The 54,979-nt window shown below is 67.7% G+C and carries 63 protein-coding genes (1 of these 63 cut by a window edge); 22 read left to right on the top strand and 41 right to left on the bottom strand.

Features of this window, described 5'->3' with window-relative positions; genetic code table 11:
* The 3 genes from eccB to QRN63_RS03975 all read right to left on the bottom strand — a co-directional run.
* Window positions 1–164, bottom strand: partial view of a type VII secretion protein EccB gene (gene eccB, locus QRN63_RS03985; RefSeq protein WP_285029542.1) — the start only. It extends 1,186 nt beyond the left edge of the window; only the first 164 of its 1,350 coding nucleotides appear in the window; the start codon lies at window positions 162–164; its stop codon lies beyond the left edge, outside the window.
* A 115-nt stretch (window positions 165–279) separates the two neighbouring features.
* Window positions 280–1,797 carry a glycerol kinase GlpK gene (gene glpK, locus QRN63_RS03980; protein ID WP_285029694.1) on the bottom strand — a complete coding sequence of 506 codons (1,518 nt, stop codon included), beginning with the start codon at window positions 1,795–1,797 and terminating at the stop codon, window positions 280–282.
* 112 nt (window positions 1,798–1,909) lie between these two features.
* On the bottom strand, window positions 1,910–2,464 hold the full coding sequence (locus QRN63_RS03975; RefSeq protein ID WP_285029541.1) for a CGNR zinc finger domain-containing protein: 555 nt from the start codon (window positions 2,462–2,464) through the stop codon (window positions 1,910–1,912).
* Between the two features lie 120 nt (window positions 2,465–2,584).
* Here QRN63_RS03975 and QRN63_RS03970 point away from each other — a divergent pair, with 120 nt between their 5' ends.
* The 5 genes from QRN63_RS03970 to QRN63_RS03950 all read left to right on the top strand — a co-directional run bounded on the left by QRN63_RS03970 (window position 2,585) and on the right by QRN63_RS03950 (window position 6,435).
* Window positions 2,585–3,562, top strand: coding sequence for an EamA family transporter (locus tag QRN63_RS03970; protein WP_285029692.1), 978 nt, complete (start codon window positions 2,585–2,587; stop codon window positions 3,560–3,562).
* A gap of 15 nt (window positions 3,563–3,577) precedes the next feature.
* Window positions 3,578–4,246 carry a cutinase family protein gene (locus tag QRN63_RS03965; RefSeq protein WP_285029540.1) on the top strand — a complete coding sequence of 223 codons (669 nt, stop codon included), beginning with the start codon at window positions 3,578–3,580 and terminating at the stop codon, window positions 4,244–4,246.
* 111 nt (window positions 4,247–4,357) lie between these two features.
* Complete coding sequence (locus tag QRN63_RS03960; RefSeq protein ID WP_267319046.1) at window positions 4,358–4,969, top strand: cutinase family protein; 612 nt, start codon at window positions 4,358–4,360, stop codon at window positions 4,967–4,969.
* A gap of 114 nt (window positions 4,970–5,083) precedes the next feature.
* Complete coding sequence (locus tag QRN63_RS03955; RefSeq protein ID WP_285029691.1) at window positions 5,084–5,689, top strand: cutinase family protein; 606 nt, start codon at window positions 5,084–5,086, stop codon at window positions 5,687–5,689.
* Window positions 5,690–5,709: 20 nt separating this feature from the next.
* On the top strand, window positions 5,710–6,435 hold the full coding sequence (locus QRN63_RS03950) for a cutinase family protein (protein ID WP_267318996.1): 726 nt from the start codon (window positions 5,710–5,712) through the stop codon (window positions 6,433–6,435).
* An 8-nt stretch (window positions 6,436–6,443) separates the two neighbouring features.
* Here the strand turns inward: QRN63_RS03950 and truA are convergent, their stop codons facing one another.
* The 8 genes from truA to infA form a co-directional block, all read right to left on the bottom strand.
* Entirely contained in the window at window positions 6,444–7,307 is an 864-nt protein-coding gene (gene truA, locus QRN63_RS03945; RefSeq protein WP_285029539.1) for a tRNA pseudouridine(38-40) synthase TruA, read from the bottom strand.
* A gap of 16 nt (window positions 7,308–7,323) precedes the next feature.
* A complete protein-coding gene (gene rplQ / locus QRN63_RS03940; RefSeq protein WP_133425289.1) occupies window positions 7,324–7,875 on the bottom strand; it encodes a 50S ribosomal protein L17 in 552 nt (183 codons plus the stop codon).
* Between the two features lie 62 nt (window positions 7,876–7,937).
* Window positions 7,938–8,990, bottom strand: coding sequence for a DNA-directed RNA polymerase subunit alpha (locus tag QRN63_RS03935; RefSeq protein ID WP_020101463.1), 1,053 nt, complete (start codon window positions 8,988–8,990; stop codon window positions 7,938–7,940).
* An 84-nt stretch (window positions 8,991–9,074) separates the two neighbouring features.
* A complete protein-coding gene (gene rpsD / locus QRN63_RS03930; protein WP_267318994.1) occupies window positions 9,075–9,680 on the bottom strand; it encodes a 30S ribosomal protein S4 in 606 nt (201 codons plus the stop codon).
* 14 nt (window positions 9,681–9,694) lie between these two features.
* The gene (rpsK, locus tag QRN63_RS03925; protein WP_073696972.1) at window positions 9,695–10,111 is read right to left on the bottom strand and encodes a 30S ribosomal protein S11; all 417 of its coding nucleotides are present in this window, start codon (window positions 10,109–10,111) and stop codon (window positions 9,695–9,697) included.
* 4 nt (window positions 10,112–10,115) lie between these two features.
* Entirely contained in the window at window positions 10,116–10,490 is a 375-nt protein-coding gene (gene rpsM, locus QRN63_RS03920; protein ID WP_073696973.1) for a 30S ribosomal protein S13, read from the bottom strand.
* A 162-nt stretch (window positions 10,491–10,652) separates the two neighbouring features.
* Complete coding sequence (gene rpmJ / locus QRN63_RS03915) at window positions 10,653–10,766, bottom strand: 50S ribosomal protein L36 (RefSeq protein WP_003879483.1); 114 nt, start codon at window positions 10,764–10,766, stop codon at window positions 10,653–10,655.
* 49 nt (window positions 10,767–10,815) lie between these two features.
* A complete protein-coding gene (infA, locus tag QRN63_RS03910; RefSeq protein WP_003886926.1) occupies window positions 10,816–11,037 on the bottom strand; it encodes a translation initiation factor IF-1 in 222 nt (73 codons plus the stop codon).
* A 265-nt stretch (window positions 11,038–11,302) separates the two neighbouring features.
* Here infA and QRN63_RS03905 point away from each other — a divergent pair, with 265 nt between their 5' ends.
* Genes QRN63_RS03905 through QRN63_RS03890 form a run of 4 tightly spaced genes read left to right on the top strand, consistent with a single transcriptional unit; the run spans window position 11,303 to window position 16,243 of the window.
* Window positions 11,303–13,003 (top strand): NAD(P)/FAD-dependent oxidoreductase, encoded by a 1,701-nt coding sequence (locus QRN63_RS03905; RefSeq protein WP_267318993.1) that lies wholly within the window; start codon window positions 11,303–11,305, stop codon window positions 13,001–13,003.
* 12 nt (window positions 13,004–13,015) lie between these two features.
* Complete coding sequence (locus tag QRN63_RS03900; protein WP_285029538.1) at window positions 13,016–14,491, top strand: ATP-binding protein; 1,476 nt, start codon at window positions 13,016–13,018, stop codon at window positions 14,489–14,491.
* Between the two features lie 57 nt (window positions 14,492–14,548).
* The gene (locus QRN63_RS03895; RefSeq protein WP_267318991.1) at window positions 14,549–15,379 is read left to right on the top strand and encodes an LLM class F420-dependent oxidoreductase; all 831 of its coding nucleotides are present in this window, start codon (window positions 14,549–14,551) and stop codon (window positions 15,377–15,379) included.
* Window positions 15,380–15,394: 15 nt separating this feature from the next.
* Window positions 15,395–16,243: an LLM class F420-dependent oxidoreductase gene (locus tag QRN63_RS03890; RefSeq protein ID WP_285029537.1), complete on the top strand. Its 849-nt coding sequence runs from the start codon at window positions 15,395–15,397 to the stop codon at window positions 16,241–16,243.
* Window positions 16,244–16,251: 8 nt separating this feature from the next.
* Here the strand turns inward: QRN63_RS03890 and QRN63_RS03885 are convergent, their stop codons facing one another.
* The 4 genes from QRN63_RS03885 to QRN63_RS03870 all read right to left on the bottom strand — a co-directional run bounded on the left by QRN63_RS03885 (window position 16,252) and on the right by QRN63_RS03870 (window position 18,921).
* Window positions 16,252–16,842 carry a hypothetical protein gene (locus QRN63_RS03885; RefSeq protein ID WP_285029536.1) on the bottom strand — a complete coding sequence of 197 codons (591 nt, stop codon included), beginning with the start codon at window positions 16,840–16,842 and terminating at the stop codon, window positions 16,252–16,254.
* A gap of 122 nt (window positions 16,843–16,964) precedes the next feature.
* Window positions 16,965–18,431, bottom strand: coding sequence for an RNA polymerase sigma factor (locus tag QRN63_RS03880; protein ID WP_285029535.1), 1,467 nt, complete (start codon window positions 18,429–18,431; stop codon window positions 16,965–16,967).
* Between the two features lie 76 nt (window positions 18,432–18,507).
* On the bottom strand, window positions 18,508–18,651 hold the full coding sequence (locus QRN63_RS03875; protein ID WP_285029534.1) for a hypothetical protein: 144 nt from the start codon (window positions 18,649–18,651) through the stop codon (window positions 18,508–18,510).
* 6 nt (window positions 18,652–18,657) lie between these two features.
* Complete coding sequence (locus tag QRN63_RS03870) at window positions 18,658–18,921, bottom strand: hypothetical protein (protein ID WP_267318986.1); 264 nt, start codon at window positions 18,919–18,921, stop codon at window positions 18,658–18,660.
* A 154-nt stretch (window positions 18,922–19,075) separates the two neighbouring features.
* Between QRN63_RS03870 and QRN63_RS03865 the strand changes: the two genes are divergently transcribed.
* Window positions 19,076–19,792 carry a hypothetical protein gene (locus QRN63_RS03865; RefSeq protein WP_285029533.1) on the top strand — a complete coding sequence of 239 codons (717 nt, stop codon included), beginning with the start codon at window positions 19,076–19,078 and terminating at the stop codon, window positions 19,790–19,792.
* A gap of 180 nt (window positions 19,793–19,972) precedes the next feature.
* Here QRN63_RS03865 and QRN63_RS03860 read toward each other — a convergent pair whose 3' ends face one another.
* On the bottom strand, window positions 19,973–21,295 hold the full coding sequence (locus tag QRN63_RS03860) for an RNA polymerase sigma factor (protein ID WP_285029532.1): 1,323 nt from the start codon (window positions 21,293–21,295) through the stop codon (window positions 19,973–19,975).
* An 18-nt stretch (window positions 21,296–21,313) separates the two neighbouring features.
* Window positions 21,314–21,643: a hypothetical protein gene (locus QRN63_RS03855; protein WP_285029531.1), complete on the bottom strand. Its 330-nt coding sequence runs from the start codon at window positions 21,641–21,643 to the stop codon at window positions 21,314–21,316.
* A gap of 274 nt (window positions 21,644–21,917) precedes the next feature.
* On the opposite strand from QRN63_RS03855, the gene QRN63_RS03850 reads away from it, so the two are divergent.
* The 4 genes from QRN63_RS03850 (at window position 21,918) to QRN63_RS03835 (ending at window position 26,597) form a co-directional block, all read left to right on the top strand.
* Window positions 21,918–23,438, top strand: a complete 1,521-nt coding sequence (locus QRN63_RS03850; RefSeq protein WP_285029530.1) for a CoA-acylating methylmalonate-semialdehyde dehydrogenase — start codon at window positions 21,918–21,920, stop codon at window positions 23,436–23,438.
* A gap of 15 nt (window positions 23,439–23,453) precedes the next feature.
* Window positions 23,454–24,620, top strand: coding sequence for an acyl-CoA dehydrogenase family protein (locus QRN63_RS03845; RefSeq protein WP_285029690.1), 1,167 nt, complete (start codon window positions 23,454–23,456; stop codon window positions 24,618–24,620).
* A gap of 48 nt (window positions 24,621–24,668) precedes the next feature.
* Window positions 24,669–25,541 (top strand): 3-hydroxyisobutyrate dehydrogenase, encoded by an 873-nt coding sequence (gene mmsB, locus QRN63_RS03840; protein ID WP_267318984.1) that lies wholly within the window; start codon window positions 24,669–24,671, stop codon window positions 25,539–25,541.
* A 108-nt stretch (window positions 25,542–25,649) separates the two neighbouring features.
* Window positions 25,650–26,597 (top strand): hypothetical protein, encoded by a 948-nt coding sequence (locus QRN63_RS03835; RefSeq protein WP_285029528.1) that lies wholly within the window; start codon window positions 25,650–25,652, stop codon window positions 26,595–26,597.
* A gap of 68 nt (window positions 26,598–26,665) precedes the next feature.
* Here QRN63_RS03835 and QRN63_RS03830 read toward each other — a convergent pair whose 3' ends face one another.
* A complete protein-coding gene (locus QRN63_RS03830) occupies window positions 26,666–27,436 on the bottom strand; it encodes an HAD family hydrolase (protein WP_267318982.1) in 771 nt (256 codons plus the stop codon).
* Window positions 27,437–27,611: 175 nt separating this feature from the next.
* On the opposite strand from QRN63_RS03830, the gene QRN63_RS03825 reads away from it, so the two are divergent.
* The 3 genes from QRN63_RS03825 (at window position 27,612) to QRN63_RS03815 (ending at window position 31,933) form a co-directional block, all read left to right on the top strand.
* On the top strand, window positions 27,612–28,292 hold the full coding sequence (locus tag QRN63_RS03825) for a response regulator (protein WP_267318981.1): 681 nt from the start codon (window positions 27,612–27,614) through the stop codon (window positions 28,290–28,292).
* Window positions 28,289–29,485 (top strand): GAF domain-containing sensor histidine kinase, encoded by a 1,197-nt coding sequence (locus tag QRN63_RS03820; protein WP_267318980.1) that lies wholly within the window; start codon window positions 28,289–28,291, stop codon window positions 29,483–29,485. The genes QRN63_RS03825 and QRN63_RS03820 overlap by 4 nt, the downstream gene beginning before the upstream one ends.
* 123 nt (window positions 29,486–29,608) lie before the next feature.
* Window positions 29,609–31,933, top strand: a complete 2,325-nt coding sequence (locus QRN63_RS03815) for a putative bifunctional diguanylate cyclase/phosphodiesterase (protein WP_285029524.1) — start codon at window positions 29,609–29,611, stop codon at window positions 31,931–31,933.
* 5 nt (window positions 31,934–31,938) lie between these two features.
* Here QRN63_RS03815 and QRN63_RS03810 read toward each other — a convergent pair whose 3' ends face one another.
* From QRN63_RS03810 to secY, 10 genes are all read right to left on the bottom strand, one after another.
* Window positions 31,939–32,427, bottom strand: a complete 489-nt coding sequence (locus QRN63_RS03810) for a MarR family winged helix-turn-helix transcriptional regulator (RefSeq protein WP_267318978.1) — start codon at window positions 32,425–32,427, stop codon at window positions 31,939–31,941.
* Window positions 32,428–32,496: 69 nt separating this feature from the next.
* Entirely contained in the window at window positions 32,497–33,540 is a 1,044-nt protein-coding gene (locus QRN63_RS03805; RefSeq protein ID WP_285029521.1) for a pyridoxal phosphate-dependent aminotransferase, read from the bottom strand.
* Complete coding sequence (locus QRN63_RS03800; RefSeq protein WP_285029520.1) at window positions 33,537–34,556, bottom strand: 3-oxoacyl-ACP synthase III family protein; 1,020 nt, start codon at window positions 34,554–34,556, stop codon at window positions 33,537–33,539. Before QRN63_RS03800 ends, QRN63_RS03805 begins: the two co-directional genes overlap by 4 nt.
* A gap of 7 nt (window positions 34,557–34,563) precedes the next feature.
* Window positions 34,564–35,223, bottom strand: a complete 660-nt coding sequence (locus QRN63_RS03795) for a DUF8713 domain-containing protein (RefSeq protein WP_267318975.1) — start codon at window positions 35,221–35,223, stop codon at window positions 34,564–34,566.
* Window positions 35,204–36,919, bottom strand: coding sequence for a thiamine pyrophosphate-binding protein (locus QRN63_RS03790; protein ID WP_285029518.1), 1,716 nt, complete (start codon window positions 36,917–36,919; stop codon window positions 35,204–35,206). The genes QRN63_RS03795 and QRN63_RS03790 overlap by 20 nt, the downstream gene beginning before the upstream one ends.
* A 74-nt stretch (window positions 36,920–36,993) precedes the next feature.
* Window positions 36,994–37,722: a zf-HC2 domain-containing protein gene (locus QRN63_RS03785; RefSeq protein WP_267318973.1), complete on the bottom strand. Its 729-nt coding sequence runs from the start codon at window positions 37,720–37,722 to the stop codon at window positions 36,994–36,996.
* A complete protein-coding gene (locus tag QRN63_RS03780) occupies window positions 37,719–38,243 on the bottom strand; it encodes a sigma-70 family RNA polymerase sigma factor (protein WP_267318972.1) in 525 nt (174 codons plus the stop codon). The genes QRN63_RS03785 and QRN63_RS03780 overlap by 4 nt, the downstream gene beginning before the upstream one ends.
* A 50-nt stretch (window positions 38,244–38,293) precedes the next feature.
* A complete protein-coding gene (map, locus tag QRN63_RS03775) occupies window positions 38,294–39,097 on the bottom strand; it encodes a type I methionyl aminopeptidase (RefSeq protein WP_285029516.1) in 804 nt (267 codons plus the stop codon).
* A 29-nt stretch (window positions 39,098–39,126) separates the two neighbouring features.
* Entirely contained in the window at window positions 39,127–39,672 is a 546-nt protein-coding gene (locus tag QRN63_RS03770) for an adenylate kinase (RefSeq protein ID WP_061001786.1), read from the bottom strand.
* Complete coding sequence (gene secY, locus QRN63_RS03765) at window positions 39,669–40,994, bottom strand: preprotein translocase subunit SecY (protein ID WP_267318970.1); 1,326 nt, start codon at window positions 40,992–40,994, stop codon at window positions 39,669–39,671. The genes QRN63_RS03770 and secY overlap by 4 nt, the downstream gene beginning before the upstream one ends.
* Window positions 40,995–41,320: 326 nt before the next feature.
* Here secY and QRN63_RS03760 point away from each other — a divergent pair, with 326 nt between their 5' ends.
* The 4 genes from QRN63_RS03760 to QRN63_RS03745 are packed head-to-tail and all read left to right on the top strand — an operon-like array spanning window position 41,321 to window position 45,059.
* A complete protein-coding gene (locus tag QRN63_RS03760) occupies window positions 41,321–42,247 on the top strand; it encodes a class I SAM-dependent methyltransferase (RefSeq protein WP_267318969.1) in 927 nt (308 codons plus the stop codon).
* A gap of 34 nt (window positions 42,248–42,281) precedes the next feature.
* Window positions 42,282–43,211 (top strand): class I SAM-dependent methyltransferase, encoded by a 930-nt coding sequence (locus tag QRN63_RS03755; protein ID WP_285029514.1) that lies wholly within the window; start codon window positions 42,282–42,284, stop codon window positions 43,209–43,211.
* 13 nt (window positions 43,212–43,224) lie between these two features.
* The gene (locus tag QRN63_RS03750; protein WP_285029513.1) at window positions 43,225–44,136 is read left to right on the top strand and encodes a class I SAM-dependent methyltransferase; all 912 of its coding nucleotides are present in this window, start codon (window positions 43,225–43,227) and stop codon (window positions 44,134–44,136) included.
* Between the two features lie 5 nt (window positions 44,137–44,141).
* Window positions 44,142–45,059, top strand: a complete 918-nt coding sequence (locus QRN63_RS03745; protein WP_285029512.1) for a class I SAM-dependent methyltransferase — start codon at window positions 44,142–44,144, stop codon at window positions 45,057–45,059.
* A gap of 7 nt (window positions 45,060–45,066) precedes the next feature.
* Here QRN63_RS03745 and sppA read toward each other — a convergent pair whose 3' ends face one another.
* Entirely contained in the window at window positions 45,067–46,854 is a 1,788-nt protein-coding gene (sppA, locus tag QRN63_RS03740; protein WP_285029511.1) for a signal peptide peptidase SppA, read from the bottom strand.
* Between the two features lie 106 nt (window positions 46,855–46,960).
* On the opposite strand from sppA, the gene QRN63_RS03735 reads away from it, so the two are divergent.
* Window positions 46,961–48,187: a serine hydrolase domain-containing protein gene (locus QRN63_RS03735; RefSeq protein WP_285029689.1), complete on the top strand. Its 1,227-nt coding sequence runs from the start codon at window positions 46,961–46,963 to the stop codon at window positions 48,185–48,187.
* A gap of 131 nt (window positions 48,188–48,318) precedes the next feature.
* Here QRN63_RS03735 and rplO read toward each other — a convergent pair whose 3' ends face one another.
* The 12 genes from rplO to QRN63_RS03675 all read right to left on the bottom strand — a co-directional run bounded on the left by rplO (window position 48,319) and on the right by QRN63_RS03675 (window position 54,728).
* On the bottom strand, window positions 48,319–48,762 hold the full coding sequence (gene rplO / locus QRN63_RS03730) for a 50S ribosomal protein L15 (protein ID WP_043401780.1): 444 nt from the start codon (window positions 48,760–48,762) through the stop codon (window positions 48,319–48,321).
* A complete protein-coding gene (rpmD, locus tag QRN63_RS03725; protein ID WP_020101428.1) occupies window positions 48,763–48,942 on the bottom strand; it encodes a 50S ribosomal protein L30 in 180 nt (59 codons plus the stop codon).
* A 2-nt stretch (window positions 48,943–48,944) separates the two neighbouring features.
* Complete coding sequence (gene rpsE, locus QRN63_RS03720) at window positions 48,945–49,613, bottom strand: 30S ribosomal protein S5 (RefSeq protein ID WP_064858380.1); 669 nt, start codon at window positions 49,611–49,613, stop codon at window positions 48,945–48,947.
* A gap of 34 nt (window positions 49,614–49,647) precedes the next feature.
* A complete protein-coding gene (gene rplR, locus QRN63_RS03715; RefSeq protein ID WP_267318963.1) occupies window positions 49,648–50,049 on the bottom strand; it encodes a 50S ribosomal protein L18 in 402 nt (133 codons plus the stop codon).
* Window positions 50,050–50,051: 2 nt separating this feature from the next.
* Entirely contained in the window at window positions 50,052–50,591 is a 540-nt protein-coding gene (rplF, locus tag QRN63_RS03710) for a 50S ribosomal protein L6 (RefSeq protein ID WP_061001796.1), read from the bottom strand.
* A gap of 12 nt (window positions 50,592–50,603) precedes the next feature.
* Window positions 50,604–51,002, bottom strand: coding sequence for a 30S ribosomal protein S8 (gene rpsH / locus QRN63_RS03705; RefSeq protein WP_020101424.1), 399 nt, complete (start codon window positions 51,000–51,002; stop codon window positions 50,604–50,606).
* 334 nt (window positions 51,003–51,336) lie between these two features.
* A complete protein-coding gene (locus tag QRN63_RS03700; RefSeq protein ID WP_285029509.1) occupies window positions 51,337–52,086 on the bottom strand; it encodes a class I SAM-dependent methyltransferase in 750 nt (249 codons plus the stop codon).
* Between the two features lie 81 nt (window positions 52,087–52,167).
* Window positions 52,168–52,353, bottom strand: coding sequence for a type Z 30S ribosomal protein S14 (locus QRN63_RS03695; protein ID WP_005197641.1), 186 nt, complete (start codon window positions 52,351–52,353; stop codon window positions 52,168–52,170).
* A 2-nt stretch (window positions 52,354–52,355) separates the two neighbouring features.
* Complete coding sequence (gene rplE / locus QRN63_RS03690) at window positions 52,356–52,919, bottom strand: 50S ribosomal protein L5 (protein WP_020101422.1); 564 nt, start codon at window positions 52,917–52,919, stop codon at window positions 52,356–52,358.
* Between the two features lies 1 nt (window position 52,920).
* A complete protein-coding gene (rplX, locus tag QRN63_RS03685; protein WP_020101421.1) occupies window positions 52,921–53,238 on the bottom strand; it encodes a 50S ribosomal protein L24 in 318 nt (105 codons plus the stop codon).
* Window positions 53,238–53,606 (bottom strand): 50S ribosomal protein L14, encoded by a 369-nt coding sequence (gene rplN, locus QRN63_RS03680; RefSeq protein ID WP_020101420.1) that lies wholly within the window; start codon window positions 53,604–53,606, stop codon window positions 53,238–53,240. Before rplN ends, rplX begins: the two co-directional genes overlap by 1 nt.
* Before the next feature lie 195 nt (window positions 53,607–53,801).
* Window positions 53,802–54,728, bottom strand: a complete 927-nt coding sequence (locus tag QRN63_RS03675; RefSeq protein ID WP_267318961.1) for a sensor domain-containing diguanylate cyclase — start codon at window positions 54,726–54,728, stop codon at window positions 53,802–53,804.
* Window positions 54,729–54,979 lie beyond the last annotated feature (251 nt).

The raw sequence follows: 54,979 nt of genomic DNA, 5'->3' as shown, positions 1-54,979 counted from the left end.
ACCCCCAGCAGCCCGGCGAGCCATCCCGCCGCATACGAAATCGATTGCGCGCGAATCGGTTCATCAACCATCGCGGCGTCACCACGCACCAGCGCGTGGATCAACCGCCGCGTCTGAAAACGCCGGCCACTGGCCTCCAGTTGCGCACCCTGCCCGCGAGCCATGTCCATCCCCCGGCTAGCAGCCTAACCGCGAGCAGAGACCCGCCCCGACGCCAGTTTTCCTCGGGGATTTGTGCACGATTTTCCGCGCCGACCGCGGAAAATCGTGCACAAATCCCTAGGAGACGTCGACCCAGTCCAGGGTGCGGCCGACGGCCTTCTGCCAGCCGGCATACCCGGCGGCGCGCTGCCCGTCGTCCCACGACGGCGCCCAGCGCTTGTGCTCCAGCCAGTTGGCGCGCAGCTCGTCGGGGTTCGACCAGAACCCGACACCGAGCCCGGCGGCATAGGCCGCGCCGAGCGCAGTGGTCTCGGCGACAACGGGTTTCACCACTTCGACGCCCAGCACGTCGGCCTGGATCTGCATGCACAGTTCGTTGGCGGTGATGCCGCCGTCGACCTTCAGCACCTCGAGGTGTACGCCGGAGTCCGCGGCCATGGCGTCGACGACGTCGCGGCTCTGGTAGCAGATGGCCTCGAGCGTGGCCCGGGCGATATGGGCGTTGGTGTTGAACCGCGACAGCCCGACGATCGCGCCGCGCGCATCCGAACGCCAGTACGGCGCAAAGAGTCCCGAGAACGCGGGCACGAAGTAGACGCCACCGTTGTCCTCGACCTGGCGGGCCAGCGTCTCGCTGTCGGAGGCACCCGCGATGATGCCCAACTGGTCCCGCAGCCACTGCACCGCCGATCCGGTGACGGCGATCGAACCCTCCAGGGCGTAGACGGGTTTCGCGTCACCGAACCGATAGCACACCGTCGTCAGCAGACCGTGCTCCGAGCGCACGATCTTCTCGCCGGTGTTCAGCAGCAGGAAATTGCCTGTGCCATAGGTGTTCTTGGCCTCGCCTGCCGACAGACACACCTGCCCGACCATGGCCGCCTGTTGGTCGCCGAGGATGCCGGTGACCGGTACCGGCGCGCCGAGCGGGCCGTCGGCCGCGGTCAGTCCATAGGGCTCCGACACCGACGACGACGCGATGGTCGGCAGCATCTGGCGCGGAATTCCGAAGAACGACAACAGTTCGTCGTCCCAGTCGAGGGTCTCGAGATTCATCAGCATGGTGCGACTGGCGTTGGTGACGTCGGTGACGTGCACGCCGCCGCGCGTACCGCCGGTCAGGTTCCACAGCACCCAGGTGTCGCAGGTTCCGAAGATCGCGTCACCGCGCTCGGCGGCTTCGCGCACGCCGTCGACGTTCTCGAGAATCCACTGGATCTTGCCGCCGGAGAAGTAGGTCGCCGGCGGCAGGCCGGCCTTGCGGCGGATGACGTCGCCGTGACCCTCACGTTCCAGCGCCGAGGCGATGCGGTCGGTACGGGTGTCCTGCCACACGATGGCGTTGTAGTACGGGCGGCCGGTGTGCTTGTTCCACACCATGGTCGTCTCGCGCTGGTTGGTGATGCCGAGCGCCACCAGATCCGATGCCGACAGCCTCGTGCGGTTGAGCGCCGACTGCAGCACCGAGCCGGTGCGCTCCCAGATCTCGACGGGATTGTGCTCGACCCACCCGGCCCGCGGCAGGATCTGCTCGTGTTCGAGCTGGTGGCGTCCGACCTCACGACCTGAGTGATCGAAGATCATCGCCCGGGTGCTGGTGGTGCCCTGGTCGATGGCCGCTACGAATTCGGCCAATGGCCCGTCCTTCCGCTCGAACACTGTGGTGTCGGACATCACGGTAGGAGACGCGGCCCGGTCCCGCGATGCATTGCGGCATCCGACGCCGGGCGCGTCGGACCGCCGGGCGTCAGTTCTCGCGGGCGCGGCGCTCGCGGTACGCCGCGACGTGCTGACGGTTGCCGCAGTTGCCGGTGTCGCAGAAGATGCGGGATCGGTTGCGCGACATGTCGATCAGCACCGCGGTGCAGTCCGACGCCGCGCAGGTCTTGAGCCGGCGCAGTTCCCCGGCGCGGATCAGGTCGGCCAGCGCCATCGCCATCTCGGCGCCCATGCGCTGGACCAGCGGGTCCTGATCGGCCGCCAGGTGCAGGTGCCACTCCGGATTCTCGGGGTGGCGCGTCAGCCAGGGCATGGCGCGGTTGTCGATGAGCAGGGCGTTGACCTGGCCGACCACCGCCTCCTCGTCGTCCGCGGCAGCCCACAACAATCCGAGTCGCTCCCGCAGGCCGTGCACCGCGGTCAGCTCCGCGGTGTCGCGGTCGCGTCGCCCCGTCCAGCCGAAGTGGTTGAGATACCCGTCGAGGGCCGCCAGATCGGCCAGCTGGTCGCCGTCGACCCGGTCGCTGTTGACCAACACACACGCCGCGCGCAGCGTGAGCTCCGTGTCATGACTGAAATTCATTTGACTCGTTACACCCACCCTCCGTAGCGTCATGACCAATCCCAACTTCACTCATTACATCATCGGAGGTGGCCCGTGACTGCGTCGAACGGCACCACGGCCGGCCACTTCCGGACCGGCATGATCTTCGCCGTCGCATCTGCCTTCACCTTCGGGATGGCGGGCGCCCTTGGCAAGTCCCTGATCGAGGCCGGCTGGAGTCCCACCGCCGCGGTGGTCGCCCGGCTGACCGGCGGTGCGGTGGTCATGGCCGTCGTCGCGACGATCCTGCGCAAAGGCTGGGTGCGCGAAGCCCTGAGCCACAAAGGGACGGTCGTCGCCTACGGTGCCATCCCGATCGCGGGCGCCCAACTGTGCTACTTCAATGCCGTCACCTACCTGCCGGTCGGTGTCGCACTGCTGCTCGAGTACGCCGCGCCCCTGCTGGTCGTCGGCTGGGTGTGGGCCACGACCCGGCGCCGCCCCAGCACGCTGACCCTCACCGGCGTCGCGATCGCCATCGCCGGCATCACGCTGGTGCTCGGCCTGGTCGGGCCCGGGAGCCACACCGGGGTCCAGATCAGCCTGGCCGGGATCGGCTGGGGCGTGGGCGCCGCCGTCTGTGCAGCCTGCTACTTCGTCATGTCCGACAAGGCCAGCGCCGACGGCACCGGCCTGCACTCGATCACCCTGGCCACCGGCGGGCTGATCGTCGGCGCCGCGGCCGTGGCCCTGCTGGGCGTCTCCGGCGTCATGCCGCTCGCCTTCACCAGCCACCCCACCACGCTGGCAGGCCTGACGACGTCCTGGCTGGTACCTGTCATCGCGCTGGCCATCGTGCCGACCGCGATGGCCTACACCTTCGGCATCATGGGCATCGCCCGCCTGCAGCCCCGGTTCGCCTCGCTGGTCGGCCTGTCCGAGGTGATGTTCGCCGTACTGGCGGCCTGGGCACTGCTTGGTGAGGCCGTCACCGGCGTCCAATTGCTGGGCGGCGTCGTGGTGCTGGCCGGCCTGGCGCTTGCCCGCCAAGGCGACCGCGGCGAAGCGACCTGGCACGACGATTGGCCCGACAGCCCAGAGGGTTTGCCAGCAGGTCAAACAATTGGCCGTAGCTGAGCACCATATGTGAAGATGGCCCGCGTGACCTTGCTCAGCACGTCGGTCCGAGTGGCCGTACTCGCCGCCACCGTCATCTCCGGAACCGCGCTGCTGCCGTCGGCACCCGCCCAGGCGGACCCGTGCCCGAACATCGAGGTGATCTTCGCCCGCGGTACGCACGACGACCCCGGTATGGGCCGCGTCGGGTCGGTTCTGGTCGACGCGCTGCAGCCCCTGGTCGGCGGCCGCACCGTCACCGGCTACGCCGTGGATTACCCGGCGTCCTACGACTTCCTCACCGCGCAGGACGGCGCGACGGACGCGCAGAACCGTATCGCGACCATGGCGCAGCAGTGCCCCAGCACCAAGATCGTGCTCGGTGGGTACTCGCAGGGCGCCGCAGTGGTCGACATGCTGGCGGGCGTGCCTCCGCTGGGCGACCGCGTCGGCGATGTCGGCTCGGCACCGCCGCTGCCCCCGGAACTCGCGAACCGGGTCGCGGCTGCCGCGGTTTTCGGTAACCCGTCGGCCAAGTTCAGCCACCCACTGGACTCCATGGGCCTGTTCTCGAACCGCTCGGTCGATCTGTGCCTGTGGGGCGACCCCATCTGCTCGCGCGGCCGAAACCCGTTCGCGCACTCGCGTTATGAGTCGTCCGAGTACATCGGGCAGGCCGCGCAGTTCATCGCGTCCCGCGTGTGACCTGCCGCTGAGCGTTTGTCGCGGAACCGCATCTGCCAGGCGCGGTTAGGATTCGGTGTGATCATCAGTGCACTGCGCCGGGCCTTGGCCGGCACCGCAACCACCGTCGTCATGGCCGGCATCACTGTGCTGACGCCGCCGTCCCTGGGTGCCGTCGGCACCGCCGCCGCGGCCAACTGCCCCGACATCGAGGTGACGTTCGCCCGCGGCACGTCCGAAGATCCGGGCCTGGGCCGGGTCGGCGGGGCGTTCGTCAACCAGCTGCGCAACAAGGTTGGCGGCCGCTCAGTGGGGGCGTACGCCGTCGTCTACCCGGCCTCGTACGACTTCCTGGCCGCCGCCGACGGCGCCAACGACGCCAGCGCCCACATCCAGTGGATGGCCGAGAACTGCCCGGGCACCCGGCAGGTGCTCGGCGGCTACTCCCAGGGCGCAGCGGTGATGGACGTCATCGGTGCCATCCCGGTTCCGGGCATCGGCTTCAACAACCCGCTGCCGCCCGAGGCCGCCGGCCACGTCGCGGCAATCGCGGTGTTCGGCAATCCGTCCGCCAAGTTGGGTCTGCCGTTGACGGCGAGCCCGGTGTGGGGCGGCAAGGTCATCGACCTGTGCAACCCGGGCGATCCGATCTGCCAGACCGACGGGGACAGCGTGCCCGCGCACAAGACCTACGCGGGCGGCCCGACCAACGACGCGGCTCACTTCGTCGCCGGATTGTTGTAAGGCTGGCATCTTTTCTCGACGAGACCGTCAATTCGTCGGGATACCATCGGATTTGTGATTGGCCGCCGGACGCTGTGTGTGCTGATCACTGTCCTGACTGTCGGCGTCGCACCAATGTCGGTGCTACTCACTGACATTGGTGTGGCGAACGCCGCCGCCACCTGCGCCCCCGCGGAAGTGGTGTTCGCGCGCGGCCGGATGGAGCCGCCCGGCCCCGGGCAGGTCGGCGCCGCCTTCGTCACCGCGCTGCGTCAGCTCCGCGGCCCGAATATCGGTCTGTACCCGGTGAATTACCCCGCGGACACCCAGGTCGACGTCGGCGCCAACGACATGAGCCGGCGCGTGCAATGGCTCGCCCGCAACTGCCCGGCGACCAAAATCGTGCTCGGCGGTTACTCATTGGGCGCCGCTGCCACCGATCTGGTTATCGCGGTGCCCATTTCGGCCTTCACGTTCAACAGTCCCCTGCCCCGGGGCGCCGACCAGCACATCGCGGCCGTGGCGCTCTTCGGCAATGGCTCCAACTGGGCCCTGCCCATCACTGCACTGAGCCCGACGTATCAGAATCGGACCATCGATCTCTGCCATTCCGACGATCCGATCTGCAACCCGAGCAGCCCCTACAAATGGCGTTCCGAATGGCAGGATCACCTCGCGCCGGGCTACATCAAGTCCGGCATGGTGAACCAGGCCGCGAAGTTCGTCGCGGCGCGGCTCTGACGCGCAGCTAGACTCCAGCCATGACCCCCCGCTCCGTCATGACGTCCGTCCGGTCTGTCGTCGCCCTGGTCGGCGCGGCAGCGTCGGTTGCCACCGGACTGGTGGCGGCAACGGCCGCAGCCCCTGCAGACGTCATCGGTGCCGCAGCGGCTGACCCCTGTCCCCAGGTGGAAGTGATCTTTGCGCGCGGTCGCAACGAACGACCGGGCACCGGCCGGGTGGGAACCGCATTCGTAGATGCGTTGCGCGCCAAGACACCCCTGAATGTCGGGGTCTACGCGGTGAACTATCCCGCCAACGTCGAAATCGCGCAGGGCGCCAACGACATCAGCTCGCGTATTCAGGACATGGCGGCGCGGTGCCCCGACACCCGCTTGGTCATCGGCGGGTACTCGCTGGGCGCCGCATCGGCGGCCGTGGCATTGACCTCCGACGGCCCGGGTTGGGGATTCAACAGGCCGCTACCGCCGGGGATGGACTCCCATATCGCGGCGGTGGCGCTGTTCGGCAACGTCACCCACCGCATGGGCGGCTCCAACATCGGCCCGGCCTACCTGGATCGCACCATCGACCAGTGCAACGGCGCCGATCCCGTCTGCATGGACGGACTTCCGCAAACCATCACCCAGCTGCAGGGCGACTGGCAGAACCACCTGCAGGACGGCTATATCGGGTCCGGCATGGTCGCTCAGGCCGCCGACTTCGTCGCCGCCCGCCTGGCCCCGCCCCCACCGCCGGCCCCGTGAGTCGTCGCTCAGTCGAGCGTGCGTAAATCCCGGGTGACGGCGATCCGGGACGCCAGCTGATCGTCGGGCGGGTAGTCCACCGACACCAGGGTCAGGCCCCGCGCCGGAGCGGCGGCGTACTCGCTGGACCGGCTGTCGGCCGCCAAAAGGCCTGCGATCCAACCGGGTTCGCGACGACCCTCCCCCACAGCGAGCAGCGCACCGACGAGCGACCGCACCATGTTCCAGCAGAAGGCATCAGCCGTCACGTGGGCGGTGACCAGATCACCCGAGCGCTGCCAATCGAGGCGCTGCAGATCCCGGATGGTCGTCGCGCCCTCCCGGAATCGGCAGAACGCGGCAAAATCCTGCAGCCCCAACAACTCCTGCGACGCCGCCGTCATCGCCTCCAGATCCAGCGGCCGCGACCACGGCATGATGAAGCGGGCCTGCTGCGGCTCGACCCCGAAAGGCGCCAACGACAACCGGTATTCGTAGTGCCGCCGCAACGCGGAGAACCGGGCGTCGAATCCCGGTGCAGCCCGGCCGATCTGACGCACCCGCACATCGGCGGGCAGGAACCGCGCGAGCCGGCGCACCAGCGGCAGGAACTCCGGATCGTCGGGGCGGGGCGTACGCGGATAGACGAATCTCAGCGCGGCAGCAGGCACGTCGACATGCGCAACCTGTCCGGTGGCGTGCACCCCGGTGTCGGTCCGGCCTGCCGTGACCAGACGTACCGGCTCACGGAACACCGTCGACAGCGTCTCCTCGATGACACCCGCAACCGTGCGCTGCCCGGCCTGCGGTGCCCAACCGGCGAATTCGGTGCCGTCGTAAGAAATATCGAGCCGCAAACGAACATGCCCGCTACCTGATTCGGTAGCGGGCATGTCGTTCACAGCGTGATTAGGACTTGGCCTCATCCTCGGTCGCCTCAGCCTCGGCCTCAGCGGTCTGAGCGTCGGCGATGCCCTCGTCGGCAGCTTCGACCTCAGCAACCGGAGCCTCGACAGCGGCTTCCTCAGCGGGAGCCTCGGCCTCGGCAGCCTTCGCCTGAGCGGCGGCCGCGCGACGCGCACGGTCGGCCTCGGAGACGACGGTCTTCTCCCGGACCAGCTCGATCACGGCCATGGGGGCGTTGTCGCCCTTACGGTTCTCGACCTTGATGATGCGGGTGTAGCCGCCCTCGCGGTCCGCGAAATGCGGTGCGATCTCGGCGAACAGGGTGTGCACCACGTCCTTGTCGCGGATCTTCTTCATCACCTCGCGCCGGTTGTGCAGCGCGCCCTTCTTGGCGTGGGTGATGAGCTTCTCGGCGTACGGACGCAACGCCCGGGCCTTGGCATCAGTGGTCTTGATGCGGCCGTGCTCGAACAGCGAGGTGGCCAGGTTGGCCAGGATCGCGGCCTGGTGCGACGACGACCCGCCGAGGCGAGCACCCTTAGTGGGTTTGGGCATTGCAACTTCTCCTAATTGGGGCCGGCCCCCGTATCAGGTAGGGCCGGGACGGAACTTCTTGTTTACAGCTGTTCGGTTTCGGCGTAGTCCTGGTCGGCGTCCAGGTCGTAGCTGGCATCGCTGTTCCAGGTGCCGGTGGCCACGTCGTAGCCGGCGACCTGCGACGGGTCGAACGTGGCGGGGCTGTCCTTGAGCGACAGACCCAGCTGGTGCAGCTTGATCTTGACCTCGTCGATGGACTTCTGACCGAAGTTACGGATGTCCAGCAGGTCCGACTCGGTACGCGAGACCAGCTCGCCGACGGTGTGCACACCCTCGCGCTTGAGGCAGTTGTACGACCGCACGGTCAGCTCCAGGTCGTCGATCGGCAGCGCGAACGAGGCGATGTGGTCTGCCTCGGCCGGCGACGGGCCGATCTCGATGCCTTCGGCCTCGACGTTGAGCTCACGGGCCAGACCGAACAGCTCGACCAGCGTCTTGCCGGCCGAAGCCAGGGCGTCGCGCGGGGCGATCGAGTTCTTGGTCTCGACATCCAGGATCAGCTTGTCGAAGTCGGTGCGCTGCTCGACGCGGGTGGCCTCCACCTTGTAGGTGACCTTCAGCACCGGCGAGTAGATCGAGTCGACCGGGATACGGCCGATCTCGGCACCCGAAGCCTTGTTCTGCACGGCCGGGACGTAACCGCGGCCGCGCTCGACGACGAGCTCGACCTCCAGCTTGCCCTTGTCGTTCAGGGTGGCGATGTGCATGTCCGGGTTGTGCACCGTCACACCGGCCGGGGGCACGATGTCACCGGCGGTGACGGCGCCCGGGCCCTGCTTGCGCAGGTACATGGTGACCGGCTCGTCCTCTTCCGAGGAGACGACCAGGCCCTTGAGGTTCAGGATGATGTCGGTGACGTCTTCCTTGACCCCGGGGACGGTGGTGAACTCGTGCAGGACACCGTCGATGCGGATGCTGGTGACCGCTGCGCCCGGGATGGACGACAGCAGCGTGCGCCGCAGCGAGTTGCCTAGGGTGTAACCGAAGCCCGGCTCCAGCGGCTCGATGGTGAACCGCGACCGGTTCTCGGCCAGCACGTCCTCGGACAGGGTGGGTCGCTGAGAGATCAGCATTTTTCCATCTCCTTCTCGGCACCCGCTATTTGATGCCGGTTGGTTGGTGCCCGCCCGGGATTGGGCGGGCCACCAGAACTCGAATTACTTCGAGTAGAACTCGACGATCAGCTGCTCGGTGAGCGGCACGACGATCTGGGCGCGCTCGGGCAGCTGGTGCACGAGGATGCGCTGACGCTCGCCGACAACCTGCAGCCACGACGGCACCGGACGCTCGCCGGCGACCTCGCGCGCGATCTGGAACGGCAGGGTGTTCAGCGACTTCGGCTTGACGTCGATGATGTCGTACTGCGACACCCGGTAGCTCGGGATGTTCACCTTCACACCGTTGACGGTGAAGTGACCGTGGCTGACCAGCTGACGGGCCATCCGGCGGGTACGGGCCAGGCCGGCGCGGTACACGACGTTGTCCAGACGGCTTTCGAGGATCTGCAGCAGGTTCTCACCGGTCTTGCCAGCCTTGCGGTTGGCTTCCTCGTAGTACTTGCGGAACTGCTTCTCCATGACGCCGTAGGTGAAGCGAGCCTTCTGCTTCTCCTGCAGCTGGGTGCGGTATTCGCTCTCCTTGATCCGCGCGCGGCCGTGCTGGCCGGGCGGGTAGGGGCGCTTTTCGAACGACTGATCGTCACCGACGAGGTCGACGCCGAGACGGCGCGACTTGCGGGTGGCGGGTCCGGTATAACGAGCCATTTTTCAGATCCTCCCTAGACCCGGCGCCGCTTGGGCGGACGGCAGCCGTTGTGCGGCTGCGGCGTGACGTCGGAAATCGCGCCGACCTCGAGGCCGGCAGCCTGCAGCGAACGGATCGCGGTCTCGCGGCCCGAACCCGGGCCCTTCACGAAGACATCGACCTTCTTGACACCGTGCTCCTGCGCCTTGCGGGCAGCGTTCTCGGCGGCGAGCTGCGCGGCGAACGGGGTGCTCTTGCGCGAACCCTTGAAGCCGACGTGACCGGACGAGGCCCAGGCGATGACGTTGCCCTGGGGATCGGTGATCGAGACGATGGTGTTGTTGAACGTGCTCTTGATGTGAGCGGCGCCGTGCGGGACGTTCTTCTTTTCCCGGCGACGAGTGGGCTTGCCGCGCTTGGCCGCAGCGCCGGCTTTCTTGGTGGGTGCCATTTACTTACCTGGCCTTCTTCTTGCCGGCGATGGTGCGCTTCGGTCCCTTGCGGGTGCGCGCGTTGGTCTTGGTGCGCTGGCCGCGCACGGGCAGGCCACGACGGTGGCGCAGGCCCTGGTAGCAACCGATCTCGATCTTGCGACGGATGTCGGCCTGCACCTCGCGGCGCAGGTCACCCTCGACCTTGAGGTTGCCTTCGATGTAGTCGCGCAGCTGGGTCACCTGGTCGTCGGTGAGTTCCTTGGTGCGCAGGTCCCGGTCGATGCCGGTGGCGGCCAGGATCTCCTGGCTGCGGGTACGGCCGATGCCGTAGATGTAGGTCAGCGCGATCTCCATGCGCTTGTCGCGCGGGAGATCAACGCCCATGAGGCGTGCCATCAGGCAGTGTTCCTTTTCGTTGCGGAGGTCTGATCCCAGTCCGTTCCCCGTCTTATCGGGGTCCGGCCTCCGTGCCGGACGTGGTTGAGAGCCGTATGCCCTCAGTGGTACTGGGAGGTCTGCATTCAGTTTTGGGGTGGCGGCTCAGTAAGACTGAGCGAGTTAGCCCTGCCGCTGCTTGTGCCGCGGATCAGAGCAGATCACCATGACCCGGCCGTGACGGCGGATCACCCTGCACTTGTCGCAGATCGGCTTGACGCTCGGGTTCACCTTCACGACTTAGCGATCCTTTTCTCTGTTCTGAACTGGTGGTGCTACTGGGCGCTTACTTGTATCGGTAAACGATGCGGCCACGGGACAGGTCGTACGGAGACAGCTCCACCACGACACGGTCCTCCGGCAGGATGCGGATGTAGTGCTGCCGCATCTTGCCGCTGATGTGGGCGAGCACCTTGTGACCGTTCTCCAGCTCAATGCGGAACATCGCATTGGGCAGGGGCTCGATCACGCGACCCTCGACCTCGATGGCGCCGTCTTTCTTGGCCATACTCTTTGGTAATCCTCTGGTTCTTCGGTTTCGTATCTCATACGCCCGTGCTTGGCGCAGAGCCCACCCCGGCTACAAGAACGTGGACTTAATGCCAGGAAATTCCGGGGAACTTCAGAACAGAGCACGCAAAGAGCCGGCGCAGAACCTGCACCGTTGGTCCACGATACCCGCTCGGACGCCAGGTACCAAAATCCGCGGAGCAGCCGGGCAGACCCCAGGTGGGCGCACCGTCTCCGCAAGTCAGGGCGCATAATGATCAGCGATGACTGGACCCGCTTCCCCGGCCCGCAATCCGGTGATTCTCACCGTGGACGACGATCCTGCAGTGTCCCGGGCGGTAGCCCGCGACCTGCGGAAACACTACGGCGAACGCTACCGGATCGTACGCGCCGAATCTGGACAGGACGCGCTGGTCGCGATCAACGAGCTGCAGCTGCGGGGCGACACCGTGGCGATGTTCATCGCGGACTACCAGATGCCGGAGATGAACGGCATCGACTTCCTGGAACTGGCCATGGACGTGTTTCCGCTGGCCCGCCGCGTACTGCTGACCGCGTACGCGGACACCCATGCCGCGATCAACGCCATCAACCTGGTCGACCTGGACCACTACCTGCTCAAGCCGTGGGACCCGCCCGAGGAGAAGCTGTACCCGATCATCGACGGCCTGCTGGAGGCCTGGCATGAGGTCGGCGACCGCGCCGTCCCGCACACCAAGGTGATCGGCCACCGCTGGAATCCCCGCTCGTGGGAGGTCCGGCAGTTCCTGGCGCGCAACCAGCACTACTACCGCGCCTATTCGACGGACGAGGCCAAGGGCAAGCAGCTGTTGACCGCCGCCGGCCTCGACGGCCTCGAGCTGCCGGTGGTGATCTCCGAGCAGGGCGAGACGCTGGTCCAGCCGACCGATGCCCAGCTGGCCGAGATGCTCGGACTGGCCACCACCCCGTCGCTGGAGATGTACGACCTGGCCGTCATCGGCGGCGGACCGGCCGGCCTGGCGGCCGCGGTGTACGGCGCGTCCGAGGGCCTGCGCACGGTGCTGATCGAGCGCACCACCACCGGCGGACAGGCGGGCCGCAGCTCGCGCATCGAGAACTACCTGGGCTTCGAGACGGGCATTTCGGGCGCCGAGCTGACGACGTCGGCACGGCGGCAGGCCGAGCGCTTCGCCGCCGAGGTCATCACCACCCGTGAGGTCGTCGGGCTCGACGTCTCGTCGCTGGCCAGCAAGACGCTGACCTTCGACGACGGCCGGAGCATCACCGCGCGGTCGGTCATCCTGGCCACCGGCGTCGACTACCGGCATCTGCAGGTGGCCGGGTGCTGGGAGGACCCCGACAGCGTCGGCAACAGCTATGTCGGCAACGGCGTCTTCTACGGCGCCTCGGTGTCGCAGGCGTCCGAATGCGCGGGCGAGGACGTCTACATCGTCGGCGGCGCAAACTCCGCCGGCCAGGCCGCGATGTTCATGTCGCAGCAGGCCAAGTCGGTGACGCTGCTGGTGCGCGGCAAGTCGCTCGAGGCGTCGATGTCGTACTACCTGATCCAGCAGATCGAGAACACCCCGAACATCAACGTCCGGACCTGTACCGAGGTGGTCGACACCTGCGGCGAGGACGGGCATCTGACCGGGCTGTGGCTGTTGAACAACGCCACCGGCGAGCGCGAGCACGTCGAGTCCACGCGGCTGTGCTGTTTCATCGGCGCCACGCCGCGCACCCAGTGGCTGGAGAACGCCGGCATCGCCCGCGACGACCACGGCTTCATCCTCACCGGCCCGGATCTCAAGGACGTCTGCGGCTGGAACCTCGACCGGCCGCCGCACCACTTGGAAACAAGTGTGCCCGGTGTGTTTGTTGCAGGTGATGTCCGCGCTGAATCGGCCAAACGGGTCGCAGCCGCGGTTGGCGAAGGCTCGATGGCAGTGATGCTGGTGCACCGGTATCTGGCCGAGACGTAGGAGGAGACCGGTATGGGCGAGACGTGCGCGCGAAGTGAACTGAAAACGCTGTTCCTGTTCGAGGCACTGACCGATGAGCAGTTGGACACGCTGTGCGCCAACGGTCACATCGCGACGTTCGAGCCCGGCCCGGTCTGCACCGAAGGCGAGCCGGCCACCTGCTTCTACGTCATGCTCGACGGTGAACTGGTCATGTCGATGAAGTCCGGCGGCATCGACATCGAGACCAACCGCACCTCGATGCGCGGCGTCTACTGCGGCGCCTGGTCGGCCTACATCCCCGACGAGCAGCCGGTGTACGAGGCGTCGGTGCGGGTGACCAAGCCATCGCGGTTCTTCGTCCTGGACGCCAACGCCTACGCCGACTTCATGCGCAAAGAGTTCCCGATGGCGGTGCACCTGCTGGAGGGTCACAAGGTCGGTGGCCGCCGCGGACGCCAGATCGTCGGGCAACGCGAGAAGCTCCTCGCCCTGGGCCAGCTTTCGGCGGGTCTGACCCACCAGCTGAACAACCCGGCCGCCGCGACCGCCCGCGCCGTCGCCGACCTGCACGACCGCATCGGCAAGATGCGGCACAAACTGGCCATGCTGGCCGACGGCCAGGTCAGCCCGCAGTCGCTGCGGGTCCTGGTCGGTATCCAGGAGGGCATCGCCGAACAGGTGGCCAAGGCCAGAACCCAGGAGCTGTCGGCCATCGAGGCGTCCGACCGCGAAGACCAGATCGGCGAATGGCTCGAAGACCACGGCATCGCGGCCGCCTGGGACTACGCCCCCACTTTCGTCGACGCCGGCCTGGATGTCGCTTGGCTGGAAGGCATTTCGTCGTCCCTCGGTGAGGGCGACTCGTCCGCGACGCTGCAGGGCGCGCTCGGCTGGTTGAAATACACCATCGATACCGAGTTGCTGATGTGCGAGATCTCCGAAGCTAGCAAACGGATTTCGACGCTGCTGGCCGGCGCCAAGCAGTACTCCCAGATGGACCGAGCGCCCTACCAGAGCGCCAACGTGCACGACCTCCTGCGCAGCACGCTGATGATGTTCGGTGACCGCATCGGCAAGGACGGCACCACCTGCGTCAAGGTGGTCAAGGAGTACGACCCCGCGCTGCCCGAATTGCAGTGCTACCCAGCCGATCTCAACCAGGTGTGGACAAACATCATCGACAACGCACTGCAGGCCATGAAGGGCTGCGGCGTACTCACGATCCGGACCAAGCGCGTCGGCGACGACACCGTCCGGATCGAGATCAACGACAACGGCCCGGGCATCCCGCCCGACGTCATCGAGCGCATCTTCACCCCGTTCTTCACGACCAAGCCGTTCGGCGAAGGCACTGGGCTCGGACTCGACCTGGCGTGGCGCATCATCTGCGAGAAGCACCACGGGAACATCTACGTCGAGTCCAAACCGGGCGACACCACATTCATCGTCACGCTGCCCGTGCACGCGCCCGCGCCCGAAGAGTTCCCGGCCGCGGCAGCGGGATAGTTCAGCTCACCGCGCGCCGAACGGAATAGCCGCCCGCGCCCCGGAGTTGCCGCAAAGGTGACCAAACCAGACCTTGGGCGCTACGGCGTATTCGGGCGCGGCGCCACGCCGCAACAGGCAGCAGAAATCGAGGCGCTGGGCTACGGCGCCATCTGGGTCGGGGGCTCCCCGCCCGCGGAACTGGACTGGGTCGAGCCACTGCTCGGCGCGACGGAGCGACTGAAGGTCGCGACCGGCATCGTCAACATCTGGACGGCCGCCGCCGGACCGGTGGCCGAATCGTTCCACCGCATCAACACCGCCTATCCGGGCCGCTTCCTTCTGGGCATCGGCGTCGGGCACCGGGAGGCCATCGCCGAGTACAAGAAGCCGCTCGATGCGCTGAACGAGTATCTCGACAAGCTTGACGAGTACGGCGTGCCGAAAGAACACCGGGTGGTGGCCGCGCTCGGTCCGCAGGTGCTGAAGCTTTCGGCCCGGCGCAGCGCCGGTGCGCACCCGTATCTGACCACTCCGGAGCACACCGCCGAGGCGCGGGAGTTGATCGGGCCGGACGCGTTCCTGGCGCCCGAGCACAAGGCGATCCTGACGACCGATGCGGAGAAAGCCCGGGCCGTCGGCCGCCAGGCCCTGGAGATTTACCTCAATCTGAACAATTACCTCAACAGCTGGAAGCGGTTGGGGTTCACTGACTCTGACGTCGCCAAGCCCGGCAGTGACCGGCTCGTCGACGCGGTGGTCGCCTACGGCACCGTCGACGCGATCGCCGCCCGGCTCAAGCAGCACCTCGACGCCGGCGCCGACCACGTACCGGTTCAGGTGCTGACGTCGCCCGAGAAATTGGTACCCGCACTGACCGAACTCGCCGGCCCGCTGGGCCTGCGGTAACTGGAAGGATCGCGCATGAGCAAGCTGGATCTGGGCCGTGTCGGGGTGTGGACGTTCGGCGCCCCGACGCCCGAGCAGGCCGCCGAGATCGAGAAGTTGGGTTACGGCGCGGTGTGGCCGGGCGGCTCCCCCGCAGGCGACTTGGCGTTCGTCGAGCCGCTCCTGGCCGCGACGGACAAGCTGCAGGTCGCCACCGGCATCGTCAACGTGTGGACGGCGCCGGCCGCGCAGGTCGCCGAGTCGTACCACCGGATCGAGGCCGCGTACCCGGGCCGGTTCGTGCTGGGCGTCGGCATCGGCCATCCCGAGCACACCAAGGAATACCGCAAGCCGTACGACGTCCTCGTCGAATACCTGGACGAACTGGACGCGGCGGGTGTTCCCGTCGGGCGCCGCGTGGTGGCGGCCCTCGGCCCGAAAGTGTTGCGGCTGGCGGCCGATCGCAGCGCCGGCGCCCACCCGTACCTCACCACACCCGAGCACACGGCTGAGGCACGCAAGCTCATCGGACCGGAGGCGTTCCTGGCGCCCGAGCACAAGGTCGTGCTCACCGACGGTTCGGCCGAGGCGACCGCGGAGGCCCGGGCCATCGGCCGGCAGACCGTCGACTTCTACCTGAATCTCAGCAATTACCTGAACAATTGGCGCCGGCTCGGCTTCTCCGAGGACGACATCGCCAAGCCCGGCAGCGACGCGTTGATCGATGCGGTCGTCGCGCACGGCACGCCCGATGCCATCGCGGCGCGGCTGACCGAGCATCTCGACGCGGGCGCCGATCACGTGACCGTCCAGGTACTCGGCGGCGGGGACAAGCTGTTGCCGACGCTGACGGCGCTGGCGGGTCCGTTGGGCTTGCGCGGATAGCCTGGCGCTCAGCGCTTTTGGCCTTGGCCGTCCTGCTGGTCGTGCTGCCCGTCCTGGTGCTGCCAGATGCGGCGCGGCCAGTTCCAGTGCGGCCCGTGCTGCGTCGGCTTCGGGGTCTCGGCGGCGGGCGGCACGGCAACCGGCTGCGGCGGGGCGACGGCCTTCGGCGCGACGGCGACGGGAGCGCTCGCCACGCTGGCGACCGACGCCGGTGCCGGACCGGCCACATGGCCGGCGGTCGGCAACGGGGCCGGAGCCGGCGCGACATACGGAGTTGACCGCGTGTGGTCGACGACGGCGACGGGTGTCGATGGTTCGTCGTTGCCGCCGAACAGGATCGCACCGAGCGCGGCGACGACGGTGACCCCGCCGAACACCATCGCAACGAGCGCGACCCGCGTGCGTTTGGGCGTCCGCGTCGACGCGTCGGGTGCGGCCGGCCGCGGACCCGGGGCCACGGGTTCTTCCGGTTCTTCCGGGTCGGCCAGTGACCAGGCCAGCGCATCGACCGGCATCGTCGGCGACCCGTGGAGGTTGCCGCTGGCCGGGTCGGACGAGTACTCCAGGTTCGGCAGCGTGGCGGTCATGGCAGTGGACATGGCGTGCTCCTTCGTCGTTCTTGCGGTCCCGGTCGGGCGGCTCTCACAGGTAGGAGTCGCGCGGCACCCACGACGGGACAACTTTTTGCGGGCTTTTGCTTTTCGGCTCGAGATCGGCCGGACTAGTAGATGATCGGCGGCTGCGTCGTCGTCACCGGTGCCGGCTCGATGGGCCCCACGGGGCCCGTGGGCAACGGCCGCGGCCGGGGCGGCTTGGGCGTGCCGACCGGTGTCGTCGGGGTCGGCGATGGGAGCGGCTCGGTGATGATGGGCGGCGTCTGGCTGGGCGACGGCTGTTCGGAGACGACGGGCGGCCGCGGATGGTGCGGCGGCAACGGCCGCGGCGACGGCTGGGGCGTCACGACCGGCGCGGCCGGCGGTAGCGGCACTGGCGCCGGCGACTGCTGAGGTGGCGGAACCGCCTGTGGCGGAAGGACCGTCGTCGGCTCGACGGGAGCCGTGACGACCGCCGTCGGGCTGGGCGGCGGCGGGGGCGCGACGGTCGTGGTCACCGGGTTTTCTGGCGTGGTGCTGGGCGGCGCGGTGACCGAGGTGGTGACGCCTTTCGGACTGACGGGCGCGTTGGTTTCGTATCGCCAGGCGATGGTCAGTGCCAGCACGATCAGCGGAACGCCGATCAGCAGGGACATCGTCAGCATCACTCTGCCGTTGGGCTGACGTGTGGCGGGTTCCGCATCGAGACCGCCGGCCGCGGCGAACTGCTCGGTCGGCGCATCCGGCAGCCCACCCTGCGCCTCGGTGGGTGCGCTGCCCAGATCGGCCGAGGCCGAGGTCAGCTGAATCCGGTTGAGGGTGTGGTCCCGAAGCCAGGCCGGCGCGGGGATGAACAGCGGGGTGCCGCCGAGCAGCGCGACGGGGTTGACCATCCGGCGTCGGTCCTGATCGCACGTCGGGCAGCTCTCGATGTGCCGGGCGATCCGCTTGCGCATCAGGATGGTGAAGGTCCCGTCCCACCCGTCGAGGATGGTGCCCAGCTCCGCGCAGCTGTTGCCGCTCTGCCCGCGCCGGGCTACCAGCAGCGCGCCCAGCGAGCGTTCCATGGTGTCGCGCAACCGCTGCATGATCTTCTTGGCGCTGGCGGTACTGACGCCGAGCGCCTCGGCAAGTTCGGGCCCCTCGAGTCCGTGCCGGTAGCCCAGCTCCAGCACCGCGCGGTCCCGGTCGGACAACCCGCCGGCCGCTTCGGCGACCAGTTTGGCCAGTTCGTTGCGGGCTGCCAGGGTGTCGGGCCCGGCGTCACCGGACGCCTCGTCGGGCAGTTCGTCGGACGGTTCTTCGCGGCGCCGCTGCCGGATCCGGCGCAGCGCCTCGTTCCGGGCGATCGCGTACAGCCAGGGGCGCAGCTTGTCGGGTTCCCGCAACTTGTCCAAAGCTGTTGCGGCAGTGCAGAACACGTCCTGGACACAGTCAGCGGCGGCATCGCGATCCCGGACCATGCCCACACAGAAGTCGTGGAGCCGGTCGGCATAGCGGTCATAAATACCGGCAAATGCCATGCGGTCCCCGGCGAGCGCGGCGCCGACCAAGTCGGCGTCGCTGACGATGTCCCAATCTGGCACTGCGGTCATGAGACGGGCTCCCGTACCGAATCGATCGCCGGTATGCGCTGATGTTAGTCCGGCGAAGGCGAGCTGGTTTGCCGAATCAACGAGCATCGGCGTCGGCTTCCATGTTGGCTTCGATGTTGGCTTCGATGTTGGCTTCAACGAGGAGAACGAGAGCAGCCCGGACCCGGTTCAACACGGGACCCGGCTGCGTCTCGAACCCGCGCAGGCGGTGTGCCGGCACTGCCAGTCAGTGGTGGTCGTGGTCGTGGTCGTGGTGCTTCCAGTCCCAGTCGTGCCAGTAGTAGAAGTCGTGGCAGTGGTCCCAGTCCCACCACGCCCACGAGCAGTACTCATAACCCCAGTGCTGGGGCACCGGGGCGATCGGCTGCGCCTGTGCGGTGCCCGCCGTCATGCCCAGCGCGGCGAGGGCCATGCTGCCGGACAGCATTGCTGCCGCGGCGGCCCGCTTCGCAAGAGACTGCCGCTTGGCAGGGGTGTTGTTGACGCTCATTTCGTGCTCCTTGTTCGGTGTCGCAGACGCCCCGTGCGGGCTCTGTCACAGGTAGGAGCGCGACCCCCGGACAGCGGGGACACTTTTTTCGGAGGAATCCGAATTGCCGCGAAAAAACTTGTCAGACTCGGCTTCCGGCAGTGCTCATACCAGCATGAGCAACCATTCACATACCCCGTGGAACCCTGACACCGACAACACCATCGCAGCTGACGCCATCGACGCCGGCCCGCGTTCGGTGACCTTCCCCAGGCTCGCGTACAGCGACCAACTCGACCTGCTCGATGCAGCGGACGACGAGGCCACCGTCGCCGTGGGCACCGACGACGGCCGCTGGGCCAGGCGCCGCGTCGCACTTGCCCTGGGCGGCGCGGCCACTGTGATCGTGGCCTCGGCCGCCGTGGCATTCACCGCGATCAGTTCACTCGACGCCGGCACCTCGCTGGCGGCCGCCGGCGGCTCGACTGCCGTGCCCGCGGCCGCGCCGGCCGTCCTCGTGCCGCCGCCGTCGGCGCTCCCCGCGCCCCCGGCCCCGCAGGCGGCACCGGCCGCTCCGGTGATTACCGACCACGTGCCGGCGGCCGTCCCCCAGCGACCGGCAGCACCCGTCGTCACCACGGCGCCGGCGGCCGGTCCCGCCCCGGAGGTCGCGCCGCCGGCGCCCGCACCAGAGGTCGTCCCGGCACCGCCCCTACAGCCGCCAATGCCCACGTTCCCGCCGATCGTCATCAACCTGCCGGTGCCGCCGGCGGCACCGCCGAAGGAGCCGCCCACCAAGCCCGAAGGGCCCGTGGTGAAGGGCCCGCTGGCAATACCCAGCCCCGGGAAAACCCCTCCGATCAACCCGAATCTGCCCCTGGACGCCGGCTGACACCCGTCCGATACAACAAGCCCGCCACGGTGGTCATCGCCACCGTGGCGGGCTTTCGCGTTGACCCTGCATGGAGGGCGTACTTGTTCGAGTGGGATACGCCCTCACGTCAGCATCAACGCCTCGGCGCACCCGACCCACGCTGACCCTGCACCCAGGGCGCAGTTGAGCCCGCGCCGTTTATCGCCGGCCGCCTGAACCCGGATCACCGGTGGGTGGCGGCGGCGCTTCGAACGAGGGCGGCGCAACCGACATCGGCGGACGCGTCACCGGCCCGGGCCTGCTGACCGGGTGATCCGGCGGTGCCGGAGGTGGCGCCGACGTCGGTTCGGCAGCCGGCGAATCCTGTTGCGGCTGAGGTTGCTGACTCGGCGCCAGCACCGGAGGTGCAACAGATTTGGTCGAGACCGGGGCCAGCGTCTCTGGCGCACTGGACGGCGGCGGCGTGCTCGGCGGCGCGGAAAGCGGCGTCGTCGCGGGCGTTTCCAGGGGAGCCGTGATGCCGCTGTCGACCGGTTCGCGGCCGTGACGCCCCGGCCCGGCCAATGTCCAGACCAGACCCGCAACCAGCAGCACCAGCGCGCAGGCAGCCAGGCTGATCGGCAGGACCGGTCGACGGCGCCGCGCCTCGGCCGGCGCGGTCCCGGCACCGACGTCCGCCGGTGCGGTACCGGTGCCGTCGACCAAATCGGTTGTCCAACAGACCAACTGAATGTCCGCAAGCGTCGTGTCCCGGAGCTCCTTCGGGGCCGGGATGAAGGGCATGGCGCCCAGCAGCGCTGCCGGACTCACCCGGCGGCGCCGTTCGGATTCACACTCGGGGCACGATTCGATGTGCCGGGCGATGCGTTTACGCATCAACACCGTCATCGTGCCGTCCCAACCCTCAAGCACCGCAGCAAGATCCGGGCATCGCGCCGGATCCTGCCGGGTCTGCCGCGCCACCAGCAACGCACCGAGCGAGCGGCCGACCATCTCCCGGGCCCGGTGGGTCAGGGTGTTGGCAGTAGCCGGGCTGACGCCCAGTGCCTTGCCGAGTTCCGGTCCGTCGAGCCCGTGGCGGTAGCTCAGTTCGATGACCTCACGGTCGCGATCGGAGAGGCCACCGCAGGCCTCGCGGATCAATCGGGCCAAGTCGTCCTGCTCGGCCAGGGCATCTGGGCCGGCGTCGACCGATGCACTGTCGAGGTACTCGTCGTCGGCCGGTTGTTCGAGCTTGCGGCGCTGAATGTGCCGCAAGGCCTGAGAGCGCGACACCGCGTACAACCACGGCCGCAGCTTCTCGGGCTGACGGAGCTTCGACAGCCCGGTCGCCGCGGTGCAGAACGCCTCGTGCACGCAGTCGGCAGCGGCGTCACTGTCACGGACCATGCGCACGACGAAGTCGTTGAGCCGGTCGGCGTAGCGGTCGTAGATCGCGGCGAAGGCCGCGCGGTCGCCCGAGGCGGCCGCGCGGGCGAGTTCCTCGTCGGGTGCTTCGTCCCAGTCGATAAGCGCGCTCATCGGCGCGGTCCCCTCGAATCAGTAGTAGTAGTTGTTGTAGAAACCGCTGTCGCCGTTGTCGCAGTTGACATTGACGTCCCAGGTCCTGTTGAGCGGAACGCCCGGTACGAAGAAGGTCGCTTTGCCGGCCGGGTCCTGGTATGCCCTGGTGGTGAACCAGTCCGACGTGTACGTGCACCAGGTGCCGCCGCTACCGCCCTGCCAGCTGATCCAGATGCCACCGATCTTCGGCACGAAATTCAGTCCGACCTGGTTCGCCTGCGCGGTGCCGGCACCCATCAGCGCAACCGGAATCGATACCGCCGCGACCATTCCAGCAACGAGGCGCTTCAGCCTGGCAGTCGACATGTGCTCCACCTTTCCTCTGCTCGGCCCGGTTGGCCTCGCTTGTATGTAGGAGCATTTCGCCGCATCAATCCTGACAACTTTTTCGGCAATTGGTCGGGCATCCGCAAAGAAGTTCCGGACCTTGCAAACGCCGCGGAGCAACCACAGCGGGTAACCGCGCCCAGTGCGATGCCGGCAACCCCTTGCCAACACCGGTCCGCAATTACTAGGATATGCAAGTATCTCGGCACGCGAGTCGAGACTCCCGAACTCTCCATAACTTTGGACGGACGTCATGACCACCCAGATTCCGCACTTCATCAACGGCCAGCGCACCACCGGCGAATCGACCCGCACCGCCGCTGTGCTCAACCCCAGCACCGGCCAGACCCAGGCCCAGGTGCTCCTGGCGTCGGGCGCCGACGTCGACGCCGCCGTGGCGGGTGCCGTTGTCGCACAACGGGAATGGGCGTCCTGGAACCCGCAGCGCCGGTCGCGCGTGCTGATGAGGTTCATCGACCTGGTGAACCAGAACAAAGACGAACTGGCCCGCCTGCTCTCGCTGGAACACGGCAAGACCTTCGAGGACTCCCTCGGCGACATCCAGCGCGGCGTCGAGGTCATCGAGTTCGCCGTCGGCATCCCGCACCTGATGAAGGGTGAGTTCACCGAGGGCGCCGGCGCCGGCATCGACGTCTACTCGATGCGGCAGCCGCTGGGTGTCGTCGCCGGCATCACGCCGTTCAACTTCCCCGCGATGATCCCGCTGTGGAAGGCCGGGCCCGCACTGGCCTGCGGCAACGCCATCATCATCAAGCCGTCCGAGCGCGACCCCTCGGTGCCGCTGCGCCTGGCCGAGCTGTTCATCGAGGCGGGCCTGCCGGCCGGCGTCCTGCAGGTGGTCAACGGTGACAAGGAGGCCGTCGACGCCATCCTGGCGCACCCGGACATCAAGGCCGTGGGCTTCGTCGGCAGCACCGACATCGCGCAGTACATCTACTCGAACGCCGCCGCCAACGGCAAGCGGGCGCAGTGCTTCGGTGGCGCCAAGAACCACATGGTCGTGATGCCCGACGCCGACCTGGACCAGGCCGTCGACGCCCTGATCGGCGCCGGTTACGGCAGCGCAGGCGAACGGTGCATGGCGATCAGCGTCGCCGTCCCGGTCGGTGAAGAGACCGCAAATCGCTTGCGCAACAAGCTCGTCGAGCGCGTCAACCAGCTGCGGGTGGGGCACAGCCTGGACCCGAAGGCCGACTACGGCCCGCTGGTCACCGGGGCCGCACTCGAGCGGGTGCGGGGCTACATCGCGCAGGGCGTGGAGGCCGGCGCCGAGCTCGTGGTCGACGGCCGTAAACGCGCCAGCGACGACCTCACGTTCGACGATGCCGACCTGTCCGGCGGCTTCTTCCTCGGCCCCACCCTGTTCGACCACGTCACCCCCGACATGTCGATCTACACCGACGAAATCTTCGGCCCGGTCCTGGTGATCGTCCGCGCCCACGACTACGAGGAGGCGCTGCGCCTGCCGTCGGAGCACGAGTACGGCAACGGCGTCGCGGTGTTCACCCGCGACGGCGACACCGCCCGCGACTTCGTCTCGCGCGTGCAGGTCGGCATGGTCGGCGTCAACGTGCCGATCCCGGTTCCGGTGTCCTACCACAGCTTTGGCGGCTGGAAGCGGTCCGGCTTCGGCGACCTCAACCAGTACGGGACGGCGTCGATCCAGTTCTACACCAAGGTCAAGACCGTCACCGAGCGCTGGCCGTCGGGCATCAAGGACGGGGCCGAGTTCTCGATCCCGACCTTCAAGTAAGGGCCTGCGTTGAGCATCGACCTCTTCGGACTGGACGACGACGAACGCGTGATCGCCGAAACGGCGGCTGCGTTCGCCGAAAAACGCCTGGCACCAAACGCTTTGGCGTGGGATGCCGACGAGCACTTCCCCACCGACGTACTGCGGGAAGCGGCCGAGCTGGGGATGGCGGCCATCTACTGCAATGACGACGTCGGTGGCAGTGGGCTACGGCGGCTGGACGGCGTGCGTATCTTCGAGCAGCTCGCCACCGCCGATCCGACCATCGCGGCGTTCCTGTCGATCCACAACATGTGCGCGTGGATGGTGGACAGCTACGGCACCGGCGAACAGCGCAAGACGTGGCTGCCGAAGCTGGCCTCGATGGAGGCCATCGCCAGCTACTGCCTCACCGAGCCGGGCGCCGGCAGCGACGCGGCGGCCTTGCGTACCAAGGCCGTTCGAGACGGCGACCACTACGTGCTCGATGGGGTCAAGCAGTTTATCTCGGGCGCGGGTGTCTCGGACGTCTACGTCGTGATGGCCCGCACCGGGGCCGACGGGCCGCGCGGCATCTCGGCCTTCATCGTCGAAAAGGACACGCCGGGACTGAGTTTCGGCGCCAACGAGGAGAAGATGGGCTGGCACGCCCAGCCCACCGCCCAGGTGATCCTGGAAGGCGTGCGGGTTCCCGCTGAAGCCATGCTCGGCGGCTCGGACGGCGAGGGCGCCGGCTTCTCCATTGCGATGAACGGCCTCAACGGCGGCCGCATCAACATCGCCGCCTGCTCCCTGGGCGGCGCGCAGGCCGCCTATGACAAGGCGCTCGGCTACCTGGCTTCGCGTGAGGCCTTCGGCGGGGCGCTGATCGACGAACCGACCATCCGGTTCACCCTCGCGGACATGGCGACCGCCTTGGAGACCTCGCGAAACATGTTGTGGCGGGCGGCAACCGCACTCGACACCAACAATCCGCGCAAGGTCGAGCTGTGTGCCATGGCCAAGCTCCACGTCACCGAGGCCTGCTACACCGTGGCCGACCAGGCGCTGCAGTTACATGGCGGCTACGGCTACCTGCGCGAGTACGGGCTGGAAAAGATCGTCCGCGACCTCCGGGTGCACCGCATCCTGGAGGGTACGAACGAGATCATGCGCGTGGTCATCGGTCGGGCCGCTTCGGCTGCCGCCCGCAAGTCCGCGTAACTCCGTCGGCGCGCCGGCACAACACACTGACTTAGGGAGGACCATCCGATGGCGACGATTGCATTCCTGGGCCTGGGCCACATGGGCGGCCCGATGGCGGCGAACCTCATCGCCGCCGGGCACACCGTGCACGGCTTCGACCCGGTCCCGGCCGCCGCGCAGGCGGCGCGGGAGCACGGCGCGACGACGTTCGACAGCGGCCCCGAGGCGGTGGCCGGCGCCGACGTCGTCATCACCATGCTGCCCAACGGCGACCTGGTGAAGAGCTGCTACGCCGACGTCCTGCCCGCCGCGGCCCCCGGCGCGCTGTTCATCGATTCGTCGACCATCTCGGTCGACGACGCCCGCGAGGTCCACCGCCTGGCCGGCGAGCACGGCTTCGCCCAGCTGGACGCCCCGGTGTCGGGCGGCGTGAAAGGCGCGACGGCCGGCACGCTGGCGTTCATGGTCGGCGGCGAGCCCGAGGCCTTCGAACGCGGCCGCGCGGTCCTCGAGCCGATGGCCGGCAAGATCATCCACTGCGGAGACTCCGGGGCCGGCCAGGCCGCCAAGGTCTGCAACAACATGGTGCTCGCCGTCCAGCAGATCGCGATCGGTGAGGCGTTCGTGCTCGCCGAGCACCTCGGCCTGGACAAGCAGTCGCTGTTCGACGTGATCACCGGGGCGACCGGCAACTGCTGGGCCGTGCAGGTGAACTGCCCCGTCCCCGGACCGGTCCCCACGTCACCGGCCAACAACGGATTCCAGCCCGGTTTCGCCACCGCCCTGATGAACAAGGACCTCGGTCTGGCGATGGCTGCGGTGCGCTCGACGGGATCGTCGGCACCCCTCGGCAGCCATGCCGCGGACATCTACGCAAAGTTTGCCGCCGAGCACGCCGATCTCGACTTCAGCGCGGTAATCAATCTGCTGCGTCAATGAGGTCGCATCACCATCACCGCACGTCACAGTGGTATTCGTTAGTTAACTGTGACATCGCGCGCATTAGGGCTTAGGATGCGTGGGACGCACAGGGAGGATTCGCGCCGCATGACTTTCAAATATTCCGCCACGGGGGCAACAGCCTCGGCTACGGCGATTGCTGTGGCGTTTTTCGGGGCGGGCGTCGCCTTCGCTTCGCCCGGTCCGTCGAACCCCAGCAACCCGGGTACCGACCCGGCACAGCCGACGCAGACGCAGCAGGCCAGCAAGAACAATGAGTCGGCGACGACTCCGTCGAGCGATGTCGGCACGGCCGGCAGCAAGACCGTCTCCAGCTCGCACTCGAGTTCCACCGCGGGCAGCACCGGCAAGACGGCGCGCAACAACGACAACGGTCTGGACTGGGGTGACGACTGGAGCCTGGGTGGCTTCCCGCCGATCAACCTGTCGAGCATGCAGCCGCCGGAGGCCACCGTCGCCGTGCCGCTGTCCCTCGGCCTGCCCGGCCTGAGCCTGCCCAGCCTGGTGCTCGACGCCGGTCTTGGCGGTCTGGTCAGCGGACTCGCAGGTGCCCTCGCGGGCGCCGCAGCGAACGCGTCTCCGCTTGCAGCAACTGCACCCGTCGTGGCTGCCGCCGCAGCCCCCGCCGCGGCTCCGGCCGCGACCGCTGCCACCTTCGGCACCCTGTCCGCCGTCGGCGACATCGCGAAGGTCTCCTCCGCGGCCGCCGCTCCGGCCATCGCGGCTCCGGCTCTCGCGGCACCGGCCGTGGCTGCGCCGAGCCTCGGCGGCCTGCCCGCCATCGGTGCACCGGCCATCGGTTCGCTCAGCGCCCTGGCGGCGCCGAAGCTGCCGGGCGTCGGCCTGCCGAAGCTCCCGTCTGCCGGTCTGCCGGAACTGCCGGACTTCACCAAGCTGGGCACCCCCAAGCTGCCCAAGCCGGAAGACGTGCCGCACCCGGAGATCGGCCTGCCGAAGCCGCCGAAGATCGGCTTCCCGCCGCACCCGCGGATCCTGCCCAAGATCGGTCTGCCCAAGCTTCCGTGGCCGTTCTGATCTGAACACGCAAGCGAGGCGGGACAACCGCCCGCCTCGACAATTGAAAATCTGTGGAGAACTGGTGGTCAGCCCTGGGCTGACCACCAGTTCTTGTGTAGGCGCTCGCACCCGGCGGCCAGCAGGCCGTCGTACTCGGCGCGCACCTGGACCGCCCCGGGAAATTCGTGGCCGGCCGAGTAACCGGTGGTGACCACCAGCGTCGCCAGTTTGGCGGCCCGTGCGGCGCGGAAGCCGCGGGTACCGCCCGCCACCGCCAGCGCGCTCTCGGGTCCCAGGCCCAGCTCCCACAGGGCGTGGCCGTGCAGGTCGGGTTCCCGGGTCGGACGCGGCAGGTCGTCTGGCGTCACGATGGTCTCGGCGATGCCGTCGCCCAGCAGCTGCCGGACCAGCGGCTCCACCCACGACCGGCTACCGGTGCTCACCACAGCCACCGCGATCCCGGCGCCGAACAAGCCGGCCGCGAGATCGGCGAGGCCGTCGCGCGGGCTCACGTCGCCATCCAGGACCGACGCCTCGAACAGGTCGGTCTTGGTGCGGTACACGTGCGCCGCGATCTCGTTGCTGACCCGCCCGTATCCGCGCCGGCGCAGAGCCGAGGCGACGCGACGCTGTTCGTCGGCGATGCGGACCAGCCGGCCATATTCGGCCACCGACCAGGAGATATCCAGCCCGTGTTCGGCGAAGGCGGCGTTGAACGCCACGCGGTGTGCGTCCCGCTCCACATCGGCCAGCGCCCCGTCCAGGTCGAAGATCACCGCACGCAGCGGATCGATCACGGCGTGGGCCGGACGCGCCACATCCCACCAGAACGTGCGCTCAACACAACTCACCGACATGAGTACCAGGGTGTCCTACGTCACATGGCCGGGGCCTCCCCCCAACGGGGGATTGGACGGGCGAGATTGCCGGGGAACATTCCGGGGCAGTCCAGCCGGTCCTCCCGACCAGCACCGAATCGCGGCTCTAAGGTGATGCCATGAGCACCAGCGAGAAGCCGGAGGCGGATCGCGCATGACGGCCGAGCCCGAAGCCGACGCCGCTGCGCCGGTGCGGCTGATCCTGGTCGACGACCACGAAATGGTCATCGAGGGACTCAAGGCCATGCTGGCCGCGTTCAGCGACCGGGTGCGGGTGGTCGGCCAGGCCGTCGGGGCCGAGCGCGCCGCCGCCGTCGTCGACGAGCTGCAGCCCGACATCGTGCTGTGCGACGTCCGAATGCAGGGCGCCAGCGGCCTGGACCTGTGCCGTGAACTGCGCGAACGCGACCCGGACCGCAAAGTGGTCATGCTCTCGGTGTACGACGACGAGCAGTACCTGTACCAGGCGCTGCGGGTCGGGGCGTCGGGCTATCTGCTCAAGAGCATCAGCAGTGACGACCTGGTCCGTCAGCTCGAGTTGGTGCACGGCGGGGCGACCGCCATCGACCCGAGCATGGCCGCCCGGGCCGCCGACACCGCCGCGCGCATGCAGCGCGACGAGTTCTGGCCCGGCGCCCGGCAGGGCCTCACACAGCGCGAAAGCGAAATCCTGTCGTTCGTGGTCGACGGCCTGTCCAACCGCGGCATCGCGACGCGGCTGGTCATCGGTGAGGAGACCGTCAAGAGCCATCTGCGGTCCATCTACCGCAAACTCGACGTCAGCGACCGTGCCGGCGCGGTGGCCACCGCGCTGCGGGAGGGCATCTACCGATGACACCGCGCAACGAGGTGCTGACCGCCGACCGCGAGCTGGCCCTGCTGCGCGAGCTGATCCAGGCCGCCTCGAGCGGTCCCGGCGTCGAGCCGCTGGCCGCGGCGGCCGCCCGGATGATCACGGCGGCCACCGGCACGGACGTCTGCTTCGTCCACGTCCTCGACGACACCGAGCGCTCGCTGACGCTGACGGGCGCCACCCCGCCGTTCGACCAGGAGGTCGGCAAGATCCGGCTGCCGCTGGGCGAGGGCATCTCGGGATGGGTGGCGAGCAATCGCGAACCCGTCGTGATCCGCGCCGACAAGGAATCCGACCCGCGCTACCGGCCGTTCGAATCACTGCGCGGCAGCGACTTCGCGTCCATGGTGTCGGTGCCGATGGAGACCGACCCCGGCGGGCTGGTCGGCGTGCTCAACGTGCACACCGTCGACCGCCGGGAGTTCACCGACCGCGATGTGGAGCTGCTGCTGGTCATCGGCCGGCTGATCGCCGGGGCCATGCACCAGGCCCGGCTGCACCGCCAGCTCGTCGCCCGCGAGCGTGCCCACGAGAACTTCGTCGAGCAGGTCATCGAGGCCCAGGAGATCGAGCGCCGCCGGCTGGCCGGCGACATCCACGACGGCATCTCGCAGCGGCTGGTGACGCTGTCGTATCGGCTCGACGCCGCGACCCGGGCGGTCGGGTCGGATACCGCCGTCGCGGCCGAGCAGCTGGCGCTGGCCCGCGAACTGGTGGACCTGACGCTCGGCGAGGCGCGTGCCGCCATCGGGAACCTGCGCCCGCCCGTACTCGACGATCTGGGGCTGGCCGGCGGCCTGGCCAGCCTCGCGCGCTCCATCGGCCAGCTCGACGTCGACGTGGAGCTGACCGACATCCGCCTGCCCGACCACATCGAGCTGGCGTTGTACCGCATCGCGCAGGAATGCCTGCAGAACGTCGTCAAGCACGCCCACGCCAGCAATGCGCTGCTGAAGTTCTCGGCCGACGCCGAGCACGCCCGGCTCGAGATCATCGACAACGGCATCGGTTTCGACACCTTCGAACGTCCACTCGGCGCCGACGAGACGGGCGGCTACGGATTGCTGTCGATGGCGGAGCGCGCCGAGATCGTCGGCGGCCGGCTGAACATCCGGTCCCGGCCCGGCTCGGGGACCATCGTCACCGCCACGATCCCGCTGCCATCGACGAACTGACGACTGTCGGCTCTAGCCCCTACCGTTGCTAGATCTCACCCGCCGTGCAGAAACTGATCAGTCCGGCAAATTTTGACAATGCCCGAAGAATCCCGAACCATCGAGTCTGACACGGGGGTTTAGGTGCGCACAGGCAACACCAATGCGATCATCGGCGCTGCTGCCGCTATCTTCGCTGTGTTCGCCTATCTGGTGTTTTCCGGTGACCGCGGCACGGCGGCGGCACTCGTCACCAATGACATCGGGCTGACAGTCTTCAGCAGCTTCGCCTGTCTGGCTGCCGTCGCGGCGTACCGGGCCAACCGCAGCCGGCGTCGGCGCATCTGGCTGGCGTTGGCGATCGGCATGGCGGGCTGGGTGGTCGGCAATCTGATCCTGCTCTATCACCACGCCGTACTCGGATCGCCGGCCCCGTTTCCGTCGGTCGCCGATGGCGCGTTCCTCCTGCTGCCCTGCACCGTGATGGTCGCCTCGATCTGGTCCGTGAGAGCCGACCGCATGTCGGCGCTGCGGCCGGTACTCGACGGCGTCATCATCGCCTCCGCGCTGTTCCTCGTGTGCTGGGTACTGATCCTCGAGGATCTGTTCGCATCCACGCATTCCAGCTGGATGGCGGCCGCGGTGTCCGTCGCGTTCCCGATCTCGGACGTCGTCATGATCACGCTGGCGGTGCTGACGGTGAGTTCGACGGTGCCGGGCGAACGCCAGGCCGTCATCCTGGTCTGCACCGGCCTGATGGTCGTCGCCGTGGCCGACACCATCTGGATTTACGTCCTGGCGGAATCGAATTCGACCAGCCCGCTGGCTGTCGTCTGCTGGGCGGCCGGCTTGGTGCTGTTCAGCGCCGGCGGGCTGATCGATGCGCACAATCCACCGTCCGCCGCGGGGCGGAAACGGCGGCAGCCCCTGTCAGACCCGTTGCTCTGGCTTCCGTATTCGCCGCTCGTGGCCGCAGTGGTCGTCGGCCTCATCGACCTCTGGCCGATGACCGACGACAAGCCGATACTGATCGCCGCCGCGGTGCTCGTGATGACGGCGCTCGTCCGGCAGCTGATCGTGCTGATCCAGAACCGGCGGCTGCTGTTCGACCTGGCCGACCAGACCAGGCGCGATCCCTTGACGGGGCTCGGCAACCGGCTGATGTTCAACGACCACCTCGATGAGGCCATCCGGTCACACGGAGACGACCGGCTTCCGGTCGCCGTGCTGGCGCTCGACCTCGACGACTTCAAGATGGTCAACGACAACCTCGGGCACCCGAGTGGCGACGAGCTGTTGATCGACGTCGCGGATCGGCTCAAGAGCACGGTGCCGGCCGAGCACACCGTGGCCCGGCTCGGCGGCGACGAATTCGCCGTTCTCATCCGGTCGGTGCCCAATGCGGCCACCATCATCGCCGAGCGCATCATCGAAGCATTCGACGCACCGTTCTCGCTCAACAGCGAGAAGGTCTTCATCCATCCGAGCGTCGGGTTGGCGATTGCCCCCGCCGACGAAGCAGACGTCACCGCTGACGATCTGATGCGGCAGGCCGACGTTGCGCTGTACGCCGCCAAGCGGACGGGCATCGGCGGCGTCCAGACCTTCTCCGCGGACATGCGCCAGGTTTCGCCGCTGGACCCGCAACGGTCGGGCGACAGCGGCCGGGTCCGGGTACCGGCCCAAGCCGGTGTACAGCTGCTCGGGCAACTGCGCCGCGCGATCGGCGACTCCGAGTTGAAACTGGTGTATCAGCCCAAGGTGCTGCTGGCCACCGGCGAGATCGTCGGTGTGGAGGCGTTGCTCCGCTGGCCCCATCCCGAGCTCGGCCTGCTGACCCCGTCCGAGTTCCTGCCGTTGATCCGGCGCAACGGCCTGATCGGCTCGGTCACCGACACGGTGCTCAAACAAGCGGTCCGGGACGCCTCGACCTGGTTCGGGACGGGACACCGGAATGTGCCGGTCGCGGTCAACCTCTTCGCGCCGTCGCTGACCGATATCGATCTGGCCGATCGGATCGGGGCCATCCTCGCCCAGCATTCATTACCGGCGAGCGCCCTGACCGTGGAGATCACCGAGCAGATGCTGCTGTCGAACATGAGCCGGACACAGGTGGTGATCGATCGGCTGCGGAAGTCGGGGCTGCGGGTGTCGATCGACGACTTCGGGTCCGGCTACTCGACCATGAGTTACCTGCGGGATCTGCCCGTCGACGAGCTCAAACTGGACCGGGAGTTCGTGCTGCCGATGATGCACAACCCCCGCGCCGCCGCCATCGTCCGGTCGGTGATCAACCTGACCCACGCCCTGAACATCGCAAGTGTCGCCGAAGGAGTCGAAGACGCCGCGACCGCCGAGCGGCTCTCGGCGTACGGCTGCGATATCGGCCAGGGTTACTACTTCGCCAAACCGATGTTCGCCGAATCGCTGCGGCCCGTGATCGAATCGCGGAACCCGCTACGGCGCTGAGCCGGTCAGAAATCTCCGGCGGTGCGGCGCAGGGTCTCGATCGCATCGACCAGAGCCGCGGACTGCTCATCGGACATCCCGACGTCGGCGAACACTTCCTTGTTGAGGGTCACCGTGGCGTCCTCGACCGTCGAGCGGCCTACGTCGGTCAGCCGTACGAGGGTCGTCCGCCCGTCCGTTGGGTGTGGCACCCGCTCGACGAGACCGTCGGCCTCGAGCCGCCGGATGGCGTGGGTGACGCTCGTGACGTGCACCTGCAGCCGGTCGGACGCCTTGGTGATCGGCAGCGCGCCGCTACCGCTGAACGCCAGCAGTCGCAGCAGTTCGTAGCGGGAAAAGCTCAGGTCATAGGGCCGTAGCGCAGTCTCCACGCGAGCCAGCAGAATCTGGTGTGCCCGCATCACCGACGTCACGGCGACCATGCCGTCGGCGACGTCGCCCCAGCCGGCCCGCTCCCAGTTGGCCCGGGCCCGGGCGATGGGGTCACTGCTCACCGCTCATTCATACCGCACCGCATACGCGCCGTCGCTGCGCTCGCCCAGTTGGCCACCGATCCGATGCGGTCAGCCTCCGACGCTCGTCCCGTCCACCGCTTTACGGATGGCCGCGAGCACCGCTCGCGACGACCTGCGGTCCCCGACCGTGATCCGCACGCCGCCGTCCGCATAGCTGCGGACCCGCGGGCCGTCATCGCCGAAGGTCCAGGCCCGCGCCCCACTCGGGAGGTAGACGAAGTTGGCGTGGCTGTCAGTGCAGTACACCCCCATCGACCGCAACCGTGCCCGCAGGAATGCTCCCTCCGCGGAGATCATCTGGATGCGTTGCCGCAGTTGATCTTCCGCATCGTAGGACGCGGCGACCGCCACCAAACCGGTGATACCGATGCCGAACGGCAGCTGCATCCCCCACAGCTGGCTGGCCAGCGACGGGGCACACACGCCGTAGCCGATGCGCAGCCCGGCCAGCCCGTAGGCCTTCGAAAATGTCCGTACCACAACCAAATTGGGGTACCGCTCCACGAGCGAGGGGACGTCCAGGCACAAGTCGGGCGTCAGGAACTCGACATACGCCTCGTCCAGCAGAACCACCGTGCCCGACGGCACCCGATCCAGGAACCGGTACAGGTCGGCGGGCGACTCGACGGTCCCTGTCGGGTTGTGTGGCCGGCACACCACCACCACCCGTGCCCGTGCCGCAGCGTCTGCCATGGCATCGAGATCGTGGTGCCCATGCCGGTCCAGCGGCACCGTCACCGACCGCAATCGCGCCATCTGCGCGAAGATCGGGTAGCCGTCGAACGTCGGCGTTGCCGTCACCATCACGTCACCGGGGTGGGTGACGGCCTGCAGCACCTGCATGATGACGCCGGTGGCACCGGCGCCGACCACCACCTGTTCGTCGGCGACCCCGACGCGCCCGGCGATCAGCGATCGCAACCGCTGCGGCAGGAACTCCGGGTACCGGTTCAGCACCTCGATCGACGCGGTCAGCGCGGCGCGCACCCCAGGCAGCGGCGGAAATGGATTCTCGTTGAGCGACAACGCCAGCGGGTCGTCCGCGGCGGGCAGCGAACCGACCGCGTCGGCCAACGCGCACGTCGGTGTCATCGTTGTCCGCCCCACCGCACCGCGGCCGCGCCGGCGAAGTCACCGGCGTGCGCGAACGCCGCCATCATCACCACATCGCCCTTGCCTACCTGGCCGTCGGTGATCGCCCGGTCCAGGTTGATCGGCACGCCCGCGGCGAACAGGTTGCCGCACTCTTCAAAGGTGTCCCGGTGCCGCTCGGCGGGCAGTTCCAGCGCCTCACGCCAGTTCCGCAGGAACACACGGTTCGGCTGATTGGTGACCAGCAGGCCGATGTCCTTGGGCGCCAACCCGATCCGGTCGCACACCGCGTACGCCACCTCGGGCACCTGGCGGTTGCCGCGGGCCAGCACCTTGGTGATCTTGCTCTCGGTGAAGCCGATGCACCCCTCGCCCGGACCGGCCTGCCACCATTTGCGCGGCGGATCGACCGACATCGTCATGTCACCGGCGTATTCGCCGTAGGTGCGGCATTCGATGTCGAGGATCGGCGAAACATCGGACGCCGCAACGAGTCCCACCGCGGCGCCGTCACCGGGCACCGCGGCCTGCGCCTTGGGCCGGATCGTGACCTGGTCGAAGACCTGGCCCGCCGCGTTCTGCGCCACCGCCACCAGGGCGGTACGCCCCTCCCCCGACGCGATCAACTGCTTCGCCAGATTGAGGCCCAGGATGAAGGCCGCACACCCGCCGTTGTGCAGGTCGACCACCCAGTTCGGTTTCATGCCGAGCCGATTCGCGATGCCGCCACCGCCGCCGTAGAACGGCATGTCGGGCAGCTGGGTGTGGGTGATCAGGATGTCGACGTCGGCGAGCGCATCAGAGCCGTGCCGATCGACGATGCCCGCGGCGGCGCGCTCGACCATATCGATGGCCGTCTCGTCGGGTGCCACGTGATGGCGGAACTTCGGCGCCCGGAACATCAGGTTGTCCCGCAGGTCGTCGGAATCGGCGAACTGCGCGTAGTAGTCCGCACCTATCGGCTCGCCGGGAAGGTACGTCGAAACATCAAGCAGGCTCACAACTGGTTGGCTCATGTGTCGCTCACTTCATCCAGGCCGGGGTGATCGGCAGGCCGTTGCGGTGCCGGTATTCGGCAATCGCCTTGAGGTTGTCCAGTTCCAGGCGGTGGCCCGCCCCGAACATGTCCCAGAAGTCCCCGACCCACACGGGTCGTTGCGCGGGCGCGGTCTCCGGGTACGGGTTCTTGTCGTAGAACGGGTGGTGGCAGTTGGTCCACAGCACCACCGAGCCGGGCTTGTTGAGCACGACCTGGGCGTCGACGACGCGCATCAGGTAGATCATCCAGAGGTGCCGGCCCTGATCCCAGGCGCAGTGGTAGTCCACGGTCATCGCGTCACGGTTCGCCACTGTGCGCGTGTAGATTTCGGTCTCCGAGCCCAGCCGGTCATAGGCCAGCCAGAGGCCCGGCTCCTCCGTTTGGGTGAAGCCACGCAGGCTGTAGGTCCACTCCTCGAGGCTGCGGGTGTCCGCCAGGTACTCGAACAGTTCGTCCGGCGGGCAGTCGATGTAGTCGTTGACGGTGCAGTAGTCACCGAAGACCACGTCGTGCGGGTACACCGACCGCATCATCTCCATGATGATGGGCGTGGCCTTCTCCCGGGGCGCGTTCTCGATGCGGGTCACCCCGGCCAGTGCCTCCGAGTTGGGTAGGGCGATGTCTTCAAGCGCGGGCAGCGACATGCTGGGAGCTCTCTTTCTGCGTCTGTTGAGTTGCGGTATCGAGAAATGGTGCGAACGTGGGGATTTCGTCGGCGGAGCATTCGACGCTGACCACCGACGGTCCGTGCCGGCTGAACGCCTCGGACAGCGCACCGGCCAGCTGCGGCAGCTCGGTGACGTCCGTCGCATGCAGGCCGGGGAACATCGCGGCCAGACCGGCGCCGAGCCGGGCCGGGGTGAAGCGGTTGTAGCTGTAGCGGTCGCCGTAGAACAGCTGCTCGCGGGTGACGCACATGGCGTGGGCGTTGTTGTTGAACAACACGAAGGTGATCGGGAGCCGGTACTGCACCGCCGTGTGCAGCTCCATGCCGTGCATGAAGAATGAGCCGTCGCCGGCCACCACCACGGTGCGGTATTGCGGCCCAGCGGTTTTCGCCCGGGCGAAGCACATTCCGATGCCGGCACCGAAGCTGTATCCCATGCCGCCCATCCCGAGCGCCACCACGAAGCGCCCGGCCCGGCGCACCGGCAGCCCATGCACCGTCGAAGCCCCGGTGTTGCCGGCGTCGACCACGATGTCGGCGCCGTCGGGCAGCAGGTCGTCGAGCAGCGCGACGGTGTCGCGGTACCGGATACCGGGGCCGTCGTGCGGCGGTGGCTGAAGTTCGGTGTGCGGCAACGGGTCGAGGACGCGGATACCGTGGGGCCGGCCGGCTCCGGTCAATGACTGGGTCAGCGCGGTCAGCGACGCCCGCAGGTTGGTCGAATTCACGTGTGTCGTCGGGACATACGGGCGTTCCGCACCGAGCGAGACGGTCTGTACGCCGGCCAGTGCGCCGTCGAGACCGGCGCGCGCCGTCACCGACAGGCGGGTCCCGACCACCAGGCACACCGCGCTGCGGGACACCGCGTCGACCACCCGCGGATGACCCATCACGCCGGTGACCCCCAGCCACGACGACTGCCCCAAACCAGGCGAGCCGCTGACGTCCTTGGCATCGGGCACCGTGGCAACCCAGGCCCGCAGCACCGAGCGCAATTCCTCGAGTTCCCGGCGGGCGTCGTCGCGGGCCACCTGCTCGCCGGCGATGATGGTGACCGGGCCCAGTGCCCGGCGCAGCACCTCGGCGATGGGACCCGGGTCGGACAGCAGCGAATCCTCAACGACAGCAGTAGGATTCACCACGTCGATCATCGCCTGCTGAATGTCCTTCGGCAGCAACAGGACCGCCGGGCCGCCGCTGCCGGCCGCGGCCAGCGCCTCCGCCAGCGCGGGCACGATCTCCTCCGGCTCCGTCACGCGACGGCAGTACACCGACACCGCCGAGAACAACGCCACCGCGTCCAGCGATCCGGACCGTCCACTGGTGTCCTGGAAGCTGCCGCGGCCGTCCATACCGGTCGGCGCCTGCCCCACCAGGGCCAGCACCGGAACCCGGCTGGCCAGTGATTCACCCAGTCCTGCAACAAGATTCAGCGATCCGCCGCCCGACGTCGCAGCCACCACCCCGATCCGGGACACCGCGCGGCTGTAACCATCTGCCATGGTGGCCGCGGAGAACTCGTGCTTGGCGAGGATCGGGGTGACACCCTCGGCGAGGAACGCCGCGTCGAACAGGTCCTCGATATTGGCCCCGTCGACACCGAAGAAGTACTCGATGCCCGACGCCGCAAGTTGCGTGATGATGTGGTCCACCACCCGATGCCTGCCGACCATCTGCCACCTGCTTCCGCTCGTCTCACCAAGGACACGAAGCGGATCGGCGGATGGTTCAACGCCGCGGGAAATTCCTACAGATTGCGCTCCAGCAGCACCTTGCCGTTGTCTGCGGAAACCAGTTGTACCGCAGCAATTTCCGAAACCTGCATGGGCGTGTTACCGCTCGGCAACGCAGTGGCTCCCGACATGCCGAACCACGTGGCGATCTGGCTGCGACTGCCGTCGCGGCCCACCACCACCATACCCAGGTTGGTCGGCGGAGCGGCCGGTCCACTGGACCAGTCGCCGTAGCTGCAGGCCATGTCGATCCGCGTACCCCAGCCGAAGCTGCTCAGCGCGATGGTGGCGTTGAACGGCGTGGGTGCGACGTGCTGCATGGGCAGCTGCGCGACCTGCTCCTGGCTCTGGCCACCGCCGAAGAACTCCGGCCGGACCACGGCCACCGCACCGACGGCAAGGACCGCCGCGGCCAGGCCGGCCACTGCCGTCGTCACCCAGCGGGTCCGGCGCCGGCGCCACCGTACCTTGGCCAAGACCGAATCGAGCACCTCGGGCCGCAACGGCGGTTCAGGCTGCTCGGCGCCGATCTCCTGCACGTCGGCCAAATCCAGCAGGCCCAGCAGGGCCGGCATGCCGCTGAGCTCACCGACCGCGTCCCGGCACCGGGAGCAGGTCTGCAGGTGCGCTTCGTACTCGCGGCGTTCCGCACTCGACAGCGAACCCAGCACGTAGGCGGCGTCCCAGGTTGCGTACCGGTCGCCGTCAAAGGGTCCGACGGACTCGACAATGTGAATGCTCACCGAGTCACCCCCATTTCCTGCAGATTCAGGCGCAGCGCCCGGACCGCGTAATGCAGCCTCGATTTCACTGTGCCCTCGGCGATCTGAAGCTCTGCCGCGATCTGCGCGACGCTCAGCTGCCGGTAGTACGCGCGCTCGATGACGGCGCGATGGTCGACGGAGAGCTGACTCAGGGCGCCCCCGAGCAGCATCCGATCCAGGGCGGTATCCACCTCATCGGTGGCTGCCGGATCCGTCCGGTCGTCGGCCTCCACCACCTCCGACGACGTCGTTTCGTGCCGGCGCCGAGCGCTGCGCTGCTCGTCGATGATGAGGTTGCGAGCGACGGTGTAGAGCCAGGCCCGTGGGGACTGGTTGGTGTCGGACACGACATCGGGGTGCCGCCACGCCCGCAGCAACGTCTCCTGTACGACGTCCTCGGCGCGCGCCGAATCCTGTGTCAGACGCAGGGCATAGCGCCAAAGGGCGCCTGCGTGCTCGTCGTAAAGCACCCGCATCATGGCGGCCTCCGGATCGCTCATGCATAACCTCCGTCATTGACACGAGATCAGGGGCGATCCGGTTCACCGGGTCAGTCGTGCAGCAGCGTCAGGATTCGGGGTCCATCCTCAGTGACAGCAACGGTGTGTTCCCAGTGTGCGGCACGGGAGCCGTCCTTGGTAACCACTGTCCACTCATCTTCGAGAATGACCGTCTTCGAGGTACCCAACGTCAGCATCGGCTCGATGGCCAGCACCGAGCCGGGCTCGAGGAACGGGCCCCGCCCGGGCGATCCCTCGTTGGGCAGGAACGGGTCCATGTGCATCTCTTGACCGATGCCGTGACCGCCGTAGCCTGCGACGATGCCGAACTTGCGGTCGTAGCGGGCGGACGCGGCGTGGGTCGCCACTTCGATGGCGTGCGAGACGTCGGTCAGCCGGTTACCGGGCACCATGGCGGCGATACCGGCCTCCATGGACTCACGGGTGGCGTCCGACAGTTTCTGGTCGGCGTCGATCAGCGGGCCGACGCCGAACGTCACGGCCGAGTCGCCGTGCCAGTCGTCCAGGATGGCGCCGCAGTCGATCGAGACCAGATCACCGCTGGCGAGCACCTCATCGGCGGTCGGAATCCCGTGCACCACGCGGTCGTTGACCGACGCGCAGATGGTCGCCGGGAAGCCGTGGTAGCCCAGGAACGACGGGATGCCGCCACCGTCGCGGATGACGGACTCGGCGATCTGGTCCAGCTCGAGAGTGGACATCCCCGGTGCGGCGGCGTCACGAACCGCTTTCAGCGCTGCCGCCACCAGCGAACCGGCAGCCGCCATCGCGTCGAGTTCGCCGGGTGTCCGCTGCGGGACGACCTTGCGGCCGCGTCGGGGTAGACCAATCATCGATAACTACTTCAGCCAGAGCGGCGGTGTCAGCTGCCGAGCGCCTGCAGGGCGCGGGCGAAAACCTCGTCCAGGCTGCCGACGGCGTCGACCGACACGAGCTCGTCCCGGTAGTAGTCCAGCAGCGGGGCGGTCTCGTCGCGGTACACCTTCATACGGTTGAGGATGACCTCTTCGGTGTCGTCGGCGCGGCCGCGGCTCTTCAGCCGGGTCAGCAGCTCGGACTCCGAAACGCGGAACTCCAGCACGGCGTCGAGCTTCAGGTTGCGCTTGGCCAGCATGTCGCGCAGCGCGACGGCCTGCTCGACCGAGCGGGGGAAGCCGTCCAGGATGAACCCGGCGGCGGTGTCGTCGGCGTCGAGGCGGTCGTCGACCAGCGCGTTGGTCAGCTCGGCCGGGACCAGGTCGCCGGCGTCGAGGTACTTCTTGGCCTCGACACCGAGCGGGGTGCCCTTGCTGATGTTGCTACGAAACAGATCACCCGTGGAGATCTGCGGGATGCCGAACTTCTCGGCCAGCTTCTCGGCCTGAGTGCCCTTGCCTGCTCCCGGCGGTCCCAGCAGAACCATTCTCATTTGAGGAACCCTTCGTAGTTGCGCTGCATGAGCTGGCTCTCGATTTGCTTCACCGTGTCCAGACCCACGCCGATCATGATCAGCACGGCCGTACCGCCGAACGGCAAGTTCTGCACGCTACCGGAGTTGCCGATCTCGAGGAACAGATTGGGCAGCACGGCGATGATGCCCAGGTAGATCGAGCCCGGCAGGGTGATCCGGCTCAGGACGTACCGCAGGTAATCCGCCGTCGGCTTGCCCGGGCGGATGCCGGGGATGAAGCCACCGAACTTCTTCATCTCGTCCGCCCGCTCATCGGGGTTGAACGTGATGGACACGTAGAAGTAGGTGAAGAAGATGATCAGACCGAAGTAGATCGCGATGTAGACCGGGTCGGCCGGGTTGGTCAGGTACTTGGCGATCGCCTTGGACCACCAGCCGTTGGATGCGTTCGGATCACCGGCGGTGACCAGCTGGGTGATCAGGTGCGGGATGTAGATCAGCGACGACGCGAAGATGACCGGGATGACGCCGGCCTGGTTGACCTTCAGGGGCAGATAGGTCGAGGTACCGCCGTACATGCGGCGGCCCACCATGCGCTTGGCGTACTGCACCGGGATACGGCGCTGGCCCTGCTCGACGAAGACGACGCCGACGATGATGATCAGCGTTGCCGCCACGACCGAGGCGAAGACGACGCCGCCGCGGCTCTCCAGGATGGACTGGCCTTCGGACGGGATGCGGGCGGCGATGCCGGCGAAGATCATCAGCGACATGCCGTTGCCGATGCCGCGCTCGGTGACGAGCTCGCCCATCCACATGACGAGGGCGGCGCCGGCGGTCATGACCAGCACGATCACGACCAGGGTGAAGATGCTCTGGTCCTGGATGATGTTCAGGGTGCAGCCCTGCAGCAGGTTGCCGCTGGCAGCCATCGCGACGATCGACGTGCCCTGCAGAACCGCCAGCGCGATCGCGAGATAACGCGTGTACTGCGTCATCTTGGCCTGACCGGCCTGGCCTTCCTTCTGCAGCTGTTCGAAGCGCGGGATGACCACGACCAGCAGCTGCACGATGATGCTCGCCGTGATGTAGGGCATCACGCCGACCGCCAGCACCGACAGGTGCAGCAGCGCGCCGCCGGAGAACAGGTTGATCAGCGAGTAGACCTGCGCCGAGTCACCGCCACTGACCTGCTCGATGCACTTCTGCACGTTCGGGTAGTTCACCCCGGGGGACGGCAACGCGGCACCGGCCCGATACAGGACGACTACACCCAGCGTGAAGAGGATCTTGCGTCGCAGATCGGCCGTCCGCATGGACGAGATGAAAGCCGAAAGCACTCTTCCTCCTGCGCAGCCGAGCTCGGGCCGCGGCGTGCTGATGGGGCTGGTCAGGTCCAGCGTTTGGTTATTTCCGTGCGTGACCACAGCAGGTACCCGACCTGCCTGGACGCGCCGTCAAATCAGTCTCCGAGAATAACAGTTGCCGTCCCCACGACCTGCATCCGCTCGGCGCCGAACCCTTCCTACCCAGCCCGGACACGTCGAAACGTGCCGTCACCCGGCATTTCTGCCGCATTCAGGAACGGCGCGTACAGTCGCCGACAGGTTGTTACATGAGCTAACTACCGGCCCGCGTACCGGGCCACGACGACAGGAACGACGCGATGGCACGCACTGACAACGACACCTGGGACCTGGCATCGAGCGTGGGAGCGACCGCGACCTTGGTCGCCGCCGCCCGCGCCCTGGCCACCAATTCCGAAGACCCCATCATCGACGACCCGTTCGCCGCTCCCCTGGTCCGCGCCGTCGGGGTCGAGTTCTTCACCAAGCTGGTCGACGGTGCCACCGATCCCGCCCAGTTCGGTGCCGGCTACGGCCCGACCATGACGCAGCTGACCAACGGAATGGCGGCGCGCACCAGATTCTTCGACGACTTCTTCCATGACGCCGGCAAGGCCGGGATCCGGCAGGCCGTCATCCTGGCCGCGGGCCTCGACTCCCGGGCCTATCGCCTGTCGTGGCCGGCGGGCACCGTCGTCTACGAGATCGACCAGCCCGACGTCATCGAGTTCAAGTCCAAGACCCTGGCCGATCTGGACGCCGCGCCCACCACCGAACGGCGCACGGTGGCGATCGACCTGCGTGACGACTGGCCGGCGGCACTGCGCGCCGCGGGTCTCGATCCCGCCAAGCCGACCGCGTGGATCGCGGAGGGCCTGTTCGGGTACCTGCCGCCCGAAGCGCAGGACCGGCTGCTCGACCAGATCTCCGAACTGTCCGCACCGGGTAGCCGGATGGGCGCCGAAGGCGTGCCGGCCACGCCCGACCTCGACGAGGACGCCGTGCGCGAGCGCATGAAGGCCGCGTCGGAGCACTGGCGCGACCAAGGCTTCGACCTCGACTTCAGCGATCTGGTCTATCTCGGTGACCGCGCCGACGTGGACACCTATCTTCAGGGCCACGGCTGGCACACCACCGCCGTCACCTCCAACGAACTGCTGGTCCGCAACGGCCTGCCGGGCGTCGAGGCCGACCCGAACGGCCAGCCCTCCATGGGCGAGGTCAACTACGTCACCGCCCTGCGCTGACCCCATACCCCTACCGACGGACAGGACTCACGCGATGACCCGCACCGACAGCGACACCTGGGATCTGGCCTCGAGCGTGGGCGCCACCGCCACGATGGTGGCCACCGCCCGCGCCCTGGCGACGAAGGAAGCGGAGCCCCTCATCCGCGATCCGTACGCCGACCCGCTGGTGCGGGCCGTCGGCGTCGACTTCTTCATCAAGCTGCTCGACGGGCAGATCGACCTCGCCGGCGAAGCCGGAACGGCCGCCGCGATGATCACCAACCTGATGGCGGTGCGGACGAAGTTCTTCGACGACTTCTTCATGGACGCCGTAGGCGTCAGTTCGAGCGGGGCCGCCGGGTCCGCTGAAATCCGGCAGGCCGTCATCCTGGCCGCCGGCCTGGACTCGCGCGCCTACCGGCTGGACTGGCCGGCCGGGACCGTCGTCTACGAGATCGACCAGCCCGAGGTGATCGCCGCCAAGACCGGGACCATGGCACAGATCGGCGCCGAGCCCACGTGCGAACGCCGCACTGTCGCCATCGACCTGCGCGAGGACTGGCCGGCCGCACTGCGGGCCGCCGGATTCGACCCGTCGGCGCCGACCGCCTGGATCGCCGAGGGCCTGCTGATCTACCTGCCGCCGGAAGCGCAAGACAAGCTGTTCGACAACATCACCGCGCTGTCGGCGCCCGGCAGCCGGCTGGCCACCGAGTTCCACACCGATCACGGTGCCGGCATGGCCCAGCGCGGCGCAGCCATGAGCGAGCGGTGGCGCAGCGCGGGCCTTGACCTCAACCTGACCGACCTCTGGTACCAGGGCGACCGGACCTCGGTGGTCGAGCACCTGGATGCCAGTGGCTGGAATACCACGGCCCGCCCGCGCCTTGAAGTTTTCGCCGAGTACGGCCGACCCCTCGCGGAGACCGAAGACACCGCGGCGCTGCGTAATTCACTGTCCGTAACGGCCATCAAGAACTAGGAGCTGCACCCACATGACACGCACTGACGGAGATTCCTGGGACCTCGCCTCCAGCGTCGGCGCCACCGCAACCATGGTTGCGGGGCAGCGCGCGCTGGCGCACCGCGAGCAGCTGATCGATGACCCGTACGCCGAGCCGCTGGTCCGTGCCGTCGGACTGGACTTCTTCACCAAGGCGCTGGACGGCGAGATCGACTTCGGCGACGTGAACCCGGCCTTCACCCCGCGGCGCGCCGCCGAGGGCATGACGGTGCGCACCCGGTGGTTCGACCAGTTGTTCCTCGACGCGGCCGCCGCGGGTGTCCGGCAGGCGGTGATCCTGGCCGCCGGTCTGGACGCACGCGCCTACCGGCTACCGTGGCCCGACGGCACGGTCGTCTTCGAGGTCGACCAGCCCGAGGTCATCGAGTTCAAGTCCACGACGCTGGCCGACCTCGGCGCCGCACCCGCCGCGACACTGCGCACCGTCGCCGTCGACCTGCGCGACGACTGGATGCAGGCGTTGCGGGACAACGGCTTTGATCCGTCGGCACCTACGGCGTGGATCGCCGAGGGGCTGCTGATCTACCTGCCGCCGGAGGCCCAGGACCGGCTGTTCGACAACATCACCGCGCTCTCGGCGCCCGGTAGCTTCGTGGCCACCGAGCAGGTGGGCGACCTGAGTTCCGCGTTCGACGACGAGCGGATGCAGCAGATGCGCGAACGAATGAAGGCGCTCGGATCGAACATCGAGATGACCGACCTCATCTACGAGGGCGACCGCAATCACGTCACCGACTACCTGACGGGCCTCGGCTGGGACGTCACCGCGCGGTCGGTCGAAGAAGCCCACGGCGACAACGGTTTCCAGTACCCGGATGACGAATTGTCCCGGGCCTGGACGCAATTGAAGTACGTGCGCGCAGTCCTCGGCAAGAAGGCCTGACCGCCATGGCACGCGAGCACGGGGACACCTGGGACCTGGCGTCGAGCGTCGGCGCGACGGCCACGCTGGTCGCGACCGGGCGGGCCATCGCCAGCACCCATGATCACGGTTTGATCGACGATCCCTTCGCGGCGCCGCTGGTGCGCGCCGTCGGAATCGAGGCATTCACCAAGATGGTCGACGGTGAACTGGACCTGGCCGTCCTCGACGCCGTCGCGCCGGATGCGGCCGCGCGCGCCCGCGCCAACATCGACGAAATGGCCGTGCGTACAAGGTTTTTCGACGACTACTTCGCGACGGCGGCCGACGGCGGCATCCGGCAGGCGGTGATCCTCGCATCCGGCCTGGACTCGCGCGCCTACCGGCTCGCGTGGCCTGACGGCACCGTCGTCTACGAGATCGACCAGCCCGACGTCATCGAGTTCAAGACCCGGACGCTGGCCGGACTCGGCGCGGAGCCGACGGCGCAGCGCCGGACCGTGCCGATCGATCTGCGCGAGGACTGGCCGGCAGCGCTGCGGTCGGCCGGTTTCGATCCCGGTCTGCCGACGGCGTGGCTGGCCGAGGGTCTGCTGATCTACCTGCCGCCGGAAGCCCAGGACAAGCTGTTCGACGACATCCACGAGCTCAGCGCTCCCGGTAGCGCCGTGGCCACCGAATTCGTGCCGGGGCTCAAGGATTTCGACCCGGACAAGGCTCGCGAAGCCGCGGCCGGATTCCAAAAGCTCGGCTTGAACATGGACATGCCGTCGCTCGTCTACCACGGCGAAAGGCATTCTGCCGCAGACTATCTGGCCGCCAAGGGCTGGCAGACGACCGGCATCGGCCGGGTAGATCTGCACGCCCGGCACGGGTTGACGGCGACAGTTGTCGACGACGACCCGATGCGCGAAATCATCTACATCAGCGGCACTCTGGGCTGAACCTTTCCTAGAAGCGGTAGTCCCCCAGCCACAGCGCGCTGACCCCGGTCAGCGACCGCTCGGCCTGGCCGAGCGCACCGACCAGGGAACGACCGAACAGTGCCGCAACCGCTTCCGGCAATGACGCCGCGGCCGGCTGCGAGGAGGCCTTGGGCCGCACGTGGTCCAGCAGCGACGAACCCGGGTAGTTGACGGTTCGGACGGGAGCTTCAACTTCGATACCGGCCAGCACCTTCGCCCGGCGTACGGCGGTGCGCAGCCCACCGAGCTCGTCGACCAGGCCGTGCTCGAGCGCGTCGGCACCGGTCCAGATGCGGCCGCGGGCCACCTGCTCGACGGCCGCGACCGGCAGATTGCGGCCGTCGGCGACGCGCTCGACGAAGTCGGTGTAGAACAGGTCGGCCTCAGCCACGACGTGCGCGTGCTGCGCTTCGGTGAAGGGCTGGTTGGCCGACCAGGCATCGGCATTCTCGTTGGTACGCACGGCATCCGACCCGACACCGAGCCGTTCCTTGAGGCCCTTCGTAACGAGCTTTCCCGTCACCACGCCGATGGATCCGGTGATGGTGCCGGCGTTGGCGACGATGTGGTCGGCCGCCATCGACACGTAGTAACCGCCGGACGCGGCGACCGCGCCCATCGACGCGACGACAGGTTTGCCCGCCTCTCGTAGTCGCGCCACCTCGCGCCAGATGGTCTCCGAGCCCGTGACCGCGCCACCGGGGCTGTCCACGCGGAGTACGACGGCCGCGACGTCGTCGTCCGCGGCGGCTTCCCGCAGGGCCGCGGCGATGGTGTCGCCGCCGACGCTCGACGGTCCGGGCGGGAACGCGCTCGGGCCACCACGGCCGCTGACGATGGGCCCGGCCATGGTGACGACGGCGATGGTCGGCTTGTGTTTGATACCCGGCAGCGGCGGCACCTCGGGCAGGGTGTGGCCGGCGGTGGCCTTGGCGTACCGGGACAGGAACAGCCGTGGCGGCGCGTCCTTGCTGTCAGCTTCGGCTGCGCCACCGGTCAATTCGCCGATCCGGGCATACGCCTCGTCGCGGAAACCGATGCGGTCCACCAGGTTCGCGGCCAGCGCGTCGTCACGCAGCAGCGGCGCCCGGTCGACCAGGGTGTCGAGTTCGCCGGCGTCGACGCCGCGGGATTCCGCGATGGCGGCCAGCACCTGGGCGTGCAGGCTCTCGATGAGGCGGCCGTCGGCCTCGCGGTGCGGCTCGGTGTAGCGGTCCTGCGTGAACATGTTCGCCGCCGACTTGTACTCACCGCGCGCGACGAACTGCGCCTCGATGCCGGCCTTGTCGAACGCATCGCGCAGGAACAGCGCGTTGGTGGCGAAACCCACCAGCCCGACGGTGCCCGAGGGCTGCATCCACACTTCCCGGAACGCCGAGGCCAGGTAGTACGACATGGTGCCGGGGTAGGTCTCGGCCCAGGCGATGGACGGCTTGACGGCGCTGAACGCGGCGATGGCGTCACGCAGCTCCTGCACCGGACCTGCTGCGGCAGCGGGCAATTGAACCCGTGCGATCAGACCGGCCACCCGCTTGTCATCGGCCGCGCGGTGGATTGCGGCGACGGCATCGCGCAGCACAAGCGGCCGCGGGTTGCCCATCACGAAGGCGATCGGGTCGAAGCCGGCGGTCTCCGGCGGCACGGCCTGCAGGTCGAGTTCCAGTACACAGCCGCCCGGCACGCCGTGGTGACGCGCGGTGTCGACCTTGCGGACCAGGGCACGCAACTCATCGGGACCAGGAAGACCGGGCAGGCTGGGCCGGAAAGCAAACATGCTCCGAGCGTACCGACTCGCCACCGAGTGCCGAGCAGACGCAAAACTGTCCACTCCTTGCCGATTTCGACAGTTTTATGCCTGCTCGCGGGTGATGATCGACCCCATGGTGCTGAAGGTCTCCGTCTCTCCCGACATGGTCCACGGCGATGCCGACGACGGCTACGGCAAGGTCGCCGATGCGTTCCGGGCCAACTTCGCGGCCGGCGGCGAGGTCGGCGCCGCACTGTGCGTCTACCGTGACGGCCGCAAGGTCGTCGACATGTGGGGCGGTTACCGCGACGGGATCAGCAGGGCGCCGTGGCAGGCCGACACCATGGTCAACATGTTCTCGTCGACGAAAGGGGTGGCCGCCCTCGCCGTCGCGCACGCGGTGTCCAAAGGGCTTTTCGACTACGACGAGCGGGTCAGCACGTATTGGCCAGAGTTCGCCGCGCAGGACAAGGGCGACGTCACCGTGCGTCAACTGCTGGCGCATCAGGCGGGCCTGTGCGTGCTGACACCCAATCCCCTGCTGTCCGACATCGCCGATCCGGTGCGGCTCTCCGCCATCCTCGCGGCGCAGAAACCCGCGTGGACGCCCGGCACCCGGCACGGCTACCACGCCATCACCATCGGCTGGTACGAGTCGGAGCTGATCCGTCGCACCGACGGCCGCACGCTCGGCCGCTATCTCGCCGATGAGATAGCCGGGCCGTCGGGCCTCGACCTGTACATCGGCCTGCCGGACTCGGTCGATCGCAACCGGATCGCCACGTTGCACCATTGGCAGCGGTACGAGTCCTTGCGGCACCTCGACGTCATGCCGGCCGGGTTCCTGATCGGCAGCCTCAACCCACGCGGGTTGTTGGCCAGGACCGCCGCCATCCCCGCAGACATCGACCCGTACGCCGGTGACTACAACACCGACAAGGTGCGCCGCGTCGAGATCCCGTCTGCCAACGGCACCGGGACGGCCCGCGCACTGGCCGGCCTCTACGGCGCCGCGGCGACCGGCGGGAGCGAAATAGGTTTCACCCCAGAGACTTTCGATGCGTTGATCGCGCCGCCCCGCAATCCGTCCGGCGGCACCCGGGACAAGGTGATGCGCGCCGAGATCGCCTACGCACTCGGCTTCTGCAAGCCGATCCCGACGTTCGCCTTCGGCTCCTCGGGAAAGGCGTTCGGCACGCCCGGGTTCGGTGGCTCGTTCGGCTTCGCCGACCCCGAAACCGGCGTGGGGTTCGGCTACGTGATGAACCGGCTGGGCTTCCACCTGGTGAGTGATCCCCGCGAGCTGGCCGTCCGCCAGGCACTCTTCCGCGACGTCCTCGGCGCCCGGTCCCAGAGCTAGCTGCAGGACCAGGGCCGCCGAAACCGAGCTTGTGTGCCAATTCCGCGACGAACTCGGCACACAAGCTCATTCTCGGCGGACACAAAAAAGAAGGGCCCCCGCCGAAGCGGAGGCCCTTCTCGGTAGAGCTCTTACAGCTCGGTCGCGCTACCACCGGCAGCGGTGATCGCCTCACGGGCGCTACCGCTGAACTTGTTGGCTGTGACGTCGAGCTTGACGGCGAGCTTGCCGTCGCCGAGCACCTTGACCAGGTTGTTCTTGCGAACCAGGCCAGCGGCCACCAGCTCGTCCACACCGACGGTGCCGCCCTGCGGGAACGCCTTGGCGAGGTCGCCGACGTTCACCACCGCGTACTCCGTGCGGAAGCGGTTGCGGAAGCCCTTGAGCTTCGGCAGACGCATGTGGATCGGCATCTGGCCACCCTCGAACGTCACGGGGACGTTCTTGCGGGCCTTGGTGCCCTTGGTACCGCGACCAGCGGTCTTACCCTTGGAGCCCTCACCACGACCGACGCGGGTCTTGGCCTTCTTGGATCCCTTGGCCGGCTTCAGGTCGTGCAGCTTGATGACACTCATTTACGCCTCCTCGACGGTGACGAGGTGGTTGACCACCGCGAGCAGACCACGGGTCTGCGCGTTGTCCTCGCGAACGACGGACTGGCGGATCTTGCGCAGTCCCAGCGTCCGCAGGCTTTCGCGCTGCTTCCACCGGGCACCCACGGTGCCACGCACCTGGGTGATCTTCAGTTCAGCCATGATTATGCCGATCCTTCACGCGCTGCCGATGCGGCCAGCGCTTCTGCCTCACGCCGGGCCCGCAGCATGCCGGCCGGCGCAACATCTTCGATGGGCAGGCCACGACGGGCCGCCACTTCCTCCGGACGCTGCAGCTGCTTCAGCGCGGCAACGGTGGCGTGCACCACGTTGATCGCGTTGTCGCTGCCCAGCGACTTGGCCAGGATGTCGTGCACGCCGGCGCATTCCAGCACCGCGCGAGCCGCACCACCGGCGATCACACCGGTACCCGGGCTGGCCGGACGCAGCATCACGACACCGGCAGCGGCCTCGCCCTGAACCGGGTGCACGATGGTGCCACCGATCAGCGGAACGCGGAAGAAGCCCTTGCGAGCCTCCTCGACACCCTTGGCGATGGCGGCCGGAACTTCCTTGGCCTTGCCGTAGCCGACGCCCACCATGCCGTGGCCGTCACCGACGATCACCAGCGCGGTGAAGCTGAAGCGCCGACCACCCTTGACCACCTTCGAAACGCGGTTGATGGTGACAACGCGCTCGATGTAGTTGCTCTTCTCACCGCGGTCGTCGCCGCGACCACGGCCACCGCGGTCATCGCGGCGACCACGGCCGTCGCGGTCACCACGACCGCCACGGTTGTCCTGCGCCGAAGCGGCGCCAGCCTGCTCGGCCATCATGCAGTCCTTCCGGTCATCTTCAAGTCAGTCATTAGAACTCCAACCCGCCTTCGCGAGCGGCGTCGGCGAGCGCGGCGATCCGGCCGCCGTAGCTGTAGCCACCGCGGTCGAAAACGACCTCGGAGATGCCGGCAGCCTTGGCACGCTCGGCGATCAGCTGACCCACCCGGGTGCTGACGGCCTTCTTGTCGCCGTCGACGGCACGCACGTCGGCCTCGATGGACGACGCGGCGGCCAGCGTGGTGCCGGTCAGGTCGTCGATCACCTGGACGTGGATGTGCCGCGAGGAGCGGTTGACCATCAGGCGCGGACGCTCGGCGGTGCCGGCGACCTTCTTGCGCAGACGGGCGTGACGACGCAGACGCGCCACCCGACGGGTCTCAGAGATGTTCTGGCCCAACGGCTTACGCTTGTCAGTCTCAGTGTTGGCCATTGCTACTTACCTGTCTTTCCGACCTTGCGGCGGATCTGCTCACCCTCGTAGCGAATGCCCTTGCCCTTGTACGGGTCGGGGCGACGCAGGCGGCGGATGACTGCCGAGATCTGGCCGACTTTCTGCTTGTCGATGCCGGACACCGAGAACTTCGTCGGGGTCTCGACTGCGAACGTGATGCCCTCGGGGGCCTCGATCAGCACCGGGTGGCTGTAGCCGAGCGCGAACTCCAGGTTCGAGCCCTTGGCCTGCACGCGGTAACCGACGCCGAAGATTTCCATCTTGGTGGTGTAGCCCTGGGTCACACCGGTCACCAGGTTGGCGATCAGGGTGCGGGACAGCCCGTGCAGCGAGCGGTTACGACGCTCGTCGTTCGGACGGGTCACCACCACGGCGCCCTCGTCGTTGCGCGAGACCTCGATGGGCTCGGCAACGTCCAGCGTCAGGGTGCCCTTGGGGCCCTTGACTGCGACGTTCTGGCCGTCGATGGTCACATCGACACCGGCCGGGATGACAACCGGCTGCTTTCCAATACGCGACATGTTTTCTGCCCCCTACCAGACGTAAGCGAGGACTTCGCCGCCCACGCCTTGTCGAGCTGCCTGGCGGTCGGTGAGGAGGCCGGAGGACGTGGAGATGATCGCCACACCCAGGCCACCCAGAACCCGCGGCAGGTTGGTGGATTTCGCGTACACCCGCAGACCGGGCTTCGACACCCGGCGGAGGCCGGCGATGCTGCGCTCGCGGCTCGGGCCGTACTTCAGGGATACAACGAGGCTCTTGCCCACGCGGGCGTCCTCGGTGCGGTAGTCGGTGATGTAACCCTCCTTCTTGAGGATCTCGGCGATGTTCGCCTTGATCTTCGAGTGGGGCAGGGTCACCTCGTCGTGGTACGCCGAGTTGGCGTTGCGCAGACGTGTCAAGAAGTCTGCGATCGGATCCGTCATTGTCATGACAGCGTTGATCAACCTTTCTCGCTGCGGTTCCCATACATCACGCCCGTGTCGGTCCCACCTTGCGGTGGCTCGGCACGTCACATCGTGGGCCTGCTACGAAGTGTTTTCCCGTATCTGACCGAGGTCGGTCAGGGGTCGTGCATCAGCAGTGCAATCCAGCTTCAGAAGGCACATACCGATCGGCCATCGGGCAAAACCGCCCATGGCAACCTGCCCAGTGTAGACAATGCGCAGCTCAGGGCCAAATCCGTGCAGGTCACCCGCCGAGCGTGGGGGTTGGCGCGGTTTTCCGGCCGGATTTCCGCGTAGTCCCCCACCCTCGACGCACCGGCTATCGGCGCGCCTCAATGAGATGCCGTGTCGAATGCGCGACGAATGGCGTGCCGCCGCGCATCCGGCGGTCGAGCTCGACGAGCTGTTCGCCGTACCGGTCCACCGAGAAGTCGGGAATCCACCACGGACATTTGCGCAGGATCCAGACGACGGCGCCGACGTCGTGGAACTCCATGCGGCAACGTGCCTCCCGGAGATCGGTGACGACGAGACCGGCCTGTTCTGCTGCTGCGGTCTCGCACTGCGGGTCCCGCTGTCTGCGTTCTGCGGGCAGCGGCCCGAGGAAGTACTCGATGAGCTCGAACGCCGACCCCGGCCCGACGTGCTGTCCGAAGTAATGTCCGCCGGGCCGGAGCACCCGGGCGATCTCGGTCCAGTTCGGCGCAACCGGGTGGCGGGCCGAAACCAGGTCGAAGGTGCCGGCGTCGAACGGCAGTCGCCGGTCGTCCACGGTCTCGATGACCGTCACACCCCGCGGCGCAAGCCGTTCGCGTGCGGCGCGCGCATTCGGCGGCCACGCCTCGGTGACCACCATGTGTGGCGGCAGGGTCGGCATCTCACCGATGACCTCGCCGCCGCCGGTATCGAGGTCCAGCGCGGCGGCCACGCTTGCCAGCCGGCGCGCCAACAACGTGGCGTAACCCCAGGGCGGCCGCTCCTCGGTCGCGCGCCCGGCCAGCCAGTCGAAGCCCCATCCGGTCACGTCGGCGTTCGCGGCTTCGCGCACCAGCTCGTCGAAACTCCGCATGTCAGCTCCCAGCCGAACGCAAAAGCCGCCCCGGTCACGAGGACCGGGGCGGCTTTCTACAGCGTCATGAGACGGGCAGAGTCACCAGCTGGACTTCTGCACGCCGGGCAGCTCGCCGGCGTGAGCCATCTCCCGCAGGCAGATTCGGCACAGGCCGAACTTGCGGAACACCGAGTGCGGGCGACCGCACTTGTTGCAGCGGGTGTAGCCACGCACCGCGAACTTCGGCTTCTTGTTGGCCTTGTTGACCAGAGCCTTCTTTGCCATTGTCAGTTCTCCTTGAACGGGAAGCCCAGGGCCCGCAGCAACGCACGGCCTTCGTCGTCAGTGGTGGCCGAGGTGACGACCGTGATGTCCATGCCGCGGGGGCGGTCGATCGAGTCGACGTCGATCTCGTGGAACATCGACTGCTCGTTGAGGCCGAAGGTGTAGTTGCCGCTGCCGTCGAACTGCTTGGCCGACAGACCGCGGAAGTCGCGGATACGGGGCAGCGCGATGGAGATCAGGCGGTCCAGGAACTCCCACATGCGGTCGCCACGCAGGGTGACGCGGCAGCCGATCGGCATGCCCTCACGCAGCTTGAACTGCGCGATGGACTTGCGGGCCTTGCGGATTTCCGGCTTCTGGCCGGTGATCAGCGTCAGGTCGTTGACCGCGCCGTTGATCAGCTTGGCGTCGCGGGCGGCGTCACCGACACCCATGTTGACGACAACCTTGACCACGCCGGGGATCTGCATGACGTTGGCGTAGTTGAATTCGTTGTTGAGCGCGTCGCGGATCTCTTCGCGGTAACGCGTCTTCAGCCGGGGCTGAGTGTTTTCCACAGTGGTCATCTCAGATGTCCTTGCCATTGCGCTTAGAGATACGGACCTTCTTGCCGCTCTCCTCATCGACGCGGTAGCCGATGCGGGTCGCGTTGCCGTCGGAGTCGACCACCATCACGTTCGAAACGTGGATCGGCGCCTCCTGGGTGACGATGCCACCCGACGATGCACCGCGCTCGTTCTGAGACTGCGCAGTGTGCTTCTTGATCCGGTTGACGCCCTCAACGAGCACCTTGTTGCGGGTCGGGTAGGCCTCGATGACCTTGCCCTTGGCACCCTTGTCCTTGCCGGCGATGACCAGCACGGTGTCGCCCTTGTGCACCTTCATCACAAAACCTCCGGGGCCAGCGAGACGATCTTCATGAACTTCTTCTCGCGCAGTTCGCGACCGACCGGCCCGAAGATGCGGGTACCGCGGGGGTCATTGTCGTTCTTGATGATGACGGCGGCGTTCTCGTCGAACTTGATGTAGCTGCCGTCCGGCCGGCGGCGCTCCTTGACGGTGCGCACGACGACGGCCTTGACCACGTCACCACGCTTGACGTTGCCGCCCGGGATGGCGTCCTTGACGGTCGCCACGATGATGTCGCCGATGCCGGCGTAGCGCCGCGACGAGCCACCGAGCACGCGGATGCAAAGGATTTCCTTTGCGCCCGTGTTGTCGGCGACCTTGAGTCGCGATTCCTGCTGAATCACTCGATCTCCTGACCTGGGTTTTGTATGCACGCCAGATACCGACCTGGACGTGCGCGGTCTTGTTGTCCAAGGGCACGCAGAGTCAGCGTGTGACCGGGGTCTGCCCTGGGCAACCCCTACATACTAGGCGAGCAGCCAGAACGCTCCAAATCGCTCTGCGTAGGCGCCAACCCACCGCCTACCCAGCCCGGTGCGTCACGCCATTCTGACGCGAACAACGTTGCGATTGCGGCCCTTCTCCTTCGCCTCATAGAGGGCCTCGTCGCACTCCCTCAGCAGCATCGTGGGAGTCAGGTCGTGACAGGAATAGAACGTCACGCAGCCACAGCTGACGGTGACCTGTCCGTATGGCGACAAGTCATGCGGAATGGCCAGGTCCAGCAGAGCCGCGTGAAGCCGGTCGAGCATCGGGCCGGGTTCGGCGCCGTCGGCCAAGACGAACGCAAACTCCTCGCCGCCGTATCGAACCACCGTGTCGACGCGCCGCACGGACGCCCGGAGCAATGTGGCGATCTTGCACAGCGCAGCATCTCCCTCCAGATGCCCGTAGCGGTCGTTGAACTCTTTGAACAGGTCGACATCGATCATGCCGACAGTCACCGGATGCCGAGTCCTGTTGGCCTCGAGGCAAATCCGTTCAAGTTCTTGGTCCAACACCCGCCGATTGGCGATGCCGGTGAGGGGGTCCTGCAAGATCTGCCGCGCCAGCCCGGCCTGAGCTTCCCGGAGAGACTCATTCGCGTGCCGCAGCGCCATCTCGTTGCGCCGGGAATCGGTCACGTCGACGATGAAACCGATTGCCCGGGTCGCGACTTCGCGCGAGTCCGTGATCAGGCAGGCGGTGGAGCGCACCCAGCGGATCTCGCCGTCGGGACGGATGATCCGGTACTCCATGGAGTAGTCCAGCCCCGACTCGAGGAGTTCGGCGGCTGTGTGCACCACCTCGGTCGCCTGATCGACATCCTCTGGGTGGATGAACGGGCGAAAATCTGTGATCGATCGAACTGGTTCAGCAGGGTCGCGCCCCACGATGCGGTACCAGGTGTCGTCGCAGTAGAGCGCGTCGCGCGCGATGTCGTAGTCCCATATCCCCAGTCCGCCGACGCGAGCGGCCAGCGTCAATCGCTGCTCGCTGCGCCGCAGGACGTCGCGTTCACCTGTGCCGTTCGGCCGTCGCCGATTGACCAGCCGGACCCCGATCCACGGCCCAACCAGAATGTCGTGAGCCGACGCAACAGCATTTCGAATCCCCCGACACGAAACGATATTATTTGCCATAGTTGCCAACCCCCGTTAATGCAGGGCCAGACTAGTCGGTCATCAGCAACGAAAACTAGGCACTTTCTAAGTCATCAGGAAATCCACAGCCAAGA

Source organism: Mycolicibacterium sp. lyk4-40-TYG-92 (genome assembly GCF_030209435.1).
GTDB lineage: Bacteria > Actinomycetota > Actinomycetes > Mycobacteriales > Mycobacteriaceae > Mycobacterium.
Note: the sequence above shows the minus strand (reverse complement) of the source record. Positions and strands in the feature narration are given on the sequence as shown.

Coding starts and splice junctions, on each gene's coding strand:
- rplQ (WP_133425289.1), bottom strand. CDS start 7,875: ATGCCCAAACCCACTAAGGGTGCTCGCCTCGGCGGGTCGTCGTCGCAC.
- rplF (WP_061001796.1), bottom strand. CDS start 50,591: ATGTCGCGTATTGGAAAGCAGCCGGTTGTCATCCCGGCCGGTGTCGAT.
- QRN63_RS03880 (WP_285029535.1), bottom strand. CDS start 18,431: ATGACCGCAGTGCCAGATTGGGACATCGTCAGCGACGCCGACTTGGTC.
- truA (WP_285029539.1), bottom strand. CDS start 7,307: ATGCCCGCTACCGAATCAGGTAGCGGGCATGTTCGTTTGCGGCTCGAT.
- QRN63_RS03700 (WP_285029509.1), bottom strand. CDS start 52,086: ATGCGGAGTTTCGACGAGCTGGTGCGCGAAGCCGCGAACGCCGACGTG.
- QRN63_RS03960 (WP_267319046.1), top strand. CDS start 4,358: ATGGCCGGCATCACTGTGCTGACGCCGCCGTCCCTGGGTGCCGTCGGC.
- QRN63_RS03935 (WP_020101463.1), bottom strand. CDS start 8,990: ATGCTGATCTCTCAGCGACCCACCCTGTCCGAGGACGTGCTGGCCGAG.
- rpsE (WP_064858380.1), bottom strand. CDS start 49,613: ATGGCCGAGCAGGCTGGCGCCGCTTCGGCGCAGGACAACCGTGGCGGT.
- QRN63_RS03900 (WP_285029538.1), top strand. CDS start 13,016: ATGGGCGAGACGTGCGCGCGAAGTGAACTGAAAACGCTGTTCCTGTTC.
- QRN63_RS03870 (WP_267318986.1), bottom strand. CDS start 18,921: ATGAGCGTCAACAACACCCCTGCCAAGCGGCAGTCTCTTGCGAAGCGG.
- rplE (WP_020101422.1), bottom strand. CDS start 52,919: ATGACCACTGTGGAAAACACTCAGCCCCGGCTGAAGACGCGTTACCGC.
- QRN63_RS03800 (WP_285029520.1), bottom strand. CDS start 34,556: ATGAGCCAACCAGTTGTGAGCCTGCTTGATGTTTCGACGTACCTTCCC.
- QRN63_RS03750 (WP_285029513.1), top strand. CDS start 43,225: ATGACACGCACTGACGGAGATTCCTGGGACCTCGCCTCCAGCGTCGGC.
- QRN63_RS03820 (WP_267318980.1), top strand. CDS start 28,289: ATGACACCGCGCAACGAGGTGCTGACCGCCGACCGCGAGCTGGCCCTG.
- QRN63_RS03855 (WP_285029531.1), bottom strand. CDS start 21,643: ATGTCGACTGCCAGGCTGAAGCGCCTCGTTGCTGGAATGGTCGCGGCG.
- QRN63_RS03735 (WP_285029689.1), top strand. CDS start 46,961: ATGGTGCTGAAGGTCTCCGTCTCTCCCGACATGGTCCACGGCGATGCC.
- QRN63_RS03865 (WP_285029533.1), top strand. CDS start 19,076: ATGAGCAACCATTCACATACCCCGTGGAACCCTGACACCGACAACACC.
- QRN63_RS03695 (WP_005197641.1), bottom strand. CDS start 52,353: ATGGCAAAGAAGGCTCTGGTCAACAAGGCCAACAAGAAGCCGAAGTTC.
- rpsM (WP_073696973.1), bottom strand. CDS start 10,490: ATGGCACGCCTCATGGGCGTTGATCTCCCGCGCGACAAGCGCATGGAG.
- QRN63_RS03780 (WP_267318972.1), bottom strand. CDS start 38,243: ATGAGCGATCCGGAGGCCGCCATGATGCGGGTGCTTTACGACGAGCAC.
- QRN63_RS03950 (WP_267318996.1), top strand. CDS start 5,710: ATGACCCCCCGCTCCGTCATGACGTCCGTCCGGTCTGTCGTCGCCCTG.
- QRN63_RS03890 (WP_285029537.1), top strand. CDS start 15,395: ATGAGCAAGCTGGATCTGGGCCGTGTCGGGGTGTGGACGTTCGGCGCC.
- rpsH (WP_020101424.1), bottom strand. CDS start 51,002: ATGACAATGACGGATCCGATCGCAGACTTCTTGACACGTCTGCGCAAC.
- QRN63_RS03955 (WP_285029691.1), top strand. CDS start 5,084: ATGTCGGTGCTACTCACTGACATTGGTGTGGCGAACGCCGCCGCCACC.
- QRN63_RS03885 (WP_285029536.1), bottom strand. CDS start 16,842: ATGTCCACTGCCATGACCGCCACGCTGCCGAACCTGGAGTACTCGTCC.
- rplR (WP_267318963.1), bottom strand. CDS start 50,049: ATGGCCAACACTGAGACTGACAAGCGTAAGCCGTTGGGCCAGAACATC.
- map (WP_285029516.1), bottom strand. CDS start 39,097: ATGATTGGTCTACCCCGACGCGGCCGCAAGGTCGTCCCGCAGCGGACA.
- rpmD (WP_020101428.1), bottom strand. CDS start 48,942: ATGGCTGAACTGAAGATCACCCAGGTGCGTGGCACCGTGGGTGCCCGG.
- QRN63_RS03790 (WP_285029518.1), bottom strand. CDS start 36,919: ATGGTCGGCAGGCATCGGGTGGTGGACCACATCATCACGCAACTTGCG.
- QRN63_RS03830 (WP_267318982.1), bottom strand. CDS start 27,436: ATGTCGGTGAGTTGTGTTGAGCGCACGTTCTGGTGGGATGTGGCGCGT.
- QRN63_RS03795 (WP_267318975.1), bottom strand. CDS start 35,223: ATGTCGCTGCCCGCGCTTGAAGACATCGCCCTACCCAACTCGGAGGCA.
- QRN63_RS03860 (WP_285029532.1), bottom strand. CDS start 21,295: ATGAGCGCGCTTATCGACTGGGACGAAGCACCCGACGAGGAACTCGCC.
- rpsK (WP_073696972.1), bottom strand. CDS start 10,111: ATGGCACCCACCAAGAAAGCCGGCGCTGCGGCCAAGCGCGGCAAGCCC.
- QRN63_RS03825 (WP_267318981.1), top strand. CDS start 27,612: ATGACGGCCGAGCCCGAAGCCGACGCCGCTGCGCCGGTGCGGCTGATC.
- mmsB (WP_267318984.1), top strand. CDS start 24,669: ATGGCGACGATTGCATTCCTGGGCCTGGGCCACATGGGCGGCCCGATG.
- QRN63_RS03755 (WP_285029514.1), top strand. CDS start 42,282: ATGACCCGCACCGACAGCGACACCTGGGATCTGGCCTCGAGCGTGGGC.
- QRN63_RS03770 (WP_061001786.1), bottom strand. CDS start 39,672: ATGAGAATGGTTCTGCTGGGACCGCCGGGAGCAGGCAAGGGCACTCAG.
- QRN63_RS03850 (WP_285029530.1), top strand. CDS start 21,918: ATGACCACCCAGATTCCGCACTTCATCAACGGCCAGCGCACCACCGGC.
- infA (WP_003886926.1), bottom strand. CDS start 11,037: ATGGCCAAGAAAGACGGCGCCATCGAGGTCGAGGGTCGCGTGATCGAG.
- rplX (WP_020101421.1), bottom strand. CDS start 53,238: ATGAAGGTGCACAAGGGCGACACCGTGCTGGTCATCGCCGGCAAGGAC.
- QRN63_RS03835 (WP_285029528.1), top strand. CDS start 25,650: ATGACTTTCAAATATTCCGCCACGGGGGCAACAGCCTCGGCTACGGCG.
- QRN63_RS03905 (WP_267318993.1), top strand. CDS start 11,303: ATGACTGGACCCGCTTCCCCGGCCCGCAATCCGGTGATTCTCACCGTG.
- QRN63_RS03975 (WP_285029541.1), bottom strand. CDS start 2,464: ATGAATTTCAGTCATGACACGGAGCTCACGCTGCGCGCGGCGTGTGTG.
- QRN63_RS03965 (WP_285029540.1), top strand. CDS start 3,578: ATGGCCCGCGTGACCTTGCTCAGCACGTCGGTCCGAGTGGCCGTACTC.
- QRN63_RS03970 (WP_285029692.1), top strand. CDS start 2,585: ATGATCTTCGCCGTCGCATCTGCCTTCACCTTCGGGATGGCGGGCGCC.
- QRN63_RS03805 (WP_285029521.1), bottom strand. CDS start 33,540: ATGACACCGACGTGCGCGTTGGCCGACGCGGTCGGTTCGCTGCCCGCC.
- QRN63_RS03760 (WP_267318969.1), top strand. CDS start 41,321: ATGGCACGCACTGACAACGACACCTGGGACCTGGCATCGAGCGTGGGA.
- sppA (WP_285029511.1), bottom strand. CDS start 46,854: ATGTTTGCTTTCCGGCCCAGCCTGCCCGGTCTTCCTGGTCCCGATGAG.
- QRN63_RS03745 (WP_285029512.1), top strand. CDS start 44,142: ATGGCACGCGAGCACGGGGACACCTGGGACCTGGCGTCGAGCGTCGGC.
- rplO (WP_043401780.1), bottom strand. CDS start 48,762: ATGAGTGTCATCAAGCTGCACGACCTGAAGCCGGCCAAGGGATCCAAG.
- rpsD (WP_267318994.1), bottom strand. CDS start 9,680: ATGGCTCGTTATACCGGACCCGCCACCCGCAAGTCGCGCCGTCTCGGC.